Raw genomic sequence first — 57,671 nt, 5'->3', positions numbered from 1 at the left:
TTGCCCCAGGATCCGGACGCGTTCTCCGAGCTCGGGACGTACAACGCCCTCCTCGACTCGCTCGGCTCGGGGATCCGTGCCAGGCCGGCGATCGCCGACGACGAGTCGGGGCGGTATCTCTCGGTGATGTTCCCGCAGTGCTATTTCCGGGCCTGCGAGTTCGCCGCCAAGGGGGTCGATCGCGACCTCGTGCTGGACCGCTCGACGATCCTCGAGACGAAGCCCCCGGCGCTGGTCCTGGCGCGGTCGTCTCCGACGGCTTTTGCTCGCGTCGGCCTCGGGCGCCCGGTGGTCGAAGGCCTGCGTGGGGGACCAGAAGGGTTCCCGCTCGTGGCGATGGCGAAATGCGGCCGAGGGTATGTCCTCGCCCTGCCTCGCTTTACGCTGAACATCGGCGGGTTCAACAGTCGGGTCGGGACCGGCCCGATGACCTCGCTGGACTGGGTCCCCTCGAGCGAACGGTTCATCCAGAATATGCTCTCGGAGATGGTCAAGCTCGCCCGGGGCGAAGCCGACTGGACCGGGCCGGCTGGCAGCACCATCACGCCCTCGGCGTTTCCAGGTTCGGGATTGCCGGCCGCTCCGCCGAAGGCCTTCGCGGTGACGATGATCCCCCCGGGGGGCTCCATCGAGAGGGCACCCAAAGATCGGGACGCCTATCGCGACGCCTACCGGGCCACGATCCGTCGCGACGTGTTCGGGCCCTACCTCGACCACGGCCTCAGGGCCGCCTGGGGTGAGATGGACCGCGACGACGCCTGGTTGAAGGACCTCGCCGACGGATTCAAGTCGGCCGGGTTCAACTATATTTGGGGCATGGGCTGGCCCGAGCGGTTCGTCTCGAGCCAGTACAACGTCGAGCAACGGGCCAAGCTGAGGCGGTCGTGGGAGACCTTTGCACGGGAGCTCGACGGGTCGCCGGTGGGGTGGTCGGTCGGGGTGAATTTCCCCGGCGTCGGGTTCGACCGTGCCCGCTACGAGCGTTGCCGAGGGGTCAAAGGCCAGGTGATCGATATCATCTCGCCGCTTGATCTGCGTTACTGGTCTGAAATGATGATCCCTGCGCTCGAAGAGGTCGCGCGGTTCAGCCGCGACCACCCCTTGGTCAAGGGGGCGACGATCGACTTCGAGATGTACGGCTACGACCCGTTCAAGGTCTATCCCGGGGCGATCGGCTTCGAGGACGTGGCGTTCCTGGCGTTCCTCCGCGCGTCGGCCGGGCATCTCGACGACGCGACCCTCGCCGAAGCCGCGACCCTGATCCCCGCCCAACGCTACACCTGGCTCCGCGACCGCGGCCTGCTCCGCCTCTTCTTCCTGCTGCTCGAGAACGAGAGCGAGAAGCTCGGCCGAGTCATCCGGCAGCGGATCCACGCGATCAACCCTCGCTTCATCTTCGGCGCGTACCAGGCGGCGCTCCCCGACATGTGGTTCTACCGAGGCTTGATCCGGGGGCTGAGCACGCCGGAGATGCCCATGATCTGGATGAGCTTCCAAGTCCTCTCGGCCGCCGACGTCGACCGCTTTTGGTCGAACGGCGGTCACATCCTCAACGCAACGGCCTTGATGCTCGGCACCTATCCCTTGGGCGAGTATCCCGCGGCGATGCGGGCAGGTCGTCGGTTCCACGACGGGTACTGGATCAATCGCTACAACTGGCTAATCGACGACGCGAAGGGCCGGAAGTCCCTCGAGATCCCTGACGGGACCCGAGAGGCCGCCTGGAAGGCGCTGGCCGAGGGGAATCGCCTGATCGACGAGGATGACCGGGCGCGGGCGGATTCCGCCGGGAGGACGAGGCCATGAGACGAGCGCGTTGGGGATTCGTGGTCTGGCTCGCAGTCGTCGGACTCGTCCCGCTCGAGGCTTCGGCGGCGGATGTTCCTCGGGTGTTTGCGGTCGGCCCGGACGGTGCGCGGTTCTTCCCGATCGGCCTCTACGGGTTCCCGCAGAACCGGAAGGATGATGCGATCTATCGCGAGTCGCGCGAGGCCGGGTTCAACTTCCTGGTCGGCCTCGAGGCGAAGGAGGGGTTTGCCCGGTCGTTCGACATCCCCGGAGGTCCGCCCGGCCCCGACGACAAGGTCAGGCGCGGGTCGTTGCTCGACCTGGCGAGCCGGGTGGATCGGAAGACGCCCTTGCTCCGGGAGATGGTCGCCCGGCAGGAGAAGACGCCCGGGGTCATTGTCTGGCAAGGGCCTGACGAGCCGAACTACTTCCCGTTCGGCGTCGGCCCCGGGCCTGGATCCGAGGGCCTGGCCGCGGGGTCGGCCTGGCTCCGGTCGAAGTCGACGCTCCCGCTCTGGATCAACTTCGGGCCGACGGGAGATGACCTCCACCCCGACGACTTCGCCCGGCTCCGCCCCTACCTGGCCGTGCCGGATATCGTCTCCGTCGACATCTACCCGGTCGGTGGCGGCTCCGACCTCCAGCGCAGCCCGTTCGCCGAGCGAGGCCCGGCGAGCGTCGGCGTCTTCACCCGAAACCTCGTGCAGATGGTCAGCCACGAGGGCGTCCAGCAGAAACCGGTCTGGATGGTGCTCCAGGCGTTCGGCTGGGGCGACCTCGCAAAGGCGTCGAACCCTCCCGAGCCCTGGACGGGCCGGACTCCCACCTACGACGAGCTCCGATTCATGACCTTCGACGCCATCATCAACGGCGCGGGGGGCGTGATCTACTGGGGGGCGCCGTTCCTGCCCGAACGTGACCCGACCTGGGGGGCCTTGAAATCGGTCTCCGCCGAGCTCCGCGACCTCCTGCCGGTCCTGACCTCCGACGCCCGGGCCGCCGACCAGACCGTCCATTCCTCGAACCCCGCCGTCGAGGTCGCCGTCCGCCTCTCGACTCCTCGACGCACCCTCCTCCTCGCCAACACGTCCTCTGCCGCCGAGGAGACCACCTTGGCGTTCCTCGGGGCCAAGGTCAGAGCCCTCTCCCCGATCGGCAAGACGGCCATACGGGCCCTGCACTCCCCGCCATTCCGAATTCGGCTCGAGCCGTTGCAGGTCGCGATCCTCAGGATCGACGAATGATCGTCGGGCGATCGCCTTGGAGGAGCATTCTGCGATGAAGGTTTGTAGAAGACAACCGGCTTGGAGTCGCGAGGCCGTTGCGGCGGGGCTGCGTTTCGTTCACGATTGATCCGACGAGTGTTCGGATGGCCGGCACTCATGAGGGTTTGGAAAGTCACGCACGGTTCACGATCCGGGTCGGGTGGGCATTGTCCACCCTACGAAATGCGGCCACTTTCCCGACCCTGAAGAATCCCTGAGAACCGGTCGGATCAGGATATTCCAAGGGCTGAGATGTTCGAGAATCGTTCTGGGTCTCCCGAGGGGCGAGGCGGCTCGTCCTCCCCTCGCCGCCGACTCATCGTGGGCATCAGCGGGGCGACGGGGGTCGTCTACGGCGTAAGGTTGCTGCAGATCCTCCGCGAGCTCGACATCGAGTCGCACCTGGTGGTGAGTCGGGCCGGCGAATTGACCCGCGCCTACGAAACGCCCTACACGGCCGCCGATCTGAAGAAGATGGCCGACGTCTCATATCGGGCCTCCGACGTGGGGGCGGCGATCTCCAGCGGCTCGTTTCGAACGATGGGGATGATCGTCGCGCCTTGCTCGATCCGCACGCTCAGCGAGATCGCAACCGGCGTGACGGGGACCCTGCTGACGAGGGCGGCGGACGTCTGCTTGAAGGAACGTCGTCGGCTTGTCCTCATGGTTCGCGAGACGCCGCTCCATGCCGGACATTTGAAGAGCATGCTCGCCGTGACCGAGGCTGGGGGGATCATCGCGCCTCCCGTCCCCGCGTTCTATAATCGACCAGAGACGCTCGACGACGTGGTCCATCATACGGTCGCCCGCGTCCTGGATTTGTTCGACCTCGATGCCCCCGCGACGCGGCGCTGGGGAGAGCCCTCGGGCGAAGGGCCGATGCCCGCCGAAGGGGTTTGACTCGGGGTGATCGGAATTCTTCGAGATGAGCACTGCAACGGTCGCGAGGGAACCCGCCGATGGCATTCAGTGACTTTCGCGAATTTCTGGCCGCGCTCCGGGAACGCGGCGAACTCCTCGAGATCGAGCGGCCCGTCGCGCTCGAGCTCGAGGTCGGGAAGGCCCTGCGGAAGTGCGCCTCGGTCTCCGGCCCGGCCCTCGTCTTCAAGGACAACGGCACCCAATTCCCCCTCGTGGGAGGTGTCTATAACACGCGGTCGAAGGCGCTCATCGCGTTCGAGTCGACCGAGGCCGAGGTCTTCGGCAAGATCCTCGCCGGGCTGGCGAATCGGATCCCGCCGGTCGTGATCGAAGATGCACCTGTTCATGAAAACGTGATCCTGGGCGAGTCGATCGATTTGACCGCCTTGCCGGTCCCTCGATACAGCCCCGACGACGGCGGGCCGTACATCACGCCGGGGATCGTCGTCAGCAAGGATCCCGAGACGGGCATCCCCGACGTCGGCCACTACCGGTTCGAGATCATCGATAAGCAGACGATGTCGTTCCTCGCCCAGCCGAACCACCGCTTCGGCAAGCACATCGCCCGGGCGAGGGCGAAGGGGGCGACCACGTATCGCGCGGCGTTGGTGATCGGCGTCGACCCGATCCTCGCCTACACGGGCCCGATCCAGGTCCCCGACAACACCGATGACTTCGCGGTGGCGGGCGGCCTCCGCGGGGCACCGGTCGAGCTCGTGCGCTGCAAGTCGATCGACGGCCTCGAGGTCCCGGCGCGGGCCGAGTTCGTCGTCGAATTCGAGATCGACTTCACCCAGACCGTGTTCGAAGGGCCGCTCGGCGAGTACACCGGGTTCTACACGCCCGGCTCCATGAAGCCGATCGCCCGGCCGCTCGCGATCACCCACCGCAACGACGCGTGTTTCCAGGCCCTCCTCACCGGCGTGCCTCCGACCGAGAACCACACGCTCAAGCAATTGCCGTTCGAGGCGTCGTTCTACGCGATGATGAAGCCGCAGTTCCCCACGCTCGAACGGGTCGCGGTGCCGGCCTCGGGGGGCGTTTCGTTCTATGTGGTGATGTCGATGTCGCCGAGGTTCGCCGGCGAGTCGAGGGCCGCGATCCTGGCGGCGATGTCGACGAACCTGCGGCCGAAGACGGTCATCGTGGTGGACCCGGACATCGACGTCCAGGATCCCACCCAGGTCGAGTGGGCGACGGCGTTCCGCACGCAACCGGCCCGCGACGTGATCGTCGTCGGGGGGTTGCCGGCGGGGCCGCTCGACCCTTCAGTCGATGATTCGATCCCGCTCGACGCCCGGCTCGGCTCGGCCCTGGGCATCGACGCGACCTTCCCGTTCGGCTCGGTCATCAAGAAGGCGGGCGAGGTCGCGTCGGCCGGCACGGCGTGCGGCCCCGCCCTGGCCGACAAGGGGCACGAATTTTTCGAAGTCGCCGACGTCCCGGGATGGCGGGAATACGACTTCCCCGAGCTTCAGAACCGAGGATAAGCGGACAAGAGAAGGCGAGTTTATCCGCGGATGACGCAGATCGACGCAGATGAAAACGTCGGAGATTTTTTATTTTGTCCGCGTCGATCCGCGCCCTCAGCGGATAGTCTTCAGCCTCCTTTTCTTAGCCCGATGTCGGGTCGCTTTAAACGGAGGACACGCAATGTCCGAAATTGATCACGAGATCAAGATGTCTGCTGATGCGGATTCCGTGTGGGCCGCCCTGACGTCCGCCGAGGGGCTGCGGGCCTGGCACACTCCCGACGTGACCGGGACCGGATCCGTCGGCGGCGAGTGGCGGTTTCGGTTCGCCGGCCGCCCCGATTTCCACTGGAAAGTCACGGCCGCCGACGTGCCCCGTCACGTCGCCTGGGAATGCGTCCAGGGACCCGGCGACTCGGTCGGGACGCGGGCGACCTTCGACCTCGCCCCGACTCCCGACGGCCGTATCCTCCTGTCGATGAAGCATGCCGACTGGCCCGGGACCCAGGGCAACTTCCGCAAGTGCAACACGACCTGGGGCGTGCTGCTCCACCACCTCAAGCAGTACGTCGAAACCGGCATCTCGAACCCCGCATTCTCCTAAACGGCGGATACCGACCATGCCCCAGCAGAGCCTCTCCGAGTTCGTCGCGGCGATGGAAGCCGAGGGTCTGCTTGTGCGGATCAAGGAGGAAAAACGCGTCGACGAGTTGCCGAAGGTGATGGAGGACTACCCCCTCTCGGCCGTGCTCGTCGAACGCGTGAAGGATTGCGAGTTCCAGTTCCTCGCCAACGCCTATTCGAACCAGGACCAGACGGCCTGGGCGCTCGGCTGCCCGAAGAGCGAGTCCGGGCGCAGGATGTCCGACGCGGCCAAAGGGCGGATCAAGCCCGAGATTGTGGCCACGGGGCCGTGCAAGGAAGTGATCCTGAAGGGTGACGACGTCGACCTCACGCGACTGCCGCTCTTCCTCCACCACGACCGCGACGGACACGCCTTCACGAACGACAACCTGCTCGTCAGCAAGCATCCCGACACCGGCGTCTACGACTGGGGCATCTACCGGAGCATGTTCCGGCGGGTGAACGAGAAGAACTTCGACATGACCTGCACCTCGCACCGGCAGCGGCTCAACGCCCAGGCGGCGCAGGCGAAGGGGCAGGACCTCGAGCTGGCCGTCGTGATCGGCGGGCCCCTGGTCGACAAGCTGGCCGCACTCACGTCCGTCCCGCCGGACACCGACGACTTCGAAGTCCTCGGCAGCTTCTACGGCCACCCGGCCAAGCTCGTGAAGTGCGAGACGATCGACGTCCTCGTGCCGGCCAACGCGGAAATCGTGCTCGAATGCGTGCTCCTCGCCTCCGAGGGCCTCACGCACGACGAGGGGCCGTACGGCGAATTCACCGGCATGTACGGCGGCGGCATCAAGCACAACTACCGGGCCATCGTCAAGGCGATGACCTTCCGCAAGGGGGGGATCTACCAGCACGCGACCATCGGCGGCCAGCACCCGTGGTACACCGATAACATGCTGCAACTGCCGGGGATCGAGGCCGACCTCTACGGCGGCCTCAAGCTCGCCGGCATCGACGTCCTCGAAGTCCGCGCCCCCGCGGGCGGGCTCTCGAACATCGCGTATGCCCGGGTCCGCACCCACGGGGCCGGCGACGCCAAGCAGGCGCTCGGCGTCATGCTCACCTGCTCAAAACAGGGCCTGCCGAAGATCGCGATGGTCTTCGACGAGGATGTCGACATCTGGGACGACAACGCCGTGCAGTTCGCGATGGCGTTCCGGTTCATGCCGCACCTCGACACCGTCATGATCCCGCAGTGCAACACGATGACCGTGGATCCGAAGATCGGCAACGACGTCGCCCCGGGGACCGCCTCGAAGCTCGGCCTCGACTGCACGATCCCGCACGGGCCGAACTTCGTCCGCTCCCACTTCGACCGCAGCACCGTCTTCCTGCTCCCGGAACCGCCGCTGGACGTGCTACCGTTGAGCGAAGCGGAATTGACCGAGGATATGGCCGCTCTGATCCGCGAGCAGCCAAGGTCGTGGAAGGAGATCCTCGAGCACTACAACGGCCAGCCCTACCGCGTCCTGTATCGGGCCTTCAGCAACCTGCGCCCCGATCTCGGCCGCTGCAACGACGCCCCGTGGTACCGCTACACCTTCTCCGACCACGACTTCGCCTACGAAGCGGCCCCCCCGAAACCGAGCAACTTCGACCCGAAGCACCGCGCCGAGTAATCACCGCGGGACCCGGTCCGATATCGGGCTAAAGTCAGCCACCCATGGAACTCGGATAGGACTCGGACAAGGGGAGGCTGAAGACCATCCGCAGATGACGCGGATGGTCTTCAGCCTCCCCTTTCTTGTTCGTATTCCATGCGTGGCGAAAAGCCAATGACAACCAAGAGGTTCGCCCTGGGTGGCCGCTTCGGAATGGCGGATGATTAGGAGTCAGGTGGCTGGAAAACTACCCGACCACTGGGTTAGTCTTTACTGACGAACGGCAAGGGCCGTCTCGACGATCTTTTTGTTTCCGCGGCCTGGAGGTTCACCTTCGATGGAAGGCACTTCGGACCAAGTCGATGCCTTGATTCGCTCGGGGGCACGACGACTGACCGGTTATCAACGACGCCTGTTCCAGGCCGAAGTCACCAGGGAATTATGTGGCGGAAGCGCCCGGGTGGCCGAACGGCGTTTCGGTTGGGGTCGCGAGACGGTCGAGAAAGGGATGCAGGAATCCCGTCAAGGGATGCGTTGCCTGGAGAACTTCTCCGCCCGTGGCCAACGGCGGAGCGAAGACAAGGATCCGCGACTGGCGGCCGACATCCGCGCCATCGTCGAACCCCAGACCTACGCCGATCCCGAGCTCAAGTCCTCCCGACGGTACACGAACCTGTCGGCCGCCGAGGTGCGCCGAGCCCTGCTCGAGCGGGGCCATGCCGAGGCGGACCTGCCCAGCGAGCGCACGTTGCGCGACATCCTCAATCGGATGAACTATCGATTGAAGCGGATCCAGAAGGGTAAGCCGTTGAAGAAGACCGAGGAGACCGACGCGATCCTCGCGAACGTGAATGCGGTCCGGGAGGGAGTGAAGGACGACCCCGAGACGCTTGAGATCTCGATGGACACGAAGGCGAAGGTGAGCTTGGGAGAATACGCCCGGGGGGGGGAAAACCCGGACCGACGCCCGAGGTGAGGTGGGGGAGGGATGGGACCATGACCCTCCGGCGAAGGAGAAGGTGGTCCCGTTCGAGATCCAGACGGTCGCGACCGGTGCGTTGATGCTGGTCATGGGCTCGCGCGAGACGAGCGACGCTCGGGTGGACGTCTTGCGGCCATGGTGGCAGCGAGTGGGGCGAGGCGACCGGGGGATCAAACGTCTGGTGATCTATCTGGACAACGGACCGAAGAACTCGGGTCGACGGACGCAGTTCTTGAAGCGGATGGTCGTGTTCGCGGACTGGTCGGGGTTGGAGATCCGCTTGGTGTACTATCCGCCCTACCACAGCAAGTACAACCCGATCGAGCGTTGCTGGTCATCACTGGAGAGGAAGTGGAACGGTGTGTTGCTGAGGAGCCTGGAGGTGGTCCTGCAATGCGCCAGGCGGATGACCTGGAAAGGGCGGCACCCGGAGATGGAGTCTCTTCGAGGGATCGTATCCCGATGGTGTTCGGGTGGGCGCGAAGAAAATGAAGGGCTATGAGGCCCGAATGCAGCGATCGGCGACACTCCCCAAGTACGACATCACTATTAAACCAAGAGCGAAGGATAGGCAGGTGAAATAATTCCTGCCGAACGCCTTGTTAATTCGCCCACTACTGGGGGAAGGGACCCGCGAGGGAGCTGGCCCAGGGCTTCAGGTCGGTGCTCGACGCCCAGAAGGCGGTCTCCCAGGCCAAAGGGCACTAACGAGTTGTAGTCTCATCGGGTTCGACGACTGGCGGACGACACCCTGACAGCTGGTGCGAAGCCCAGGTAAGATGCCTCTGGATCCCAGGCAAGCGTCCTTTCTGCGTGCCCACCCCCCGGGGACAAGGAATCCTCAATGAACCCGATCGTTTTCGCGCTGCGGCGGCCGATGACCGTGATGGTCCTGGTCGTTGCCGTCCTCCTGGGGAGCGTGCTGGCCGTGCTGCGCATGCCGGTCGACATCTTTCCCAACCTGAACCTGCCGGTCGTTTACGTGGCCCAGCCCTACGGGGGTATGGACCCGGCGCAGATGGAAGGGCTGCTCACGAACTATTATGAGTACCACTTCCTCTATATCGGGGGGATCCACCACGTCGAGTCGAAGAACATCCAGGGCATGGCCCTGATGAAGCTGTTCTTCCACCCGGGCACCAACATGGCGCAGGCGATGGCCGAGACGATCGGCTACGTGAACCGGGCGCGTGCATTCATGCCGCCGGGGACCGTCTCGCCGTTCATCACCCGGGCCGATGCCGGCAGCATTCCCGTAGGTTACCTTGTGCTCTCGAGCGAGACCCTGTCGATCGGTGAGATCCAGGACCAGGCGCTCTTCAAGGTCCGCCCGATGTTCGCCAGCCTGCCGGGGGTCTCGGCCCCGCCGCCGTTCGGGGGCAACCAGCGCACCGTGGTCGTCCGGGTCGACCCGCACCGCCTCCGCTCGTACCGGATGTCGCCCGACGAGGTGGTTACTGCGCTATCGGCGGGGAATGTGATCAGTCCCTCTGGCAATGTCCGGATTGGCACGATGATGCCGATCGTGCCGGTCAACGCGCTGGTCCGCCAGATTAAGGAGTTGGAGACGATCCCGATCCGGCCCGGGACGAGCCCTGCCGTTTACCTGCGCGATGTCGGCACGGTGCACGACGCCTCGGATTTTCCCACCGGCTGCGCCCTGGTTAACGGCCGGCGGGCGGTCTACATCCTGGTGACGAAGCGGGCCGATGCCTCGACGCTCTCGGTGGTACAAAATGTCAAGTCGGCCCTGCCGAGCATGCAGGCGGTCCTGCCCGACGACATCAAGGTGAGCTTCGAGTTCGATCAGTCGCCGACCGTCACGCGCGCGGTGGCGAGCCTGGTGACGGAAGGGGCCCTGGGCGCGGTTCTCACCGGCCTGATGGTGCTCCTGTTCCTGCGCGACCGGCGGAGCGTCCTCGTCGTCGTCCTGAACATCCCGCTGGCGATCGCCGGCGCCCTGGTCGCCCTTTGGCTCACGGGTCAGACGATCAACCTGATGACCCTGGGAGGGCTTTCGCTCGCCATCGGCATCCTGGTCGACGAGGCGACGGTTGAAGTCGAGAACATTCACCACAAGATGGAATTCACCCCTTCGGTCGCCCGCGCCGTGCGTCAGGGGAACCGGGACACGGCGGTACCCCGGCTCCTTGCCATGCTCTGCGTGCTCGCGGTCTTCCTGCCGTCATTTCTGATGCAGGGGGCCGCGCAGGCGCTTTTCGTGCCGCTGTCGCTCGCCGTCGGCTTCGCGATGCTGACGTCTTACCTGCTTTCCAGCACCTTCGTGCCGGTGGTGTCGACGTGGCTCCTACGCCATCACCATCGGCCCGGGCACAGGACGGCGCGGGGGCGTTTCGATCGTTTTCAGGAGGCCTATGGCCAGGCGGAAGGGGCCGTTGTGCGCTGGCGAGTTGCGATCGTCCCGGCCTACCTCGTACTCGCGTGCGTCGTATTTGTTTTCGTCGGCCGGGACCTTGGCCTGGAGATCTTCCCCAAGGTCGAGGCCGGGCGGTTCCAGCTTCGCATGCGGGCGGCGGACGGGACGCGGTTCGAGGAAACCGAGCGGCTCGCCAAGATCGCGCTCGAGACGATCGGCGAGGAAGCCGGCCGCGACAACGTGGGGCTCACCATCGGCTACGTAGGCAACATCCCGTCAAGCTATCCGATCAACGCCATCTACCAGTGGACCGGAGGTCCCGAGGAGGCGATCCTGCGTGTCGCCTTGAAGGACGGGGCGCATGTCGATGTCGAGGCCCTCAAGGGCAGGCTTCGCGACCGCCTGGCGGTGCACCTGCCCGGAGTGCGGCTTTCGTTCGAGCCGGCCGACATCGTAAACGAGGTCATGAGCTTCGGCTCGCCGAGCCCGGTCGAGGTCGCCGTCACCGGGCCTAGCCTGGCCGATGACCGCGCCTTTGCCGAATCGATCCGCAAGGAACTTGTCAAAATCCCGGCACTGCGCGACGTCCAATACGGGCTCTCGCTCGATTACCCGACGATCGATGTCGCCATCGACCGCGAACGCGCCGGCCTCAGCGGCGTTACCGCCGCCGAGATCTCGCGGGCCCTGGTCGCCGCCACCTCGTCCAGCCGCTTCGTGGTTCCTAACTACTGGCCCGACCCCAAGACCGGGATCGGCTACCAGGTGCAGGTCGAGATTCCCTTCGCCGTTATGGACTCGATCAACCAGGTCGAGACCCTCCCGATCCAGCGTCCCGGCGGCGAAGAGCAACTTCTCCTGCGCGATGTGGCGAAGGTTACGCCTGGAAGCATGCCGGGCGAGTTCGACCGTTACAACATGAAGCGGAGCGTGACCCTGACTGCGAACATCGCCGGCGAAGACCTCGGCCGGGCCGCCGGACAGGTCGCGCAAGCCATCCAAAGGGCGGGCACTCCGCCCAAGGGGGCGACCGTCGACATCCGCGGCCAGATCGCCCCGATGCACCAGATCCTGCAAGGGCTGGCGCTCGGACTGGCGGCGGCCGTGGTGGTCATCCTACTCCTGCTCACGGCGAACTTCCAGTCGATCCGGCTCGCTCTGGTTGTCGTCTCGACGACGCCCGCGGTGGTTGCCGGGGTGGTGGTCTCGCTTTGGCTGACGGGGACGACGATCAATCTTCAGTCATTCATGGGCTCGATCATGGCGATCGGCGTGGCGGTCGCTAATGCGATCCTCCTGGTGACCTTCGCCGAGCGATGCCGTCACGAAGGAGGGGCGGCAGCGCCCGAGGCGGCGGTTGAAGGCGCCCAGGGTCGGCTCCGGCCGATCCTGATGACCAGTAGCGCGATGATCGCAGGCATGGTGCCGATGGCCCTGGCCCTCGGCGAAGGGGGCGAGCAGACGGCCCCGCTCGCCCGCGCGGTGATCGGTGGCCTGGCTGCCGCGACCCTGGCGACCCTCCTCGTCCTCCCCGCTGTCTTCGCCCTCGTCCAGGCGAAGGCCGACCGGGAATCGTCCTCACTCGATCCCGACGATCCGGCCAGCCCTCATTTCCATGAGGAGTCCGAGATGCCCCCCGCGCCCTCGGCCAATGGCAGCCACGAAGTCCCCAGCCTTGCGGGCTGAAGACCCTAAGATCGACCGCGTTTCCAATTCATGAGCGCCCCCAATGCATGAGCCTATCCCCCCCAAGTCGACCCGCCTCGCGCTCGCAGCCGCGGCGGCCCTGGCCATCTTGCCCGCCGGTTGCGGAACATCGGCTGTCAAGGCGGTCGACACGCTTGGGCCGACCCTCGCCGTGAGGCGTGTCGAGGTTGTCCGCCCTTCCCGGCATAACGTCCGGCGCATCGTCGAGGAGCCGGGCCAGATCCAGGCCTTCGAGACGACCCCGATCCATGCCAAGCTCGCCGGCTATGTCCGCGAGGTGTCGGTGAATATCGGCTCGCGGGTCAAGAAAGGGCAGGTGCTCGCCGAGCTCTGGATCCCCGAGGTCGAGGCCGAACTCCAGCAGAAGCAGGCTTCGGTCGCCGAGGCTATCGCACAACGTGCCCAGGCGGACGCGGCCGTCGCGGTGGCACTGTCCACCGTCGCCAGCGTCGATGCCAGGCTGACGGAAGTCCGGGCCGGCATCCGCCGCACGGAGGCGGACCTGGCGCGCTGGCAATCCGAGACCAGAAGGATCGAGCATCTGGTGAACGAGCGGGCCACCACCGCCAGCCTGCTGGACGAGACCACGAACAAGCTCAAATCCTCCGAGGCGTCGCATGAGGAGATGAGGGCACAGGTCAAGTCGGCCGAGGCAACGCTGGCCCAGAGCCGATCCTCGCTCGAGAAGGCGCGGTCGGACGCTCTCGCCGCTACAGCGGGCATCGAGGTCGCCCGGGCCGAGGCCCGGCATGCCGAGGCACTGCTCGGATATGCCAGGATCGCAGCCCCCTTCGACGGCATCGTGATCCGGCGGAATGTCGACACCGGCCACCTGACCGCTCCCGGCGCCGCGGCGATCCCGCTCTTCGTCGTGGCCCGGTCCGATATCGTGACCATCGCCGTGGACGTCCCCGAGACCTTCGCCGCGGCGGTCGAGCCCGGCGATCCGGTGCTCGTCCAACTCCAGGCCCTTAACGGCAAGCTCATCGAAGGCAAGGTGACCCGGACCGCTTGGGCGCTCGAGGCCAGGACGCGGACGCTGCGCACCGAGATCGACGTTCCCAACCCGGACGGCAAGCTTCGTCCCGGCCTCTATGCCTATGCCACCGTCGTCGTCGAGGAGCACAAGGATACGCTGACCGTGCCGGCGACAGCCCTGGTGAAGGAGAAGGACAAGACCTTCTGCGTCGCCGTCACCGGAAATAAAGCCGTCCGCAAACCGGTCGAGATCGGCCTCAACGACGGCATGCGCGCGGAGATACTCGCCGGCCTGGACGGCACCGAGAGCGTCGTGAAGGCGAACGCCACATCCCTCATCGACGGGCAGCCGGTGAAGGCCGCGAATGCGGAAACAGAGGCCGCCAAGGGGGCGAAACCCTGAACGTCCTTGGCACATTAGATCGAATCACGCTTGAATCTCGCCCCTCGGTCGGCCCATGCCAACGTGATCATTCGAGCCCAAATCGCCAGTGAGAGCCTCTTGCCGGAGGAGAGGTCGCCGCACGTCCCCTCGCGTATTTGGTTAGGATGGTAAGGCTCGAGTTTGACACTGCCACGCCACGATCACAGGAACGGTGAGCCTCCCGGATGGAAATCGAAGTCGACGGTCAGGACGGCGCGAGGCCGGGGTTTCGCGGGTTCGTTCGCGTGCGGGGGGCGAGGGAGCACAACCTCAAGAATGTGGACCTCGAGATCCCCCGCGACGCCTTGGTCGTCTTCACGGGGGTCTCGGGCTCGGGGAAGTCGTCGCTGGCGTTCGGGACGCTGTATGGGGAGGCGCAGCGGCGGTATCTCGAGTCGGTCTCGCCGTACGCCAGGCGGCTCTTTCATCAGTTGGGCGTGCCGGAGGTCGACGAGATCGACGGGCTGCCGCCGGCGGTGGCGTTGCAGCAGCAGCGGGGGTCGCCCTCGACGCGGTCGTCGGTGGGGAGTGTCACGACGCTCTCGAACCTGCTGCGGATGCTCTACTCACGCGCCGGGGATTATCCGCCAGGGCAGCCGCTCCTGTATGCCGAGTCGTTCTCGTCGAACACGCCCGAGGGGGCGTGCCCCGAGTGCCACGGGCTCGGGCGGGTCTACGAGGTGACCGAGCGGTCGATGGTCCCGGACGACTCGCTCACGATCCGGGAGCGGGCCGTCGCGGCCTGGCCGACCGCCTGGCATGGGCAGAACCTCCGCGAGATCCTGATGACGCTCGGCTACGACGTCGACCGTCCCTGGCGCGAGCTGCCGCAAAAAGACCGCGACTGGATCCTCTACACCGACGAGCAGCCGACCGTCCCGGTGTATTCGGGCTACACCGCCGAGGAGGTTCGCAGGGCGCTCGCGAGGAAGGACGAGCCGAGTTATCAGGGGACGTTCTCGAGCGCCCGCCGGCACGTACTGCACTCGTTCGCGAACACCCAGAGCCCGTTGATGAAGAAGCGGGCACTCCAGTATATGCTGAGCCGTGACTGCCCGACCTGCCTGGGCAAGCGGCTCCGCCGAGAGTCGCTGTCGGTCAAGTTCGCAGGTCTGGATATCACCGATTTTTCCCGTTTGCCGCTGGCCAGACTCGCGAGCCTCTTGCGGCCATTTGCCGACGCCACCGCCAAGGAGTTGGCGGCGCTCGCGGACGCGCACCCCGAGAAGTGGATCGTGGTCCGTCGGATCGCCCAGGACCTCGCCGGGAGGCTTGACGTCCTCATCGATCTTGGGCTCGGGTATCTCACGCTCGAGCGGAGCACCCCCACCCTCTCCCCCGGCGAGCTCCAGCGGCTCCGGCTCGCGACCCAGGTCCGCTCGAATCTCTTCGGCGTGGTCTACGTGCTCGACGAGCCTTCGGCCGGCCTCCACCCGGCCGACACCGAGGCGCTCTTGCGGGCCCTCGACCGCCTGAAGGCCTCGGGGAACTCGCTCTTCGTCGTCGAGCACGAGCTCGACGTGATCCGGCATGCCGACTGGATCGTCGACGTCGGCCCCGCCGCGGGCGAACAGGGGGGCGTCGTGCTCTACAGCGGCCCGCCCGAGGGGCTCAAGGAGGTCGAGGAATCCCAGACCCGTCGCTATTTCTTTCGGGATCAGCCGCCCCCTCCGCGCACTCCCCGGACGCCCCACGGTTGGCTGCGATTGGCCGGGGTCACGCGCAACAACCTCCGCGGGATCGACGCCGAGTTCCCCCTCGGGCTGTTCACGAGCGTGACCGGCATCTCGGGCTCGGGCAAGTCGAGCCTCGTCAGCCAGGCGCTCGTCGAGCTCGTCGCCGAGCGGCTCGGCCAGGCGCTCGCGCCCGACGAGGACGAAGGGCCGGAGCTGGAGCGGACACCCGTGGGGCCGGTCGGCGGTCGGATCGCGTCCGGGATGGAGGGGATCAAGCGCCTTGTGCAAGTCGACCAGAAGCCGATCGGCCGGACGCCTCGGTCGAACCTCGCGACCTACACCGGGCTCTTCGACCCCATCCGCAAGCGGTTCGCGGCGACCGAGGAGGCCAAGGCCCGCGGGTACGACGCCGGCCGGTTCTCGTTCAACGTCGCCAAGGGGCGTTGCGAGAATTGCGAGGGGGAGGGTTTTGTCATGGTCGAGCTCCTCTTCCTGCCCAGCGTCTTCGCCCCCTGCTCCGTCTGCCAGGGCGCCCGCTACAACGCGGAGACGCTCGAGATCAAGGTGCGCGATAAGAGCATCGCCGACGTCCTCCGGATGACGGTCGACGTGGCCTGCGAATTCTTCGCCGACGACCCGCAGGTGCTCCGCTCGCTCAACGTCTTACGCGAGGTCGGCCTGGGCTACATCCGGCTCGGCCAGCCCGCGACCGAGCTCTCCGGCGGCGAGGCGCAACGGATCAAGCTCGCGACCGAGCTCCAGCGGATCCAGCGCGGAGATACGCTCTACGTGCTCGACGAGCCGACGACGGGTCTCCACCCCTCCGACGTCGACCGGCTCATGACACAGCTCGAGGGGCTGGTTGAGTCGGGCAACACGGTGATCCTGGTCGAGCACGAGATGTCGGTCGTGGCCGCGAGCGACTGGGTGATCGACGTGGGGCCGGGCGCCGGGGAGGAAGGAGGGCGGATCGTCGCCGCCGGCCCGCCGGCCGAGGTAGCACGATCGTCGGAGAGCCGGACCGCCCCCTACTTGGCCCGGTCCCTGGGGGAGCCTCCGTCGTCCGTCGAGTGAGGCTCATCGATCGGAACTCGGATAAGGCTAGCGACTCGAGGGAGGCGCAAAGGATTGCTCGGAACCGCGGGGTCGTTCGACGCCCCGATCTTCGCGGATTGCCCCATTTCTCGGATTCAAGCCGATATTGATATCAATTCGCGGTGCAGGCCGTCGTCTTGCGACTTGGTACGTCGTTTGCCTCGAAAGGTGGCTAACTCAGCCGTGAGGCAACACGCTCGACCAAGGCACCCGGGACGGGAAAATGGCCGTACAGAGAGACGACGCCGAACGTAAGACCGCGCGCTTCGCCGATGCCGAGCAGGCGATGGGACGCGGCGGAGAGACCCACCAGACGGCCGGCGGCGACCGGCCGGTCATGACCACCCAGCAGGGAATTCCCGTCGCCGACGACCAGAACTCGCTCAAGGCGGGGGCGCGCGGCCCGACGCTCTTGGAGGACTTCCACCTCCGGGAAAAGATCTTCCACTTCGATCACGAGCGCATCCCCGAGCGGGTCGTCCACGCCCGAGGGTTCGGGGCGCACGGCTACTTCGAGAACTACGGGCCGCTCACCGACCTCACCCGCGCCGACCTCTTCCAGAGGGCTGGCGAGAAGACCCCGCTCTTCGTCCGGTTCTCGACCGTCGCGGGGAACAAGGGGTCGGCCGACCTGGCGCGGGACGTCCGCGGGTTCGCGGTGAAGTTCTACACCCAGCAGGGGAACTGGGACCTCGTCGGGAACAACATCCCCGTGTTCTTCATCCAGGACGCGATGAAGTTCCCCGACCTGATCCACGCCGCCAAGCAGGAGCCGGACCGCGGCTTCCCCCAGGCCCAGACGGCGCACGACAACTTCTGGGACTTCATCTCGCTCTCGCCCGAGAGCATGCACATGGTCATGTGGATCATGTCCGACCGGACGATCCCCCGCTCGTTCCGGTTCATGGAAGGCTTCGGCGTCCACACCTTCCGGCTCGTGAACGCCGAAGGGAAATCGACCTTCGTCAAGTTCCACTGGAAGCCGAAACAGGGGCTCCAGTCCGTCGTCTGGAACGAGGCGGTCAAGATCAACGGCGCCGACCCCGACTTCCACCGCCGCGACTTATGGAATGCCATCGAGTCCGGCGACTTCCCCGAGTGGGAGCTCGGCCTCCAGCTCTTCGACGAGGCCTTCGCCGAGAAATTCGAGTTCGACATCCTCGACGCGACCAAGCTGATCCCCGAGGAGCAGGTGCCGATCCGGATCGTCGGCCGGATGGTCCTGGATCGTCGCGTGGACAACTTCTTCGCCGAGACCGAGCAGGTCGCGTTCTGCACCCAGAACGTCGTCCCGGGGATCGACTTCACCAACGACCCACTTCTCCAGGGCCGCAACTTCTCCTATCTCGACACGCAACTGAAGCGGCTGGGCAGCCCGAACTTCACCCACATCCCGATCAACGCCCCGCGTTGCCCGTTCGCGCACTTCCAGCAAGACGGCCACATGGCGATGCACAACCCGAAGGGTCGGGTTAACTACGAGCCCAACTCGTGGTCCCCCGGCGGCCCGAGGGAGTCCCCCGAGGTCGGTTACCAGTCGTTCCCGGCCCCGGTCGAAGGGCCCAAGCTCCGCGCCCGCTCGGAGACGTTCTCCGACCACTACAGCCAGGCCCGGCAGTTCTACATCAGCCAGACGGAGCTCGAGCAGAGGCACATCGCGAACGCTCTGACGTTCGAGCTGAGCAAGGTGATGACCCCCGCGATCCGTGCGCGGATGGTCTCGCACCTGTTGAACATCGACGCCGGCCTCGCCGAGGCCGTGGCCAAGGGGCTCCGCCTCAAGGAGATGCCCCAGCCGGCCACCGCCGCGAAGCCGACCCGACAGGACCTGCCCCCCTCGCCCAAGCTGAGCATCCTCAAGAACGGGCCGAAGAACTTCGCCGGCCGGAAGGTCGGTGCGCTCGTCACCGACGGAGTCGACGCCGGGGTCCTCTCGGCCCTGGCCAAGGCGCTGAAGGCCGAAGGGGCGATGCTGACGCTCGTGGCCCCCGAGGTCGGCGGCGTGAAAGACTCGGCCGGTGCCTGGCACGACGCCGACGAGAAGCTCGAAGGGGGGCCGTCCGTCGTGTTCGACGCCGTGGCGCTGCTCCCCTCCAAGGACGGCGCGACGCTCCTGACCACCCTCCCCGCCGCCCGCGACTTCGTCGCCGACGCCACCGCGCACCGGAAGTTCATCGCCTACAGTTCGGCCGCCACCCCCCTATTGGAAAAGGCGGGCGTCGCCGGCGCCCTCGACGAGGGCTTCCTCCCCCTCAACGCCCCCGGCGACTGCGACGCCTTCGTCGCCGCCTGCCGCAAGCTCCGCTTCTGGGACCGCGCCGCCGCCGAACGCTGAGTGACCCCTTCGACCGTCGGGGCTCGGCGGGTGCCGCCAGCCTCGACGTCGCAGGGTTGAGGAACTCGACACAAGGGCACAAAGAGGAGAAAGAGAGTGAGGGTCGTGGGAATGAGGGGGTGAGCCACTTCGAACCGCTTGGGGAGCTCCGTGGACTCAGGATGTGGGGACCCGGTGGATGTTGACGTGTTGACTATCGATGGATTGATTGTTTCGCGAAATGATTTGCTGATTTGTCCGCCCGCGGGCGGTCGACACGAGGGATCCACGACGATGATACATAGCCGACGCTCTCTCCTGGCCGCGATCACTGCAGCCCTCCCGTTTGGCCTTGGCCGACAGGCGCGAGCGACCCCCTCATCGCTCGTCGTGGCCCCCCTACTCCGGTTCCGGCCATTCGAGATCGCCGTGCGTGAGGCCTTCGCCGAGCTCGGCCGGCCTTCGACACTCGCATCGGCGCGACCCGGCTCGGAGGTCCTTTGCCGCCGGGTCGAAGTCGGCCACTCCGACGAAGTGCGAGCCGGACTTCAGGGGTGCCACAACGACCGCCCGTTTGCCGGGTTCCCGGCAGGATCCCTGCGGATCGTCCGTTCGGGCTCGGAACCCGGCCCGATCCTGCACGGGATCCGCCTCTACGTCTCCACGGTCGACATCACCCTGACGACAGGGGTCGTCGAGGGGACCTGGAGCCGGCCGTTCGACTTTGGGTCGTTGCCGCCGGCGCCGAGCGTCTCTTGACCGGCGCGGGCGATGCCCTGTCGGCGAGGACGGCAAGGCCGCCGCCTGTTGCATAGAGGGATCTACGGAATGGATGCGAGATGCTTTGCTTGGATCGTCCGATTCGCCATCGTTTCGGAGTGGCATATGGCATGGCTATTGCGGATTACAGCGGTTCCCGGCCGCATCGCACACTACAGAATAGCCTGAAAGCCTTGGATTTCGGGCGGAACCGTTCATCTCGTGCGATATGCCTGCGTTAACCGCTGTAAAGGCCACAGGCCGCCCTAAGTCGCAGGTTAAGTGAGTCGAAATCAGCGAATGAATGGGCGGGAGAGGTGTGGTAGTCTCGCCGGGTCGTGGCAATAAGATCGTTGGCCAAATCGTCTTTCGTTGCCGGATATTGGCATGTGTTATGGAGGTAATTCCAGAAGAGATCGAGTAGCCTTTTCCCTTTCAGGTCGCGAAGATATTCACCGGAAGTTAGGAAGGCCGGTGCTTGGATCGTTTGTTCGATCCCAGCCCAACGGTCCGTGATCTCGGCGACTTGGAATTCAGGGGAGTTGATGACGGCGTTGCAAGTTGCATGCATCTGCGCGATTTGGCCCTGGATTCCTGCTTGCCACTCCGCAACTGTGCTGGCCAACGGATCGATCCCGGCGGGGACATTTAACTCGGTGGCTCCTAGCGATGTCTTGTGCTGTCGCAGTTGCCTACAGAGGGTCCGCCCGATGTGGTCGATGAACAAGCGAGGAGAGAGCACCCGAAGGGCTGTGTCGATCGCGCCTTGATCTGCTGGTAGATCAGCCACCCAAGGTTTATTGATCGTCCCCCTGTAATTTTCGAATAGGCCATGAATGAGCCATGGTTGTAATAGGTGGTTTTCGATTTCATGAGATCGCCAGAAGAGAGACCGCTCGTCCGGATCCTGCCAGCCTGCGTCGATCTCGGCAAGAGGTTCATAATCGCGGTCGTGAATCAGGAAGGCGATATCTCCAGATACCCGGCGCTCGAGCCATCTGCGAACAATACGCGGGTTGCTGCCGCCACCGGCGGGCTCGATCACGATCGGCAGTTTGTAATACTGGGCGAGGACGGCGTCGAGTAGGCGGACGTCAAGACTGTTTCGTTCCCCCTCACATACCAGGTAGACTTGTGCCATCGTCAGACGCCCCTTCGATCTTTATGTTCGATGTCTCCTAATGTAATGACACTCGATGAAGGAAGCACGTCGCGAAGGTAGGCCGAGTGCGTCGTCGCGATGACCTGATTGTCCACGCCAACTTGTCGGAGGTTGTCCAGGAGACGCCTTTGCCAGATGGGATGCTGGTGGAGTTCGACCTCGTCGAGCAGCAGGATGGATCGGTGGATGCGCTCCGAGGCCATCCGGATGAGGATGAGCAGGACCATCTGCTCGCCGCTGCTGAGGTCGTCGTATCCGTAGGGTGTCGGGCCATTGGAGAATTCGATGTCGAATCTCTCGAGGTCGTCTCGCACGGCACCCCGAATCGAATGTGGGTGGCAGATTCGAGCATAGGCCTCGCGGACTCGTTCGAAATCCGACGACTCCGTCTGTCCTATCGTCGATCTGGGAGGGAGGAGTTCTTGGATTGCCATCGAGAGCAGCAGCAGGCGAGGGTCGGTCGTTCGTCGGTCCGGCTCCGACAGGGATTCAACCGGCAGTGTGGGGGGGAGTCCAGGCAGGCTTCCGCTGTTCGCCAGGACGTCCCAGATCGCGCGAGGGATGAGGCGTCCGAACAGGGATCGGTGCTGGTCGAAGGTGAACACAGCTCCGGCGGATTCCAGCAGGTTTGGCCTTCGCAAGCGTTGCGTTGCCAGCAATTGTGCGACCCGGCTTCGTGAGCGGAAGATCGACCAACCGTCACGCGGCCGGCATTCGGTCCGGCCATGCGCGTGCATCCCTGACGGGTCGGGAAATGTCCAGGAGAACGAGACGAGTCTCGATTCCCGAATGGAGTCCTCCTCTCCCTTCAATTTGGTCTCCATCATGCCTAAGATGGCCAGCGCGGTGTCAACCTCCTCCTGGGAAAATTCGACCTCTGCTTCCACACTCGCGAACGTCGCGCCGTGCCGGACGATCCTCTTGAGCGACATCTCCAGGCCTGGTCGAATCGCATTGATTCGCGTCAAAGGGTTGATGGCTGCGGCGATCGCGTCCAGGATCGATGTCTTGCCGCTGGCGTTTGGCCCAACCAAGAGTGTCACGTCACGGACCCTCTGCAGAGAGTCCGTGAATTCGTGCTCCCAGTACCGTATCTGCCGGAAATTCTCGATGCGGACTCGTCGCAACTTCATGGTGCACCCACGCGATCCAAATTCATTTGGAGCATGCATCCCGATTCCGGACAACGATGCCAGGAGCTGTGTTCAGGCCGTTGTGCCTCCGATGATCGACGAAGACGGAAGGCCATTCTGAGGTGATTGTACACAACCTCTTGGGTTCTTGCCGCAAAGCGTTCTGGGGTCGGCGGTATCGGCTTGACCGTTTGAAAATCCGCGTCGAGGATATCAGAAACCCGGTTTCTCAGGAAAAATCGGGTTTCGAGACGAATACCGTGTACGTTCGAGGGCTGCGCGAGAGCCAAAGCCTCTCAGGATGTGAACGGCCTAAAAATTGAGGTGAACTCGTAAGATTTCTGCGAGATGCTGCTCGACGTGAGGTCGACGTAGGTCAGGGCTCCGTTCGCGTTCTGCTGGTCCCGGTTGAGCGACCAGATGCCGATCTCGCCGAGGCCTTTCTGCTGGGCGAACGCGAGGAGTTGGCGGGCGGCGGCCTGGTCGAAGACCTCGTCGGTGTTGTCGTTCAGGCCGATCATCGGCGTCACGCCGACCATCCCCCAGAGTTGGGCGTCGGTCTTGGTCGTGCCGTAAAGGGTCTTGAGTTGATTGAATGTCGAGGTGGCGGCCTGGATGGCGTAGTCGCCCATGTGTCCTTGCGGGTTAGGGGCCGCGGAGTTGCCATAGTCCATCGCCATGACGTTGACGCCGGAGATCGTCACGCCGTACTTGAGCGCGGACTGGAGGACGTAGAGCCCGTCCGCGGTGAGGCCGGTCGGCAGGACGGGGAGGGTGAACCAGACCTGGAGCGGCTGTCCCGACGCGACGGCGGTCTTCTGCAAGGCCGCCAATGCCTGTGATCGGCGATCGATCGACGCGCGGTCGTTGACGGCCGCCCCCTCGATGTCGAAATCGACTCGGGTCAGGCCATATGCGGTGATCACGGATTGGTAGGCGTTCTGCAAGGCCTTCACGTCGGTGATCGCCACCGCCAGCTCGTTGTTGGACGCGCCTCCGAACGAGACGGCGACGTCGCCCCCGAGCCCCCGAAGGCTGTTGACCTGCGACCGCAAGGCCTGGTCGAAGGGGGTGCCGCTGATCTCGTAGTCGGTGTAGCCGCCCCAGCTCGGCTTGTTGTTCGCGTCGGCGACGACGAAGCCGAGGTTGAAGTACTTGACCCCCTGGTTCTGGGCCGTCGCGACGAGGTTGTAGGTCGGATACAGGCCCATATCGACATAAGGTGCGTAGACGTGGGCCGGCCAGGATTGGGTCGAGACGCCGAGGGTGACGGTGGCGGTCGCGGTCCCGCCCCGGCCGTCGCTGATGGTGTAGGCGAAGGAGTCGGTCCCCGTGAAGCCCGAGGCCGGGGTATACGTGACCGTCCCGTCGCGGTTCAGGGCCACGGCGCCGTGCTTGCCTTGCGCGGCCGAGGTAACGGTCAGCGGGTCGCCGTTGGGATCCGAGTCGTTGGCCAAGACGGCGATCGTCACGGCCTTGCCGGGGGCCGTCCAGGCGGTGTCGTTGGCGGCCACGGGGGCCTGGTTGCCCGGCCCCGCACCGTTGACGACGAAGTTGGTGGGCCCGACCGTCACATTCCCGGGGCTCCCGCCGAACCCGAAGCTGACCGACGCCCCGGCGGCCACGGCGCCGTTGTAACTGGCGTTCTGGACCACGTAGTGATCGCCGACATGGCTGACGACCGCCCCGTCCCAGATCGATGAGATCTGGCCGGCGAAGTCGAACCCGAGCGTCCAGTTCGTCCAGGCCTTCGTGCCGCTGTTCTTGATCGTGACAAGTCCGTTGAAGCCGCTCCCCCAGTCGCTGGTCACGAGGAAGCTCGCGTCGCCGCTGGTCGAGGGTGGGGCGGTGTCCTGGATCGTGCCGGTCCCCTTTGCGGTCCCGAGGGTCGCGCCGGCGGGGCTCGAGAGGACGACGGCGAACGTCTCGTTCGCCTCGACGACCTTATCCGCGAGGACCGACACGGAGACGGTCTTGCTCGTCTCGCCGGGGGCGAAGGTGAGCGTGCCGCTGGTCGCCTGGTAGTCGGAGCCGGCCTTGGCGGTGCCGTCGGCCGTCGCGTAATGGACCGTCACCGAACTCGTCGAGGGGGCCGACAGGCTGACCTTGAACGCGAAAGGCGTGCTGCCGCTGCTCGGCTCGGCGGCCGTGACGTTGCCGATGGAGAGTGTCGGAAGCGTGGTCGTCCCGCCCCCGCCCCCTCCGCCGCCCATCGATGCGCCGTTCAGGAGGTAGTTGGTGGGGGCGGCGGTGGTGTGCCCGGGACTCCCGTTGAAACCGAAGGAGACGCTACCGTTCGCGGGGATCGTGTTGTTCCAGTCCGCCCCTTGGATCACGTAGTGGTTGCCCACGTGGCTGACGATCGAGGCGTTCCAGATCGAGTCGATCGACGCCGAGTAGTCGAACTGCAACACCCAGTTATTGACGCTCGTCGCCTGCGAATTCGCCAGGTTGATCGACGCCTGGAAGCCCGTGCCCCAATCCTGCGCCACGCTGAAGCTCGCGGTCGTCCCCGCCGGGACCCGACGAACCTCGAGCGCCTCGCTCGCGGGCCTCATTCGACGGCGGTCCTGCCGAGGCTCGACCCTGCCGGAAAAGTCGGAGATGTTCATCGTCGGGACTCTCGAGGTGAAAGTGACGGGTGGTAGTCGGGGGCGATTCCCCATCTTCGCCGGAGAGGCGAACCGGCACAGGCCGGCTCACCCCTCCTCATCCGGACGCGTCATAATGAACTAAAATTTACATGTAAAAACTAAAATGATTTGAAATCAAAGAAATGAAGACGTCTTTCTCTCTGCCGGCGCGTCGAAAGGCCGTTGCGGCCGTTCCCACGCCCAAGCGATCAATCATTGGTAGTCATAGGCCAAAAATCGACGGTTGGCGATGATGTGTATTATTTGCGACGCCGCCCGGTGATTGGATGCATCATTGTGTGGATTTTGTGCTTGGTTTGGCTCGTTCGGCGGTAAATTTGAGGTGATCTGCCGCACGACAGGCTGAGAGACGTCATTGGCCTTGACGATTCCCGCGATCACTCCGAACGGTCCACCACGACTCCAAGGCGCATTTCCAATCGTCCGTCGCGTCGGCGTGACGAATCCGTGGACCAGGGTTAAGCGCGTCTCACTCATCAAACCCCTTGACCCGGCGGAGAGGGGTGGGGTCTAATGCCCGTCCTCGACAGGTGCCTCCGACCCGGATGCGGGGTGGGGGATAATAGGGAAGACGGTGAGAATCCGTCGCGGGGCCGCCGCTGTGATCGGCTAGGCTTCCGGACATTTGTGCCACTGCCGCAAGGTGGGAAGGCCGTCCGGATGCCGTTCGATGCCGAGAGCCAGAAGACCTGCCCGTCGAGTTGCTGTTTGGATGCTTCGGCCACGAGCATCCGGGCGGGCCGTTCGCAGACCGTCTGCCAATGGGCCATGCGCCGGAGGGGCCGAAGCGGAAGCTCCCTCCACGCCCGACCCGGCAGGAAGGTCTGCGCTCATGTCTGCACGTCTCCGCTCAAGCCGCCGTCCTGGTTTTACCCTGATCGAACTGCTGGTGGTGATCGCGATCATCGCCGTGCTGATCGCGCTGTTGCTCCCGGCCGTCCAGGCCGCGCGTGAGGCCGCCCGACGGGCGCAATGCACGAACAACCTGAAGCAGATGGGCCTGGCGATCTCGAACTACGAGTCGGCCACGGGCACGCTCCCACCCGGCTCGTTCTGGGCCGCCTCGGGCACCGGGCCGGGGAAGACGGCCGATGGGTTCAGCCTGTTCGTGATGATCCTGCCGTTCCTCGAGCAGCAGCCCGCCTACAACCTCGTCAATTTCAATCTCTCGTATAAGAATCCGGCGAATTTGACGATCGCGGGGGTCGGGATCTCCGCCTTCGCCTGCCCGAGCGACCCCTCCGCGTCCCGGAAGCAGCCCCTCTCCGCGACCATCTACCAGGCGCCGCCGGCCGGGACGACCTGGATGCAGGCCTTCACCAGCTACGCCGGCTGCACGGGGACCTGGGACGTCCGGCCGAAGCTGACGGCCGCCAACTTCGCGCAGCAGGTCGGCAACATGAACGGCACCATTTATATGTACGGCGCGACGCGGATCGGCGACATCACCGACGGGACCAGCAGCACGATCTCGATCGGCGAACGCGGCCACTCGCTGCTCACGCCCGCCGACCAGGTCGTCAACCAGTTCTGGAACTCCGGCTACTGGTACGACTCCATGTTCGAGACCTATTACCCCATCAACGCTCATAAGAAGCCGGTGGGCATCCTCGGCGCGCGCTACGTCGCGAACGCCTCCAGTCTGCACCCGGGCGGGGCGAACTTCGCGTTCGTGGACGGCTCGGTGCGGTTCCTCAAGGACACGATCGACTCCTGGTCGATCAACCCGGCGACGATCTCGGCGGCCGGGGTGTCGTACGACGCGACGGCCAACGTCTACTCGGCGGCGAGCGGGTCGCGATTCGGGGTGTATCAGGCCCTCTCGACGAGGGCGGGCGGCGAGGTCATTAGCGCGGACGCGTATTGAGCCTGATCATCCCTCCCCAACGCCCCTCGGAGCTGTCCCCTGCCATGGCGTCTTCACCCCTACGCCGAGCGCTCGCCTTCGTCTTCCTCGTCGTCCCGTTCGCGGCCGCCGGCTGCGGACAGGACGACTCAGGGACCATCGACCTGAAGAAAAGGGCCGATCCCGCCGTCTCGTCCCCCGAAAAGCCCCGGGAATTCCGCAAGGGCGACCTCGAGGAACGCTGACGTCCCACTCGCGACCACCAACGATCACAGGACGGCCGAGATGACGACCGAATCCTCGCCGGCGAGGGCTCCGCGCCCTCGCTCCCGCGTCCGGTACAACGCGGCGATGAAAATCCTTCGGCGTGCGCACATGTACGCAGGATTGTCCCTGACGCCGTTCGTGCTCCTCTACGGGGCGACGGCGTTCCTGTTCAACCACCCCGACTGGTTCTCCGACCGGTCGGTCCAACTCATCACCGAGGGGGATGCGGCCGGCACCCCGCTCGGGTCGTTCCCCTCGGCCGAGGCTATGGCGTCTCGAGTGGTCGAGGCGCTCAATGCCAAGGGCTCGTCCCGGGTCCGGCTGTCCTCGGCCCAGACGCCGGCGTATTCGCGCGACCTGGCCCTCACCGCCCGGACGGCCCGCGACGAACAGGTCGTGTTCGTCGAGTTGGAGGGTCGGGTCGGCACGGTCCGCTCGGCCCCGATCTCGAAGGATGAGGAGCCCGGCTGGTCGCGGGACGTGGTCGACCTCGGGCAGGCGCCCGCGGCGACGGCCAGGGATGCGGTCGCCTCGATCCTAGCGAAGTGGGGCCGGTCATCTCAGGATGTGAAGGTCCGCACGGCCCCCGAGCTGATTTTTGCGGCCGAGGACGATCACGGCGCCTGGCGCGTGGCGTACCACCTCCAGACCCAGGCCCTGGCCGTCCGGCCTTTGGGGTCGGACCTCTCGACGCGAAGGTTCCTGACCGGCCTGCACCTGGCCTGCCGGTATCCCTCGCGGCTCGACGTCCGTTGGGTCTGGGCGTTGATTGTCGATGCGATGGCGGTCGGCATGGTTTTCTGGGGTGTTTCGGGGATGCTGATGTGGTGGCAGATGAAGTCGTTGCGTCGGCTCGGGGCGCTCGTCGTGGTGATCAGCCTGATCGCCACGGTCATGGTCGCGGTCGGGATGCACGACGTCCTCGCCCGGTAGGCCGATCGTCGCACGCCCCTCGGTTCGCGGAAGCCCTTCTCACGGAGCGATTTCCGTGAATGATGGAATAGTGGTCCCCGATTCGCGCATAAGAGGGAGCGACACGGGCGATCCACGCGAGGGCCGAGGTCATGACGATGGTGCGTCGGGGTAGGGTCGAGGATGACCTGTCGATCCTCTTCGGGGTCGGGGCGGTGGGGGGCGAGTCTGACGCGGAGCTCCTCGACCGATTCGTCTCGGGCCGACGCAGGCGGCGGAGTCGGGAGGCGTCCACCTCCGACTCCTCTGCCGAGCTGGCCTTCTCGGGGCTGGTGACTCGGTACGGGCCGATGGTCCGGGGGGTCTGCCGTCGGATCGTGGGCGACCTGCACACGGCCGACGACGCCTTCCAGGCGACGTTCCTGATCCTGGCGCTCAAGGCGGGATCGGTGCGGTTCGACGGCTCGCTCGGCCCCTGGCTGCACGGGGTCGGGGTGAAGGTCGCGAGGCGCGCGAGGGCCGTCGCGGCGGCCGATCGAGGGCGGGCGCGGGGGCTTGGGGAGGTCGATCCGGCCGACCCAACTCCGGCGGTCGACCGGCTCGAGGGGGCCGAGCTCGGGGCGGCGATTGACGAGGAGATCGCGCGGCTGCCGGCCCGGCAACGCGCGGTGGTGGTGCTCTGCGACCTCGAAGGCCTGACCCAGGAGCAGGCGGCGCGTCGGCTCCGATGCCCCCTGGGGACGGTCCAGAGCCGCCTGCATCGCGGTCGGTCGCGGCTCCGCGACCGGCTCACTCGCCTCGGCCTGGTCCCTTCGATCGGCTTGCCCCTCACGGTTCTCACTCCGAAAGACGTCTCGGCTGAGGTTGTGGGACGCACGGTCCGGGTCGCGCTTCATTTCCTGGGGAGCCGGTCGACGGCGGCGAAGGCGAGTGCCTTCGCATCCTCGGCCGCGTTGACGGAAGGGGTGCTGAGGACCATGATCCTGGCCAAACTCAAACTCGCGGGGGTCGCGTTGCTGGCCCTCGCCGGCGCGGTTGCGGTGGGTGCCCAACTGGTTCAGAACGATCCGGCCGATCCGCCCGAGGCCGCGGACGTGGCCACGGAGCCGCCTCATCCTGCCGAAGACGAGGCCGATTGGAAGCGGCGGAGCGTCAACCTCAAGCGTATCGGCCTCGCGCTGCACAATTACCACGACGCGAACGGTCATTTCCCCCCGTCGGCGATCGTCGATAAGAACGGCCGTCCCCTCCTGAGCTGGCGCGTCGCCATCCTCCCGTTCCTCGAGCTCGAGGGCGAGGGTGTGAAGGGGTCGGAAGGCCTCTACAAGCAATTCCGGCTCGACGAGCCCTGGGATAGCCCGCACAACAAGGCCCTACTGCCGAAGATGCCCGCGCCTTACCGATGGCCTTCGATGAAGGTGGGGTCCGACGTCAGGGAGATCGCGGCGGTCCGACGCGCCTTCGGCCAGGACGTCGACGCGATGCGACGCACGGAGGACGAGCGGAGCCGCGCCATCGAAAGGTACCATCGCCAAACGGGTAAGATGGCGTCGGCGGAATATGAAAAGAAGAAGAGGGAACTCCGCGAGTTGACCGATGCGAATGCCACGTTCTACCGGGCCCTCGTCGGCAAAGGAGCTGCGTTCGAGGACGAGCGGGGGGTCCGCTTCCAGGAGCTGACCGACGGCGTCGCGAAGACCATGATGGTCGCGGAAGCCGAGACCCCGGTCCCCTGGACCAAGCCCGAGGAACTGTCGTGTTCCCCCGACTCGGCGCCCCCCCGACTTGGCGCCCCGCTGCATGACGGCTTCGCCGTCCTGTTCGCCGACGGCCGCGTCCAGTACGTCGACAAGCGGATTGATGTCGACTCGCTCCGGGCGATGATCACGCGAAACGGAGGGGAAACCGTCGACGCCCATGAACATCTCCACAATCAACCCCCGTCCGACTCCCGTCGGACAGTCCACGCCTTCGAGGCCAGGACTTTGGAAGAGGCGCTCGGGCTCCTGAGGGGGCGGCTCTCGAAGGAGGGGCAGGCCGAATATGCCCCGTTGCTCACGGAGGAGAGGGTCCGCAAGGCCGTCCTCGTCGCAACCCAGCGGTTGGGGGATCGGCTGCGGAAGCAGGGTGAAGCCGACCCTGCGACGTGGGTCCTCTTCCAGCAGTCGGTCGAACCCGTCTTTCTGGCGGTCGGTGGTCGCGGGACCTGGTCGCGAGGCTGCTCGTTCCGGACGTCGTCACCGCTTCCACAGTCGGGAGGCAATGACCCAGGGGGGTGCGTCGTCCGCTTGACGTTCGAGGTGCCGGGGTCGGACGTCGCAGCGTTCGAGCTCCCCATCCTCGACGTCTCTTACGGCGCCGATCGTCTCCCGCCACCCAGGTGAGCGGATGTCGTCGGGGGACCTCATCCTGGCACGCGACCCCCTCCAGTGGCCTGGGCCTCTTCCCGTCCCCGCATCGGTGACGCGGGGGAGACCATTGTTGTTGTCTCCCTTGGGGAGGGATGGGGACGGCGAGGCCAGGGCGGCCGGTTGGATAGAGACCCGATGGCAAAGGTCAGTTAGATTCGACCGCGGTCGCCAGGTCGGAGTCGGTGCCCTCCTCCTCGCCGATCAGGTCGAGGAAGGTGGGGACGATGGAGGGGTCGAGGTGGGTGCCGGCCAGCGATTGGATGTATTCTCGGACCCGAGACTCGCTCCAGCTCGCCCGGTAGGGGCGGTTCGACCGGAGGGCGTCCCAGATGTCGACCACGGCGAAGATCCTCGCCGACAGCGGGGTTTCTTCCCCGTGGAGGCCTTGCGGGTAGCCGTTGCCGTCCCAGCGCTCGTGGTGGCAGTAGGGGATTTCCAGGGCAGGGCTGAGGAACGGGATCGTCCCAAGCCAGTCGTTGGCGAGCCGGGGATGCCTCTGCATCGACGCACGCTCGCCGGCCGTGAGCGGCCCCGGCTTGAGGAGGATGGCGTCGGGGATCCCCATCTTCCCGATGTCGTGGAGGAGGGCCCCACGCCGGACGTGCACCAGGTCGTCCTCGCCGACACCCAACTCGCGGGCGATCTTCACGGTCATCTCGGCGACGCGACGGCTGTGCCCCTCGGTCTCTCGATCACGCAGGTCGAGGATCTTGCCCCACGCCTCGATCGAGGCGTCGTAGGCCCCGGCCAACTCCATCCGCACGTCCTCGAGGTCCTGGCGGGTGGCTCGGGACGAACCCACGAAGTGGCTGACCAGCATCCCTTCCAACAGGAAGAGGGCCAGGTTGAATCCTTCGCCCGCGGTTTGGACGCAGGAGTGTCCGTCCCAAAGGAGCCCCGTCGTGAGACAAGCGATGACGGAGAGGGGCGTTGCCATGAGCCCCGAGTCCGACCCGCCGTACCAGGCCGCGACCATGACGCCGACGAGATACAAGAGCCAAGGGTTCTCCGGCCCCGGGAGGGAGTCGGTCGCGAGCTTGAGGGCCGTGGTCATGACGACGCAAATCGTCGCCACGAAGGCAGAACGAAAGAGCCTGGGGGTGTCGAGCCGACGGCCCTGGGGGCCGGAGTACGACTGGATATCCATGTCTGATCCCGCCTGAGACGTTGACTTTGGAGGGGGCACTTGAGTCGCCGCGTCCTCCGCCGCTATCGACTTCAACGGCCTCGAGGCCCGGCCGAGGGCATCTCCTGATGTGACTCCACCTCGCTCGCGAACCCCATCCCCTACCTCCGTATTCCCAAAACGGAACGTCGGCATTCCTCGGACATAGGGATAAGCCCCTCCGTCCAAGGGAGGAAGACAAGGCCCGTCACCTCGCCCCGCAAAGACCCTCTCATCGATGATCTGCGGAGGGCGGGTTGGCCGACGTTCTCCCAGTTAAAGAAAGCTTGGCGGGCAAAACTAATGCCGGTGGCTATTTGTTTCGAGTGGTTTGTGGAGGTCGAATTCTCTGGCGAGACGCTGCAGTTGAAATTTTTATCCTATTTTACCCAGTATGCGCAATCGGACAAGGGCAGATTTTCCCGGGTTCGTCGGGTCGTGTCGTTTGTCTGGAAGGACGCGACCCTGTGTCACGTGGCGACTGCGGGGTTCTGGCCGCCTGAATTCGGACGTTCGCCCGGGTCATACGGAGTTCCCCTAGGTTTGTGACAATAAAATCGATGGTCTATTTTCGAGAGGAGGACTTTTGTCGTTCCCCAGTGGGAAGTCGGGCCCTGATTCTTCGATGTCCATCCTCACTTCTCCCTCATCTCAATGGTGTTCGAAGCGCGTTCAGGGCCCGGCCACTCATGGAGAAAGCCTTTCAAGGCGTTTCTCGGAGTGGCAAACGCCCCGGAGGCCGTCGTGGTTCTGCTTAAAAAGGTGTCGGAGTGTTGCCAGGCAGCCCTTGGTCTTCGAGGTTCGGTGTATCGAAACCGCCGCGACCAGAATCGTCGCGGAATGATTGGCCCGGGAGGCTGCAGCCTTTGACTCGCCCAGGCTACGCATGTCCCTCAGACATCGAATTCATCCCGTGTGGCATCGGAGCGAGATGATGTGTCGATCCGGGGAGAATCCGCGGCATCCCCCGTTGCAGGGGACGCTCGAGAGGGTTTTCCTGGGTGCCGCGACAGAAGGGCTTAGTCCGCCTTATGATATCCGAGCTTTCCCAGGACCTCGAGGACTTCGGTCCACGTCGGGAAGAGGCGCCCGCTCGTCCGTTTATACTCGTCCATCGCGGCCTCGAGTTCTCGAAGGGCGGCGGCCCTGTCTCCATCGGCTTCGACGGCAAGGCCCGGTTTGGGAGGGGTCGATGGCTTGCTCAATGGTTGTGCTCCCAAGAAAGCATTATTATTTGACAAAGTTCGCGTTCGTAAGATATGCAACGCGCATGCCGACACACAATAACTCCTGGGATGCCGTCCCGTTCGCCCGCCCCTTGCGTGAGAAAAGGCCCAGATATGAGAGAAGTGTTGCGCGTTCCTGATGCAAGCTCCTGTGAAGATCGAATGTCACAGTGTCAGTCAGGGGCGGGGCCCGTGGTCCGTGAAATCCCTTCGAGATGTGAGACACATCATCCCCTGGCGGTTGTGGAAAAATCAAGATTTCCCCGATTTTTCCGGGGGATTGTGCCGCCCTTCGGGCGAGATGGGTCTTTCATCAACGCGTCAATTTCCAACGCCTCTGCAAGGGGACGAGGTTGGCCCATGCGGCCGAACTTTGCTGAAGTTTGGCACGTTCGACGGTTTCTACCGGGAGTTTGCAAGGCAACGTCGTCTCGCGATCGACCTCTCGACGATTCAAGGCCTCTGCCATGGGATCGACATGGGGGTGATCTTCGCTCCTCGATCATGGCGAGGGTTCGAAGGTGCGCCGGAAGGGCTCGTACGAAATCGTCGGTAAACGTAGAATTTTGGAAGCAACATACGTCTCCCCATTGAGAACGGCTGTCGTATCGGGCTGGGCCGGGACCTGTGGGGAGAGCGGCCGCCCCTTCTGTCGTCGTGCGCCGAGGCCCGGGCGGCTCTCCCAATTCTCTCGCGTCCGAGGAGAGGGCGCTGATAAGATTCGGGGGCGCGGATCGCGTTCGAGACGGTCATGACGAAGGGATATCCCCACCACTGGCCCGACGAGGAGTTGAGAGCGATGGCCCACGACGAGACGAACCGTACCGATCGTCGCACGTTTCTCCAGGCCGGCGCGCTCGCGACGGCCTCGGCCGTGAGCCTGTCGAGCCACTCGGGGGCGCAGGACGCCGCAGCCAAGCCGGCGGAGGTGCTCCCGAAGCGTCGGCTGGGCAAGACCGGCGTCGACATCACCATGCTCGATCAGGGGGCGGTCCGGGGGCCGAGCTACGACCGCATCCTCCGGCTCGCCTTCGCCGGGGGCATCCGTGTCTTCGACACGGCCAAGGTGTACGGGACCGAGCCGAATCTCAGGAAGTGGTTCGAGCAGTCGCCCGAGGTGCGCAAGCAGATCTTCCTCGTCACCAAGGACACGCCCCGCTCTCCCGGCCAGATGATGGAGATGGTCGACAAGCGGCTCGCCGCCCTCGGGACCGACTACATCGACCTCTTTTTCATCCACGGCCTCGGCGACGAACACACCCTCGACGAGGCGATCAACCTGGTGAAGAGCCGGGAATTCAAGGAGACGGCCGAGGCGATCCGGAAGTCGGGCAAGGCCAAGTTCATCGGCTTCTCGACCCACCACAAAGACCGAGGCCCGATCATTCAGGCCGCGGCCGACGGCGGGATCGTCGACGCGATCATGCTCCAGTACACCCCCTGGCTCGACAAGGATTCGGTGCTCAACAAGGCGCTCGACGCCTGTCATCAGAAGGGGATCGGCCTGATCACGATGAAGCAGGTCGCCGGGCAGTTCTTCGGCGACAAGTCCAAGGGGAACATCCTCGAGGAAGTCGTCAAGCGAGTGCCGATGCTCGCCGAGAAGAAGCTGTCGCCGTTCCAGGGGCTCTTGCACGCGATCTGGACCGACGAGCGGATCAGCGCCTCATGCGTCTCGATGAGGAACACCGACCAACTCCGCGAGAACATCGACGCCGCCCGACGCTTCGAGCCCTTGAAGACGGCGGAGGTCGACCAACTCCGCGACGCGGCCCTGGCCCACGGCCCGAGGCTCTGCGCCGACTGCGACGGCCGATGCTCGGCCGCCGCGGGTACCTCGGCCGAGCTCGGCAACCTCACGCGGTTCCTGACCTACCACCAGTGCCTCGGCGACCGCACCGAGGCGCGTCGCCAATATGCCTCGCTCTCTCCCGAGGCCCGCGACTGGACGGGCGCCGACCTCGAGGCCGCCCGGGCGGCTTGCCCTAACAATCTCGACTTCGCCGGGCTCCTCCCCGAGATCGAGCGGCACCTGGCCTGAACGCGGGCTCAGACCGGCTTTCAGTCCGATTTTGAACATGAATTTATGGTGTTGCGCCTACACTAGAAGTCCTAGAAGTTGGGGCCGTGTTTACGGCTCCATTTGGAGGCGTATGATCCCCCCGGTAGGTGGGGCACTCTTGCCCCGCTCTTGATGCGACAGCCGAGTCGAAGGCCGCGGGGCAAGAGTGCCCCACCTACCGGGGGGACGCCCGTGCGGTGTCGTGCGTCTGTTGACGACGAAAGTCGGTGCGTGAGGAGTTGAGACCGGGGTGGCCGGGTCGGAGCGGAGGCCCAGACCGTGAGCCGTGGAGGAACCCCTGGGCGTCGCTCCGTTCCGGACCGGCCACCCTCGTCTCGTCCTGCTCCGATCCTTCCCTCAATTCCAGGGCAACCGGGACCGCCGGCTCCAGTAGTCGGCCGGGGTCTCGGCAAAGAGTCGGATTTCGTCCTCGGCCGCCTCTTCCCAACGGACCGAGGTGGCGGCGAGGTTCGAGCGGAGCTGCTCGACGGTGGACGCGCCGCTGAGGACGACGTCGACCCAGGGGCGGGCCAGAACGGCGCCGAGCGCGATGGCGTCGAGGGTCGTGTCGTTCGACGTCGCGAGCCGCTCGAGCCGTTCGCGAGATGCGGCGAAGGTTGGGTCGTGGTTGCGGGTCGTCAGCCGGCCGTTGGCCAGGGCTTCCTTGATGATGACCCCCAGGCCCGCCGCGTGGGCCGCTTCGAGGACAGGGCCGGCCGAAGGTTCGAGAATATTCCAGGTCGCCTGCACCGCGTCGAACAGTGGCTCGCCCGCGACGACCACGTCGAGAGCCCGTCGGATGGTCTCCCCTTGGCGGGGACCGCTGACCGAGAGGCCCACCTTGATCCCTTCGGCCCGGAGCCGGCCGAGCGCCTCGAGGACCTCGCGGTCCTCGAGCACGCCGCTCTCGAGGGTCGCGGAGTGGATCTGGTAGAGGCCGAGGCGAGGGCCGAGGAGCTCGAGGCTCTCGGCCGCCTGGCGGAGCAAGGTCGGCAACGTGTGGTCTTTGACCTCGTGCCTCTCGGCCTCGACTTCCCAGTCGGCGGTGTAGGTATAGCCCCACTTCGACCCCACCGCCACCTCGCCGGGCGCGAACCCTCGGGCGTTCAGCCAGCCCGCGAGGAAGGCCTCGGCATTGCCGTACGATCGCGCCGCGTCGAAGTAGCGCACGCCCGCCTCGAACGCCGCGTCGAGGACCTCGTGTGCCCTGGACTCCATCAGGGAGACCTCACGCCCGTCCCGGAAGTCCGCGTCGTGGCCGAGGTTGATGTAGCCGGGCCTCCCCAGGGCCGCCAGCCCGAGCCCGACCCGAGAGACGACGAGCCCCGTCTTGCCGAGGATTCGCGAGCCTTCCATCAGACACCACTCCGGACGTTGGGGCGGGACGCCGACGCAAGTCGATCCGGACCGAGGCCGGGCCGTTCGAGGGTGCTCATGATACCGCCGTCCGCTCGAGGGCGTAAACGGCGGCAGGGCGGGAGAGAAAGGACCTTCGGCGAATCCTGGATCCAAACGGGGGCCGGCGTCCCACTACACGAGGGATGGACGCTGGGTGGACCTCCGGGGATCATAAACGGATGCGAGATCAACAGAGTGCGGCCGTATTGAAGGACGTCCGGACCTTGTTCGAGTCGGGGACGGCCGCGGCCCTGTCGGACGGGGAACTGCTCGAGCGGTTCGCGGAGCGCGGGGGCGAGTCCGCCGAGCTCGCCTTCGCGGCGCTCGTGGGGCGGCACGGGCCGATGGTCCTGCGCGTCTGCCGGACGCTCCTGGGGAACACCCAGGATGCCCAGGACGCGTTCCAGGCGACGTTCCTGGTCCTGGCCCGACGGTCGGACTCGATCCGACGGCGGGACTCCCTGGGGAGTTGGCTCCACGGCGTGGCCCGTCGGATCGCCCTGGAAGCCCGCTCGACCCGGGCCCGCCTGGAACGCCACGAACGGCAGTATGCCGAACACGCACCCTCGCCGATCCTCGAAGAGCCCGGCGACCGCCAGGACCTCGCCTCATCCCTCCACGAGGAGCTGGGCCGGCTCCCCGAGCGATATCGCTCGCCGCTCATCCTCTGCGGCCTGGGGGGCCTGACCCACGACGAGGCGGCGCGTCAGCTCGGGTGGCCGATCGGCACGGTGAAGAGCCGGCTGGCCCGGGGCAAGGACGAGCTCCGCTCGCGCTTGACCCGACGCGGACTGACGCCGACGGCCGTCCTCTTCCCGCTCTGGCGAGAGGGGCAAACAATCCCCGTCGGTCTCGTCGACACGACCGCTCGAGCGGCCGTGCAACTCGGCGCGGGCCGGGCCGTCGCCGGCACGCTCCCGGCGGCGGTGCTCGGGTTGGCCCAGAGGGCCGGCCGGGTCGTCTCCTGGTCGTCGTCGGCGTGGATCCTCGGCTGCGGCCTCGTGATACTGGCCGTCGGCCTTGGGTCGGGCCTCGGTGGGCGGGATACGGTGACGCACGAACCGGCGCCTCCCCTGCCGAACGCAAAGGCCCAACGCCTCGCCGCCGCCGCGCCCGCGTCTCCCACGCTTCGAGAACGCTACGAGGCGTTGGTGAAGCGCTACGAACAGGCGAAGGCGGCCGGCGTGGAGCTCCAGGCGAAGGCCGTGAGCAACGAGGAACGCAACAAGGCGTTCCTGGCCTGGACGAAAGTTGAGCTCGAGCAGTATTTCCCCGAATTCCTCGCACTCGCCGAAGAATCTCCCGAAGATCCGGTGGCGATGGAGGCGTTGTGCCGGATCATGGAGTGGGGGGCGAACGGGTATGACTCGTATCCGACGCGAATCGCCTTGTTTCGCCGGACGCTGGACCGACTCGTCAAAGACCACCTCGCCGACCCGAAGCTCGGTCGACTCTGCGCGGGGATGACGCGGTATCCGTCGCCCTTGCGCGACCGGTTCCTCCGCGAGGTCGCGGAGTCGAGCCCGAACCGCCTGGTGAAGGGGCAGGCGAGCCTCGCCTTCGCCGAATACCTCAAGATGAAGGGGGAGTTCGTCGAGACCCTCGGTAAGCTTCCCGCCGAACCCGGCCAGGATCGCTTTCTCCTGGAAATGTACGGACGCGAATACCTGGATCAGCTCCGTCGGGACGATCCCCGGGCCCTCTTGCGGGAGTCGCGGTCCTTGTTCGCGCGGGTCCAGGGGCAATACGGCGACCTCCCGTACGCCCGCCCCGACGGCCGAGTCACCCGGGAAACGCTCGCCGACGCCGCGCGAGCCGGGCAAACGCCGGGCCACTCGGTCGCGCCCGAAGAACGGTTCACCGCCTTGAAAGATGCCTACCAGAAGGCCAAATGGGAGGGCCAGCAGGCCGAGAAGAAGGGGAAGACCAACGAAGAGCGGTTCGCGATCTTCCTCGTGTCGCGGCCGAAATGGGAGGAGTTCGGACCGAAGGTGCTGGCGACCGCGGTCGACTACCCGAGGAATCCCTCCGTCTTCGAGGCCCTGGACTGGATCCTGACGACCAACCCCTATGCGCCCGAGGCCGAGCCCGCCGCGAAGTGGCTCATCCGCGACTTCCTCGACGATGAACGCATGGCGGCGCTCTGCCAGCGGATGGTCGAGGCCCCGGGGTCGCCGGCGGCCGAGGCTTTGCTCCGGGGCGCCGAGGAGCGGAGCCCCCGGCGCGACGTGAAGGGCCACGCCGCGTTCGCCCTGGCTCGCTTGCTGAAGCGGGATGCCGACATGGCGCGGACCTTCAACAACCCGTTGGCGACGATGTGGGCCGACGTCTTCGAGAGGACCTTCGGCCCGGAGCCGGTCAAGCGGCTCCGGTCGAGCGACGCCGAGGCGCTCGAGCGTGAGGCCGAATCACGGCTCGAACGCGTCGCCGAAGCGTTCGGCGACCTCTCCGGCCTCATGACCAAGGGCAACTACACCGGGACGATGGGCGAGGCCGCCCGGGCGGATTTGCTCGAGATCCGCCGCCTCGGCGTCGGCCGCCCCGCGCCCGAGATCGCGGGAGAAGACGTCGAGGGCAAGCCGATGACCCTGGGCGAGTACCGCGGCAAGGTCGTCGTCCTGAACTTCGGAAGCCACGAGTTCTGCGGCGCCTGCCGCGACCTCTACCCCAAGGAGCGTGCTCTGGTCGAGCGGATGAAGGGCCGGCCGTTCGCCCTCCTGGGCATCAACAGCGATGACCATCGCGAACTCGTGAGGGAGGTCATCGCCCGTGGCGAAATCACCTGGCGATCCTGGTGGGACGGCCCAGGCTCTCAGGGCGGCGGCCCGATCTGCCGGGCCTGGAACATCAACGGCTACCCGACGTTCTACGTCCTCGACCATCGCGGCATTATTCGCTCCAAGTCGGACGTCCAGCCCTATCAGACGTCGTTCGACGAGCTTCTCGAGCGTCTCGTTAAGGAGGCCGAGACCGAACGGAAGTAAGTCTCTTCCCCTGAAACCCGGTTTCTTCCGAGAAACCGGGTTTCTGTGGCTAGACGACGCCGTCCCGAGAGGTCGTCGCCGTCGACGGTGTCAGAAACCCGGTTTCTCGGAAGAAACCGGGTTTCGAGACGTACGGAAGGCGAGGTGCCTCGGACCCTCACCCCATGACTTTGATCTCGGCCGTCGCGTCCGGCTCGGGGGCCAGGCCGAGCAGTTGTTCGACGGCGAGGCCGATGTCGTCGGCACGCATCAGGGTCTCGCCGACGAGCATGGCGGAGACGCCGGCGGCTTCGAGGCGTTCGGCGTCCCTGCGGGTGCGGATGCCGCTCTCGCTGACGAGGAGGACGTCGGAGGGGATCCGGTCCCGGAGCCGGAGGGTGAGCTCGAGGTCGGTGACGAAGCGCTTCAGGTCGCGGTTGTTGACCCCGACGAGGTCGGCGCCCGAGGCGAGGACGCGGGGGAGGTTCGCCTCCTCGTGGAACTCGACGAGGGCCGCCATCCCCAACCCGCGCGCCCTGGCCAGCAGGCTGGCCAGGGTCTCGTCGTCGAGGATCTCGGCGATCAAAAGGATCGCGTCGGCGCCGGCCAGCCTCGCCTCGACGACCTGGTATTCGTCGATGATGAAATCCTTGCGCAAGAGCGGGACGGCGACCGACGCCCGGATCCGCGCGAGGTAGGACAGGTGGCCCTGGAAATACGGGGCGTCGGTCAGGACGCTCAGGCAGGCCGCGCCGTGCGCCTGGTAGGCCCGGGCGATGGCGATCGGGTCGAAGTCGGCGCGGATGACCTTCGCCGACGGGCTCGCCTTCTTGACCTCGGCGATCAGTTGGATCGGCCCTGGCCCGGCCAACGCGGCGCGGAAGTCGCGCACCGGCGGCGCCGAGGCCGCCTGGACCTCCATCTCCTCCAGGGGCATCCGGTGCCGGGCCGCCGCCACCTCGCGTCGCTTGGACGCCACGATCTCGTCGAGGATCGTTCCGCTCATGTCAATATCCTGGGGCTTCCTGCTTCGGTGGACTCGGCTCGGGAAATCGCGGGCATCCTCGTTAGCCCGTTGCCTTCTAGGCTGTGTGGCCACGGTCCCATTCTATCCGGGGATTCCAACGGGGACGAGTCGCCGCCGAAGCTGTGGAGCTTTGTCGGCGGCGGCAACAAGGTCGTTTGCCCTTTCGCGTCTATCCTTTGGAGGGGCGGTTGGGTCGTAAAATTGGGCACTATCTCACGACGGATCTTCTTGAGCGGACAGTCTCTTCCGCAATTCCTCCGGGGTCATCTCGAGGAACTCCCCGCAGCTCAACTCCGGGAGTCTCAAGCCGAGCAAGCCGTACGGCGTCTCATCCTTGCGACGCCCAGTCCGAAACCGCCGCAAGTTCCAATACAGACGCTTCAGATCCAGTAACCCCTGCGTCATCTTCCGATGGCGTGCCTGCTGCATCCGCGCCACGCTGTTGACGCATTCCACGAGGCTACTCGCTCGCCACACACCATGGAGCACGGCCCGAACCCGTCGCCACTCCTTACGCCAATCCGCACTGGCCTTCGTCAGTTGGACCGTGCGGACCAAGGCCCAAGCTCCCGTGGCGGCGGATTGCCGCCACGTCTGCCGCCGCAGGCCTTCCAAATCCAACAAGGCCGATAGGACATCGGGGGCTAATCCCAACTCGACCAACCGTCCTGAGACTTGATCCAGGAAGGTGAAACTCTCCCGGCGGAGCAGCAACCGACGCGTCTTGGCCCACGCCGCGCCGTCCAAGGCGGGGAACGATTCCGCCACCACCGCCTCGGCTTGGGCTCGATCGTTGAGCCGACCCTCGGGGGTGAAGATCTCGAACGCCGCCTTGGCCCGTCCCCAGGCCTCCTCGGCGGCCACGGCTTGATCCCAGGCCCGCTCGGCCTGGCGCCATAGCCGAAATGAAGGTGCGGGGGCGGAGCACCGGGCGGACTCGCTTGCCGGAGTGTCAGATATTGAGGTGCCGAAGCCTGACGGCCCGGCGCTGCGGGACGGGTGACGCCGCCGTCTCTCCGGTCGTGCCGGAGGTCACACTCCGGACGTATTCGTCCAGTGCGGACTCCGGGATGCGGATGACCCCCCGGCCGTTCCCGATGCGGCAAGCTTGAATGCGCTTCTGGGCCGGCAATTCGCTCGCCGGCCCAGAAGCGTTCGACGATCGCGAAGGCTTCGACGAGATCGCTGGTCGAGAGGCCCGCCTCGGCGGCCATGCCGGGGAAGTCCTTCGACCAGCATGCGGGCGGGGGGAGGCAGCGGCTCGGAGCGTTCGTGCCGTGAGCTGCGAAGGTTACGGCGAGGTTATTCAGTCTTGTTCTCGCCATAAAATGGCGAACAGGTCGAGTGTCGGGAATCGGAACGGGAGGTCCATGCTCGGGACTTCGCTGATGAGTGCGGCTTCGGCCCTCTGAATGGCCGCGCGAACGGCTCGCGATGATAGCGAATTGGAGGGAAGTATCTGACCACGGGAAGGCCTGGAAACGACGAGGTCGTTGAGCAGCAGCAGCAGACGCCAGTCGCACAGGATGGTCGGATTCTCGGAATCGGCCCGGATTTCCACCCCGACGAGGACGGAACGTACTTGCCCGCCGGAGCCGGTGATGCGGTCGGCCACCCGGAACACGGCGATCGGCGCCGTCAAATCCTGGGCGGGGAGGAGGGTGGCGGCTTTCGTCCAACCGGACGCCTGCAGCAGGGGCCGGTCGATGGCCGGATGACCGACGCCGAGCACCCGGCTCACGGCGTCCGGCGCCCTGTGCCTCCTGTCGAACAGCAGGCCCTCGTAACTCCTCCGCACGGCCGGTGAATCCAGCCATTCCTCCGGCGTCTTGAACGCCAGGCCCTCCTCGTCTTCGCGGATTCTTCGATGGTTGAGGGCCAACATGTTCAGCAGGAAGGGCCGGAGCGCGGGGAGGTCCACGCGCGGTAGCTGGTCGGCTACGTCCTTGAAATCAAACCTGGCGCAGTGGCCGACCAGGTCGCGGACCGTCGCGATCGCGTCCCGCCCGCCGAACCTCGCGGTCTTGCCGTCGAACCAGTCGGAGAGGGATTCCGTGCGGACCGACCCCGCCTCCGAATACAGCTCGGTGAACAGGCTGGGGGCGGCCATCCCCAGCACGAGCTCCATCAGGTCTTCGGGCTGTTCCATCACGCCGCCCAGCGCCCGCATGATGCTCTCGATCTTGGCGTTGAGCTTGTCCCAGATACGCCCCTCGACGGTGTCGGGATTGCGGATGATGACGACCTCGACGGGCCGCTGCTGGCCGATCCGATTCAGTCTCCCGACACGCTGGTGCATCCGCATGGGATTCCACGGGATGTCGACGTGCACCAACGTATGACAGTGATCCTGGAGGTCGATCCCCTCGCCGGCCGCCTCGGTCGAGACCAGGAAACGGACGGTCCCCTCGTTGAAGCGGTCGGCGGCCCGTTCGCGGGGCTCGCGGATGGTAATCACCCGTCCCGTGGAATCGGCCACGCCGTCGGCTTGGCCGTCGCCGTTGATGAAGGTGGCGCATCCGTCGCCGAATTCCCGGAATAGGGCCGAGATGAGGAGCGACTGGGTCGCCTTGTATTCGGTGAAGAAGAGCACGGAACGGCCGGGGAACCTTGTCCTTACCAGCTCGACGATCCGCTCGATCCTCGTCTCACGCTCCACCCTCTCGGCGGCGGCGATCAGTTCCCTGAGCCTGTGCTCCTCTCCCCCCATCAGGCTGAGGCCGGCCGAGCCGGCGGCGATCAGTTCCTCGAGCTCGGCCATCCTGTCGAGGTCCACGCCGCTCTCCGTCTCGCGGTACCGGTCGAGTCGATCCCTGAGCCGGTCGATCTCCCGCCGGGCTTCGCGGATCCGCTCGAGTCGGCCCCGCAGCGCCCGGCGGATGGCGGCGACGGAACTCGAGGCGAGCTTCTGCATCGCCACCAGGACTAGGCCGACCGCCGTGCCCTCGAACCCGCTGAGGGTGCCGGCATAGGCCTTGCCGGTGACGATAAAGTCCGTGAGCATCTCGTAGAACGTCTGCTCGGCGGGCGAGTAGGCGTACGTCTCGTTCATGACCCTGGTTGGCTGGAAGAGCCGGCGCCCGCTCAGGTCGGTAACATTTTGCTTGTTATTACGGATCATCACCTCCTTCAGGTGCAAGATCTGCCCCTCCATCGGCTGCTCGGGGTCGAAGAGGTCGGCCCTGAGCAGCTTGAGGAGCGAGAGGAATCCGTACTCCTTTCCCCGGTGGGGCGTCCCGGTAAAGAAGACCAGGGATCTTATCAACCCGGCCCTGTCCATGCGTTGTATCAGCGTGTGACCGAGGGTCGCCTTGGCTCGCTCCTCGGCGTTGAGCCTGTGGGCTTCGTCGACAATCACGAGGTCCCACGGCTCGCAGGAGAAGAACCTCTGGCTCCGATCCTCGCGGGAGGCGGTCTTGTGCTCCTCCGGGGCGAACGTCCGGATCGTCTCGAGCGAGGCGACGACCTGGTCGTGCGTGGCGAAGTAGGCGAACCGTGCCGTGTCCGCCTCGGCAATGTAGGGGGCGAGGCGGATGTCGAACATCGTGCGCATCCGCGACTGCCATTGCTCGACGAGGGAGGCCGGGCAGAGCACGAGCAGCCTGCGGACCTGCCCGCGGGCCAGCAAAGGCCAGAGGATCAGCCCGGCCTCGATCGTCTTGCCGAGCCCGACGTCGTCGGCAACCAGCCAACGGGCCGGCCACCTCTCCAGGACGCGCCGGCAGACCCAGAGCTGGTGAGGCAGGAGGGCGATCTTCGACCGGGAGAAGACTCCCCAGGCGTCATTCACGGAGCGGATCGCCTCGGCCTGGATTCGGGCGATGACCTCGAGCGGGGCGTCCCATCGGCCCCTCTCCACCGCCTGGAGCGGCGTGACGATGACCTCCAGGTCCGCCTTGGCGCACTCCTCGAGGCCGTGATCGAATCGGACTATCGTGGTCGGCCCCTTGTCGTACTCGACTCGGCCGATCCCGAACTGGCGGCTCCGAACCTGGTCCGCGGGGGACAGCCCCTCGGCAGCGTCCATCAGAAGACCTCCGAGAATTCGTCGTCGGCCTCATCCCATTCGTCCACCTGGCTTGAGCCAAGCAGTTCGTCGAGCACTTCTCGGTTGACCGGCTCCGTCAGGGCGATCAGGGGCAAGTCGAAGTCGCCGTGGAACCGGGCCTTCGTATCGCCTCGGAGTTGCTCCACGAGGAAATCATAAAGCGTGCCCGAGGCCTTGACCCTCTCGGAGGCGGAAACGAAAACCCCATCCAGGCCGTGACAACCCAGCAGCGACATCAGGCGGAGGACGCGGGCCGAGGGCACGTAGCAATGGCGGTGTGCGAGGGGATTGGTGACGAGCCTCGCCCGGACAAGCTCACGCACGACGAAGCAGGCGCCCATACCCAGTGTGCGAGAGACGGGGGGCGGCCCCAGCCCGCCCCCCTGGAACAGGGTCGAAGTCCGCGATACGGTGATTTCATCGAGCTCGAAATCCCCGCGGATCCGGTCGATCGCCATGAAGGTCTCGACATAGTCGTGGAGCCAATGGGCGAGCTGGAAGATGCTCACGAACCTGCCCATCCAGTGCAGGTAAGGGCTGTCTCCGACGTTCTGGTCGAGATAAGCCTTGAGGACCTCCATCCACTGACCGAGGTCGTCCGTGGGCCGCGCGAATACGTCGAGCCAGCCCTCATCCTGGCACTTGACGAGGAAGTTCCGGTGCGCCTCCGCCCGGGTGCGGCCCATGGTGTGCATCGCACCGAGCATCAGCAGGACCATCCAGCCGCGTCGGTCCTCCGCAGACGAGCAACGCGTGATCTCATCCGAAAGGTTCGGGAGACACCCCGCCGGGTACCACTGCCTCTCGTAGTGCGCGACCCATCGTTCGCGGTGGTCGCCCCACCAGTCGTGGATCAACTCGAGCGAGGTTGTCGGGTCGGTGGCTGCACCGCCACCAAAGGCCGCGGCCGGTATGACCTGGGGTTTGGGTGCGATCCCAAGTCGCCCGAGTATGACGACGGCCTGGTTGTGGTCGAACCCCTGGCCCATGACGGCGGCGATATCGAGCCGGGCGAGCCAGCTGCCCGCGAGCTGCCCGACGAGTTGGCCCGAGAGCTCCTGACCGAACTGGCCGCGGAGGAGGTACGTGAGCACCGCCCTGCGCCGGCCGCTGTCGGGGGCGTCCATGGCCCAACTCTTGATGAGGCAGGCGTCGGCACGCAGCCGTCCGCGGCAGGCCAGGAAGAAGTCCCGGGCATCGCCTACATAGTTATGCGCGATGACGGCTCGAGCGGGGGCGAAGGCGGCGCGGAGGCCCTCGTCGTCGTCGCCGGACACCAGAAGTTCTCGCGCGGGGGGCCAGTCCTCATCGCGGGCCTGGAATCGGACGTCGGCCAGGATTTCCCTCAAGGCGTCGATCTCTTGCGCCGCCGTCACGCCCCTCGATGACAGGGCAACGAGGAACTCCGGCGAGATCAGGGCCCCGAGCGTGGCGGCGGTACCGGCATCGGCTCTCGCGTCCGGGCCCAGTTCACATCCGATCGCGGCGGCCAGCGTGACCCTGGTGCAGTCGGGGGGCGAGCCGGGCGCGAGCCTCCCGAGGTCATCGAAGATCCGGCCCGAGACCAGGTCCCCGCGCGGGTGGGCGTCGCGAAACCGAGGCCAGCACGCGACTCCCACATAAACCTCCTCCGAGTCGAGCACACCCGAGACCCTCGCGCAGAGTCGACCCAGCCGGGTAAGCCCGCGGTCACCTCCCCAGAGGCCGCTGGGGAGGGCGTCACACTCCGAAACGAGCCGACGCATCCCGCGATCGGCCGCACCCCAGAACATCGCGCGGAGCAGCGGCCCGTGCGGGTCGTGGTGGCCGACGAGGGGTTTGCCCAGCCGCTCCCAGGCGGACTCCCAGAACGAGAGCGGCGAGGCACCCTCGCGCAGGCCCAGGGCCCGAGCGAATCCTTCCCAATTGTCGCCGCCTCGCCGGTGGAGGGTGACGAGGACTTCGCCGACCTCCCGGCCCGCGACGGCGGCGATCTCGTCGTTCCGGCCCGAGGAGTAGGCGAGTTGCGAGCGGCCCACGTCCAGGTCGAACGGCGCATTCACGGCGAAGCCGAGCCGTTCCGCCTGCCGTGTCGGGCCGGTAACCCAGAGCGTTGGCCAACCGGGAGGGAGATCCTCGACCCCATCCCGGCCGATCGCCAGCGCGGTCGCCGACAGCTTGCCGCGGAGCACCAGGACGCGCCCTGGCCTCGGGCTCGGCAACGCGCCGGCCTCCGCTCCCGGCACGCCCTCGATCGGCTCGGGATCCCATCGGTAAGCGTCGGTCCGTCCGTCCTCAAAGCGAATGACGCAGGAGTGGATCTCGCGGCCGAAGACCGCCAGCAAGGGGGCCGACTCGCAGAAGCGGCCGAGGACCTCGCCGACCTCGACCCCCTCCAGGGGCAGCTCGACGATCGTGCCGTCCTGCCTCGCCGGCCCGAGTTCCCGGAGACGCTCGCGAAGCGACTCGCGACCCTCCCCGAGGGCCTTCGGGAAGAGGCCGCCGACGACCTCGAACGCCAACCGATCGCTCAGGACTCGCGGCCGGCCTGTCGCCAGGAGGACGCTCTTGAACCCCAGGCCGAATTTGCCGGTCGTCTGGTCGTCGCCATGCCCCATGTGCCCCTTGTCGGACCAGCCAAGCGAGAGCATCTTCTCAAGGTCCTGGTCGAATCCGCGGACCGGATCGTTGAAGCCCGCGGCCTGGTGGCGGTTGATCGCGCGGCCCCAGGAGGCGAACCAGAGGGAGCGGCCGTCGGTGTCGACGACGAACCGGCACGTCGAGTCGTCCGGCGGCCTGACGTCCGCCAGCAACACGCGGAGCTCGGCCACCGAGTCGTCGGCGTTCTGGAACAGCTCGAATGGGATGGAGTCGAGCGTGTATTGATTCGTCCTGATCCGGGCGCGGACGGCGTCTAGGCAGTGCCGTTGCGCCTCCGCGTCGGTCTCGAGCAACCTGCGGAGCCCGTCGCGAGCGATCCGCTTGCGTTCCTCGGCCCTGGACCGCCGCTTCTCCTCCATTGGTTCCAGCTGGGCGAGCTCGCGCTTCGCGTCATGCCAGTCCCGCAGGACGGAAGCGATCGGTTCGCGGTGCCTGAGGCCGAGGTTCTGGAGGACGGTCGGGAGGTCGTCCTGCAAGCCGAGCTGAGCCATCGCGAGGTCCAGCTGCTCCCCCTGGGCCAGTTTGCCCCAGACCTCGTGGAAATTCGATATCGTCTGACGGTCGACGACCTCGAGCAACCGACGCGCGGTCTCTCGAAGGACGGAGACGGGGTCGAGGCCGTCGGAAAGCCGTGTCGGGTTGACCCGTCGGATCCGGATCCGGAAGTACCGTAAGCCGTCGTGTTCGCCGAGGTAGTCGTGGGGGAGGAGCAGGTCGTCGAATGCTTGCCGGATCGGCACCTCGATCGGCCGGCCGAGCAGGTTGGACACGCGGGTCCGGTCGCCGTCGGCCAGTTCGATGATGGTGCGGCGCGACTTCATCGCCTGGGTAATGCTGATGCCCGCACCACCGCAGCGAGTTCCTCGAATCATGAACGGTTGTGAGCCGTCCCAGGAGAGGTTCTCGCGGAGAGGTTCGGCCTGGAAGTTTCCCAGGAAGTTACGCGCCAGCTCGGCCAGCGGGGGGGCGTCGCCGAGGAGCGCGATCAGGCCGCCGACAAGTTCTCGAGGGACCGAGGGAAGGCATGCCCACTCCTCGGCATACGCGTCCAGGGCGCTGGCCCCGAGCCGCAACTCCTCGTCCAGAGAGCCTACTCCACCGGTCCATGGACCCGTCTCGTCGGGGGTCGTAGAGACCGCGACGGGATCACCTGGCCGGTGGACGTGTGCCGCGAGGATCCCGGCCAGGTCGGGATGGAGCAGGCAAGACGGTTCGACCCCCTCGGCGGCGATGGCGAGGGCGGCGGCGCGCCCCCAATGCTCTGCCATGCTGAGAAGGGGGATGTGGGCGAGGATCGGCCCGATCTGGCCCGCCGTCGTGGCGGCCTCGAGATAGCGCCGATACCACACGAGGAAGTGGCCCCTCTCCGTCAGCGGGGCGTCCGAATGGCGTCTCGCCAGGTAGCCGAGGACCTCCGCGGTGCGGGTTTCCGGGACCTCTCGCAACAGGGCCGGGACGAGCCTGGTCTCGATCGCGGCGTCCTGGTTTTCGCGGATCGCCCCGACCCCGGCCTGCTCCCGCAGCAGCGGGAAACACGTCATGACGGCGCGTGGGGCGTCGGCAAATACGGAGCGGATGCCGACGAGCGACACCTCGTCGCGACGCAGCGGCCCGATCCGGTAGCGTTCATCGAGGGCCAGGACCCGGCCCAATCTCTCCAGCGCGTCCCCCAGGTTCGGAAACAGACCCGGGACGACCTTGTTGGCGAGGAAAGGGTCCGGCAACTCGAGCGCGGAGATCACCTCCGATTCGTCCACCTCCGCGTCGGCCAGCGCCTCGCGGATCACCTCGTTCAGGGATCGCGAGTTGACGACCTGCTGGGGTGAGACGGGCCGGCCTGCCCGGGTCGCGATCCAACGGGTCGATCTGAGGGAGTTGGAGAGGTGAGATGGCACCTCCCCGATCGCGGCAAGGGCGTCGAGGACCGTCTTCCAGCGGCGGTGGGGGGCCGGCGCCTTGAGGATCAGGTCGATGACCCCCTTGGCGTCGAGGGAGGGGGGATGGATCTCCCGTTGCTTGTGCGCAATGGCGGGATTGCGATCGGGCTCAAGGACGATGACGTTCTCGGCGAGGTCGCCGTCGATCGGGAAATTGGCCCGCCAACGGCACCGGTCGTCGATCGAGACTCGGAGGCCCTCGTTCGTCCGATGGATTGGCAGGGCTCTGATGACCCCGAAGTCTGCCGCCTTGCACTCGTCGATCAGGGTGCGGACCTCGTCGTCGGACAGGTCGGCGAGGTCGAGGGAGGCCGGATCGGACGAACCCAGGAGCTCGATGACGCCCGGGCGGTCGAGGGGCCGGACTCCGAGCGAGACCCTCTGCTGGGCGTTGAGCCGGTCGGCCAGGTCACGTGGTATTACGCGCCAGCCGCCCCCCGTTCGTTGCAATGCGCGGGACGCGAGCCGCGCCCAGATCGGCGCCATCCCGGAATCCGACTCGTAGTAGAGCGGGGCGTCATCGGAGAACCGATCGGGCGTCGCGTGGAGCAGGTAGCGCAGGGACTTCCTCTCCTCCCGGACATCGTTGGCCCTGAGGACCGCGAGGAGGGCACCTAGCAGGGCGCCCCTGCGCTCCGGCAACTCGACGAGCGGGGGCGTGGACTCGAGGAGCATCAGGCAGTTGAACGGGTCGCAGTCGGGGACCACGTTGCGACCGAAAGCCGCGTCGGCGATCCGGCGGGAGATGGTGATGAATTCCCCCTGTGGCCCGTCTTGCAACGCCCCCAGGAGCGGCCCGCTGAGCCCTTCCGCATCGGCGAACAGCCGCCCGGCCCGCAGCGCCTTGCTCAGTGCCTCGCGACCGACGAGGCTCGCCACTCCTTCGCAGCCGGCCCGGACCGGGAAGATCGGGACCTTCGCAAGCCCATCCCGCGGCGATCCCGACTCGGCCCGCGAGATCCCGACGACCTGGCAGGCGATCAGGACACGGCCTTCGAAGAAGGCGTCCTCCCTTGCGGATGACGTCACGGCCAGCAAGCGCGCGAGAAGGCCCTCCGTCACCTCCGGGGGCGGGTCCGCCCCGCCATTCCCGATCGGCGTGACGAGCACGGAACAGCTCTCCTCCCAGAGCGCCTCAACGAGTGGACCGGCGACGTCAAGGGGGATGGAGCCGAGATCGAGGCCCAGCTTGCAGTCGGCGGGGAGCAGGGCAAGGCAACGCTGGACCAGCTCCTTCTGGCGCATCACCGCTGCGAGCTTGAGCGAGGCCATCCCCTGTCGAACGATCTCCCGCACTCGACCGGCCGCCGTGGACGTCGAGGCGCTGCCCCGGGCGACCTCCACCGTGCGGACGAACAGGGCCAGGCGCTTCGGCTCGGCGAAGACAGCGGCCGCATCCAGCTCCAGGAGTCGCAGCAACACCGGCTCGGGCCAGGCCGCCCGGCGATCCTCTCGGAGTAGGCCCGGCCACTCCGTGTAGGTCGCGCAGAAACCCTCTTCGCAGAGCCCGGCCAGGGACGGGAAAACGGCTTCAAGGGAGGGCTCTGCCTCGGTCGGTTCGGGGATCTCGCAGGCATCCGTGTCGCCGCCCACGATGGTCCAGGCGGCGCCGGAGGGGCCGTGGCGGTAGACCCACTGGTGACGGCGGCAGATCGACCGGCGGTACCCGGAATAGAAGTTCGAGTCGTAGATCGCCGACGTCAGGTCTCGCAGCACCCCGGCCCGTTCCTCCGGGGCGAGAGACGTCGCGAATGCCTCGAGGGCGGGGATGACGAGATCGAGCGTCCCCTCGTCCCGGAGCAGGTCGTTCCACCGCTGACGCAGGGTCCGCTCCTCCGCGGCGTGTCCGTCCCCGAAGTCGATCGCGACCCGCCCCGCATCCACGAAGAAGCGGCCGTGCAGCGTGAGGGTGACATGGTGGGGACTGCTGAAAAATCGCGGGGGTATCTCCGGAAGCTGGACGGGGAGGTAGGATGCCCAGACGATGTCGAGCCTGCCCCGCGGGCCTTCCGATGGCCTCGAGACGAAGCAGGCGGCGGCGTGTGCGACGGCCGGCTCCGGCCTCGCGATCGATCGCCCGCGGGTGACGCCGGACGAGGGGAGCGTGAGCGGCCGGGGCCAATCGTCCCGCTCCGACAGCTCCCCGAACCGGGGGTCGTCCACCAGGCGTTCGAAGCCCGTGAAGGACACAGTCAGGGGCCTCGGGTCCCGGAACTGGTCGAGTCGTACCCGGCCGTTCAGGGGACTCCGAACTGGGTCAGCGCCCGGCTTGATCGACGCGCGCTGGCAAGGAGGATCGATCCTAAGGCCCGAGACCGTTTGCAGGAGACCGTCGGGGGCTTCAACCCAGCAGCGGACCTCCACGACATGCTTCAGGAGGGGGAGTAGCCGCGCCACTTCAACCTCGAAGTCATCCGGGAAGATGCCGGGGTGGGGACTTCCCTGGTCGCCGGGATACTCGGGGATGATCGCGCTGTGGTTGTCCCCGACATGACACTTCCGCCTGAGCGGCACCCAGAGGCAGAACCAGTGGTTCGGGCCGATGACGAGGCCCGGCTCGGCGCGGCCAGCGGCGAGTACCGGCATCAGCTTCTCGCGGATCAGGCACTGATCCGGCTCCGCGAACCCGTCCCACTCGGGACGGAACGACTCGACCGGCTCCTTGCGGGCCGTCCACGGGTTCTGCACGTCGTTCGGCCTGTACCTCTCGTCTTCGAAGGTGGACGACGAGAGGTAGAAATAGACCTCGCCCAGGTGATGGATGCTCTTCAGCCCGAGGCCGAATTTCCCGATCCGCCCATCCTCGCCCGCCTTGTCGCTGAGCCCCAGTTGGGCGATCGAGCGGGCGTTCCTCGCGGTGAACTCGCCGTCGTTTAGGATGAAGACCGCGGGGCCGCCGGCGAGCAATTCGTGCTGCGCCCCGGCCAGGCCTCGCGTCCATCCGATGTCCAGGCGCGTGGCGCCGGCGTCATCGGCATTCTGGAGGAGTTCGCGTATGACGGCGAAGCCGTGATATCGTTGGAGGACGTCCCTTAGCTGATTGATCTGGCTTTCGATGCTCTGTTCGTAGCCCATCGGCGTCCCGTTGGGGGAGAGCGATGCCGGCGCAGGGTCGGTGTTATGCCACGATCCGCGATCGAGTCGCTGCACTCCGGCGTGCCGATTCATATTATCATTCACAACTCGCCCCATGCCAGCACGCAATCGTCTGATTTGCAACCCGAACCAAGGCAGAAAGTTGCAATAAGTCTACGTGGCTTGCCGGGCCGGAACCTGCGAGCCCCAAGTTGCTCCCGAGCGACGAGCGGCGGCTTCGCCATTCCGGAGCGTGACTCGAGCATCGGGGGACGTGCTTTCGAGAGCGATGGCCCGAGTCTCCCCGCTTCCAGTTACATGCCGCGCACACGCCGATCTACCGAGATTTTAGGCATTTAGGCCCCATTCCGAAGGCCTCCGAGGACCACCAGTTACATCGCGCTACACAAATCGCCCAAGCCCAGAAGGGGACGTAACTCGCGTCCTTTTTTGACTCGCCTTCCCTGGCACTATCTCACGACGGATCTTCTTGAGCGGACAGTCTCTTCCGCAATTCCTCCGGGGTCATCTCGAGGAACTCCCCGCAGCTCAACTCCGGGAGTCTCAAGCCGAGCAAGCCGTACGGCGTCTCATCCTTGCGACGCCCAGTCCGAAACCGCCGCAAGTTCCAATACAGACGCTTCAGATCCAGTAACCCCTGCGTCATCTTCCGATGGCGTGCCTGCTGCATCCGCGCCACGCTGTTGACGCATTCCACGAGGCTACTCGCTCGCCACACACCATGGAGCACGGCCCGAACCCGTCGCCACTCCTTACGCCAATCCGCACTGGCCTTCGTCAGTTGGACCGTGCGGACCAAGGCCCAAGCTCCCGTGGCGGCGGATTGCCGCCACGTCTGCCGCCGCAGGCCTTCCAAATCCAACAAGGCCGATAGGACATCGGGGGCTAATCCCAACTCGACCAACCGTCCTGAGACTTGATCCAGGAAGGTGAAACTCTCCCGGCGGAGCAGCAACCGACGCGTCTTGGCCCACGCCGCGCCGTCCAAGGCGGGGAACGATTCCGCCACCACCGCCTCGGCTTGGGCTCGATCGTTGAGCCGACCCTCGGGGGTGAAGATCTCGAACGCCGCCTTGGCCCGTCCCCAGGCCTCCTCGGCGGCCACGGCTTGATCCCAGGCCCGCTCGGCCTGGCGCCATAGCCGATTCGTCGCCGTGCCATGCCCCTGGCGGGATCGTCCTTGGCGGCCACGCCGATCGAGTCGCCCTTGGGCCGCTTCGGCCCGCTCGAACGCCCGAGTGGCCACGCCCCAGGTCTTCCTCAGGGCGCGTCCCCCTTCGCGGAGCGTATGGAAGACGTCCAGCGAGTCGTCGAACTCAGGCAGGCCGGAGGCGCGACGGCGGGCGTTCTCGAGCCTTACCCCTCGACCCAAGCCGGTCCCGTCGTCGCGGACCACCGCACTCAACGCCGGGAATCGGGCGAATTCCTCGGCCCAAGTCTCGCCGTCTCGCGCCTCGACCATCCGGCCCGTCAGCCAGCAAAGGCTCTCGGGTTCGACGACCATCAGGACCGGCCTTCGGCCAAAAAAATCTCGTCAGCCGTGGCCTGTTTGATCTCGGGGCGGCTCACCTCGTCGAGGACCTCGAGCAGGCCGCCGACGCGTCGGCCGGCTTCGCGGGACGCCCGTCCCAGGGTGGCCACGGCCGTGACAGGGATCGTCCCGGCCACGACCCGCAACAAACGGCGGGCGACGCTGAGGCTAACCCCCTCGGCCTGAGCGACCGAGGCGAACTCATGCTGCTTGGCGAGGGAGATCTCGACGGAGCGTTTCAGGCGACTTTGGAGGGCCTGGATCTCGGCCTGCCGCTGGGCGAGTTGCTGCTGGAGTTCATCGATGCGGGCCCTTGCCGCGGTGCCATCGACGGCGTCTGCGACCTGTTCGGCCTCGCGGTAGGTAGAGCGACTGCCGAGACTGCTCACGATCGCGGGCCATCTCGGTAACCTCACCGTATCATCCGCAGAGCACGGCGAAAGCGCTGGCGATGCGTTGTGGGATCGTGGACATGGGACGTCGCTCCGTCGAGGCGGATCAAAGGATCATGACTCGATTGCACACGTCCCGACGGGAATTGTCCACGGTCCCCCCCTTGAAGCAGGGCAGACTGAGATAGTCCCTAAGATTGAGGATTGCGGACAACTCCTTGATTCTCGTGGAGGAGCTTTTTACAATCCGGTGAAGACACGATCGGATTGGGGTTCCCAACCAAAGGCTCGCCCAACTTTGTTCGTGATCAGCTCTGCAACGACTTCCGAGAGATCGATCGCCCGATTTGCTGCGCATGGACGTGCACCGTGCCTTCACGGTGAGAACCGTTGAAGGCCCAATTGCCAAGGACACCTAAAGGCAGGGGCGCCCTTCATGATCCTCTTCACACGACGCCGTGACGAACCGTTCCGCCTCCTCACCTCCGCCGAGGCCGACGGGCGGCTGACTTTCGACCACTATGCGACGATCGTCCCGGTGAAGATCCGGGGCCGGCACGTGGAGACTTGCTTCCTCACGCGCTGGGACATCAACGTGGTCCGCGCCCGGGCCGGCGGCATGGCCTCTCGGGCACCGGCGCGACCGGGCGAGCCGGGATACCGCCGGTTCCTGAACCTGAAGCTGACCCTCACCCCCGACGATCCGGTGAGGATCCGCCCCTATGACTTTGGACTCGAAGGGGAGAGCGGTGTGCTGCACCCAGGCCTGGACGTGGTCGTCCGGGTCCTCGACTCGGGCCAAGGGCGGGTGGAGTTCTCGGTCAGCACCCCCCCCGACCAGATCGTCGACTTGACCCAGTTCGACTCCCAGCAGGGGGCGGAAATTCGAGAGATGATCGTCAGGCTCAACCACGGGGATGCCTGGGACCGCGTCGAGAGTCTTTGAGGAATGACGGCCCGTAGACGAGTCGTCACCTTCCTTATCCCCGTCCGCTGAGAACGGTTCACCACCCGGGCGGGCGTCGCCGAGAGGCGTCGTCCGTCGCGGCTCCCCCATCATTTGTCCGAGCGCCGAATGAGGATGAATGCCGTCGTCGCGATCGGACGCGTGGCCTGCCCGCGCGGGGAGAGTTCGGGGTGGTCACCGCGGGAACAATCCTTCATGCTAGTCATCGCCAGGAAGCGGCACGAGGCCATCACCATCGACGGCAACATCCGGGTTGAGGTGTTGCGGTTGGCCGGCGGTGTGGCCCGGCTCAGGTTCGTCGCCCCAAGGCGCACGACGATCACGCGAGGGGTCGCTCGGCCCGGCGACTCGGCCGCGGCCGAGGCCGTCAACGGCGGGGTCGACGCCTCGGGCATGGGGGTCTTCGACCTGACCCTCGGGAACCATCAGATCGTCACCATCCGGAACGAGATCCACCTCGGCCTCGTCGACCTCGACGCGATGCGTGCCCTGTTCTTCATCGACGCCCCGCCCGAACTCTCCGTCAAGGCCGAGCTCTCTGTCAAGGCCTCGACCGTCATCAACCTCCCCCATGCCGACGACGCCGTGCAGGCGTTCTTGCCGTTCTCTCCCCCGCCCGATCCCGACACCGCCCGGCCGGGCCTCTCCGGCCCTCCCCAACGCCCCATCGGGCCGGGCCCCGAAGATTCGGCCATCCACACGATCCCCTTCCCGACTCCCGAGGAGTTCGAGGAACGGGAGAGATGAACCAAGGCTCCTCGCCGGAGTCCACCGAGCTCACTCCGGTCGATTCGTTGGGAGACTCACCACAACGGCACAAAGACACAAAGAGTTCGGAGAGGAGGTCCGAGATGGGACTGTTCTCTCGGGATCCTGCCCTTTGTGTCTTTGTGCCGTTGTGGTGAAGAAATCCTTCGATGAGGGTTCGGTGGAGATCGACGAAAACCATTGATGCGCCCGGACACGTTCGCCAGTCTTGCCGATGTCGGAAATGTTGTCATAATGTTGAAGAATCGTAGGAGGTTCGGACGGATCGCGTGATGAGGGGCGGACCATGCTGACGTTGTTCGGTGCTCGTCAACGGTATTGCGACGGGCTCTCGCGGCGGTCGTTCCTCAAGATCGGCGGGCTGGCGATGGGAGGCTTGGGGCTGCCCGAGCTACTCCGGGCCGAGGAAGGCGCGGGGAAGCGATCGCACAAGGCGGTCATCATGGTCTACCTCGCGGGGGGCCTGCCGCACCAGGACACGTTCGACTTGAAGCCGAAGGCACCGGAGGGGATCCGGGGCGAGTTCAAGCCGATCGCGACGAAGGTCCCGGGCATCGAGATCGGCGAGCTGTTGCCGATGACGGCGTCGTCGATGGATAAGCTCGCGGTGATCCGTTCGATCGTCGGCCTGCGCGACGAGCATTCGAGCTTCCAGAACCTCACCGGCTACCCGATGGGCGTCAGCCAGCGCGAGGGGAAGCCGCACTTCGGCTCGGTGGTCTCGCTGGTGCAAGGCCCGCACGACCCGATCGTCCCGCCGTTCATCGACCTCTTCCCGACGATGCAGCATCGGCCGTACAACACGCCCGGCCCGGGCCAGCTCGGGATGACGCATCGGCCGGCGCGGATGGACGGCGACGACCTCGCGCTGCTCAAAGGGGGGGCGGAGGCACCCGGGCGTATCGACCGTCGTCGCCGGATGCTCGACGAGTTCGACCAGTTCCGCCGCCAGGTCGATACCGTGGAGCTCGGGGGGATGGACAGCGTCTATCGCCGAGCGTTCGACGTCCTGGCCTCCGACCTGGTGGCGAAGGCGCTCGACGTCGAACGCGAAGACCCGAGGCTGCGGGCTCGCTACGGCATCGGCTCGTCCACGCACCTCGGTGACGGCGCCCCGATGTGGAACGACCAATTGCTCATCGCCAGGCGATTGGTCGAGGCGGGGGCGCGTTGCGTGACCGTCGCCTATGGGTTCTGGGACACGCACGGCAACAACTTCCCCTGGCTCCGAGAGCGGCTCCCGCTCTTCGACCAGGGGATCTCGGCGCTCGTCGAGGACATCCACGCCCGGGGGCTCGACAAGGACGTCTCGGTGGTCGTCTGGGGCGAGTTCGGCCGTTCGCCGAAGATCAACAAGGACGCCGGGCGCGACCATTGGGCCCGGGTCAACAGCGCCCTCCTGGCGGGGGGAGGCATGAACGTCGGCCAGGTGATCGGCTCGACCGACCCGCTCGGGGGCTCGGCCGCGAGCCACCCGATCCACTACCTCGACGTCCTGGCGACCGTCTACCGGAATCTCGGGATCGACCCCCACGCCTTCGTCCAGGACAAGTCCGGCCGCCCCATCCCCATCCTCCCGAGCACCGCCCGGCCGATCGACGCACTCCTCGGGTCTCGACTCGCCTGAGCACCGTCTCCCGAAAACCCCTGAAATCCGGGGGTAGGGTCGATCTCGACCCTCGCCGATCTTGACTTTCGGGTCGTACTCGGATCGTCTATTTGGGTAGCATGTCGCTCGGATGACACGTCCGGGTAGGTTTGTCCGGTGGACGTATGTCAAGGCGATGAGGTGCCGACGCCTCCCGGCCTCCTCTCTTCTCGTGTGAGAATGCGGTGCGTGCATGGCCGGAAAGAATAAAAAACAAGCGGTGAAAGGCCCGTCGACGGGAGCAGCCCTCCGCGAGGCGGCCGAGCGTTCGATCCGAAAAGGGCAGTTCAAGGATGCGGTCAAGGAGGCGAAGATCTGCTTCAAGGACGAGGCGAGCGAAGCCAATCGCCGACTCCTGGAGCGTGCCTATCTGCTGAGGGCGCAGCAACTCAACAAGGGGGGGATGCCGACGTCGGCAATCGA

The 57,671-nt window shown here is 66.1% G+C and carries 36 protein-coding genes and 1 riboswitch (2 of these 37 cut by a window edge); of the genes, 23 read left to right on the top strand and 13 right to left on the bottom strand.

Annotated elements, in window-relative coordinates:
* From ACYOEI_RS32065 to ACYOEI_RS32005, 13 genes are all read left to right on the top strand, one after another.
* On the top strand, positions 1 to 1,806 hold the 3' portion of the coding sequence (locus ACYOEI_RS32065; RefSeq protein ID WP_462853958.1) for a hypothetical protein. It extends 339 nt beyond the left edge of the window; the window shows 1,806 of its 2,145 coding nt (coding positions 340–2,145); the start codon falls outside the window, past its left edge; it ends in the stop codon at positions 1,804 to 1,806.
* Positions 1,803 to 3,032, top strand: coding sequence for a hypothetical protein (locus tag ACYOEI_RS32060; protein WP_462853957.1), 1,230 nt, complete (start codon positions 1,803 to 1,805; stop codon positions 3,030 to 3,032). Before ACYOEI_RS32065 ends, ACYOEI_RS32060 begins: the two co-directional genes overlap by 4 nt.
* 273 nt (positions 3,033 to 3,305) lie before the next feature.
* Entirely contained in the window at positions 3,306 to 3,953 is a 648-nt protein-coding gene (locus ACYOEI_RS32055; RefSeq protein WP_462853955.1) for a UbiX family flavin prenyltransferase, read from the top strand.
* A gap of 59 nt (positions 3,954 to 4,012) precedes the next feature.
* Positions 4,013 to 5,464: a UbiD family decarboxylase gene (locus ACYOEI_RS32050; RefSeq protein WP_462853954.1), complete on the top strand. Its 1,452-nt coding sequence runs from the start codon at positions 4,013 to 4,015 to the stop codon at positions 5,462 to 5,464.
* 163 nt (positions 5,465 to 5,627) lie between these two features.
* Positions 5,628 to 6,050 (top strand): SRPBCC family protein, encoded by a 423-nt coding sequence (locus ACYOEI_RS32045; RefSeq protein WP_462853952.1) that lies wholly within the window; start codon positions 5,628 to 5,630, stop codon positions 6,048 to 6,050.
* Positions 6,051 to 6,066: 16 nt separating this feature from the next.
* Positions 6,067 to 7,701, top strand: a complete 1,635-nt coding sequence (locus ACYOEI_RS32040; protein WP_462853950.1) for a UbiD family decarboxylase domain-containing protein — start codon at positions 6,067 to 6,069, stop codon at positions 7,699 to 7,701.
* Positions 7,702 to 8,020: 319 nt separating this feature from the next.
* Positions 8,021 to 8,659 carry an ISAzo13-like element transposase-related protein gene (locus ACYOEI_RS32035; RefSeq protein WP_462853948.1) on the top strand — a complete coding sequence of 213 codons (639 nt, stop codon included), beginning with the start codon at positions 8,021 to 8,023 and terminating at the stop codon, positions 8,657 to 8,659.
* Between the two features lies 1 nt (position 8,660).
* Complete coding sequence (locus tag ACYOEI_RS32030; protein ID WP_462853947.1) at positions 8,661 to 9,167, top strand: ISAzo13-like element transposase-related protein; 507 nt, start codon at positions 8,661 to 8,663, stop codon at positions 9,165 to 9,167.
* 342 nt (positions 9,168 to 9,509) lie between these two features.
* On the top strand, positions 9,510 to 12,728 hold the full coding sequence (locus ACYOEI_RS32025) for an efflux RND transporter permease subunit (protein ID WP_462853944.1): 3,219 nt from the start codon (positions 9,510 to 9,512) through the stop codon (positions 12,726 to 12,728).
* Positions 12,729 to 12,771: 43 nt separating this feature from the next.
* A complete protein-coding gene (locus tag ACYOEI_RS32020) occupies positions 12,772 to 14,130 on the top strand; it encodes an efflux RND transporter periplasmic adaptor subunit (RefSeq protein ID WP_462853942.1) in 1,359 nt (452 codons plus the stop codon).
* Between the two features lie 206 nt (positions 14,131 to 14,336).
* Complete coding sequence (gene uvrA, locus ACYOEI_RS32015; RefSeq protein WP_462853941.1) at positions 14,337 to 16,901, top strand: excinuclease ABC subunit UvrA; 2,565 nt, start codon at positions 14,337 to 14,339, stop codon at positions 16,899 to 16,901.
* A gap of 307 nt (positions 16,902 to 17,208) precedes the next feature.
* Positions 17,209 to 19,257, top strand: coding sequence for a catalase (gene katE / locus ACYOEI_RS32010; RefSeq protein ID WP_462853990.1), 2,049 nt, complete (start codon positions 17,209 to 17,211; stop codon positions 19,255 to 19,257).
* Positions 19,258 to 19,530: 273 nt separating this feature from the next.
* Entirely contained in the window at positions 19,531 to 19,995 is a 465-nt protein-coding gene (locus tag ACYOEI_RS32005) for a hypothetical protein (RefSeq protein ID WP_462853939.1), read from the top strand.
* A gap of 238 nt (positions 19,996 to 20,233) precedes the next feature.
* Here the strand turns inward: ACYOEI_RS32005 and ACYOEI_RS32000 are convergent, their stop codons facing one another.
* The 4 genes from ACYOEI_RS32000 to ACYOEI_RS31985 form a co-directional block, all read right to left on the bottom strand.
* On the bottom strand, positions 20,234 to 21,136 hold the full coding sequence (locus ACYOEI_RS32000; RefSeq protein ID WP_462853938.1) for a hypothetical protein: 903 nt from the start codon (positions 21,134 to 21,136) through the stop codon (positions 20,234 to 20,236).
* A gap of 2 nt (positions 21,137 to 21,138) precedes the next feature.
* Positions 21,139 to 22,290: an AAA family ATPase gene (locus ACYOEI_RS31995; RefSeq protein ID WP_462853936.1), complete on the bottom strand. Its 1,152-nt coding sequence runs from the start codon at positions 22,288 to 22,290 to the stop codon at positions 21,139 to 21,141.
* Positions 22,291 to 22,586: 296 nt separating this feature from the next.
* The gene (locus ACYOEI_RS31990) at positions 22,587 to 24,848 is read right to left on the bottom strand and encodes a cellulose binding domain-containing protein (RefSeq protein ID WP_462853935.1); all 2,262 of its coding nucleotides are present in this window, start codon (positions 24,846 to 24,848) and stop codon (positions 22,587 to 22,589) included.
* Between the two features lie 288 nt (positions 24,849 to 25,136).
* The gene (locus tag ACYOEI_RS31985; RefSeq protein WP_462853933.1) at positions 25,137 to 25,421 is read right to left on the bottom strand and encodes a hypothetical protein; all 285 of its coding nucleotides are present in this window, start codon (positions 25,419 to 25,421) and stop codon (positions 25,137 to 25,139) included.
* 34 nt (positions 25,422 to 25,455) lie between these two features.
* Positions 25,456 to 25,655: riboswitch (cobalamin riboswitch) on the top strand.
* 121 nt (positions 25,656 to 25,776) lie between these two features.
* Here ACYOEI_RS31985 and ACYOEI_RS31980 point away from each other — a divergent pair.
* The 4 genes from ACYOEI_RS31980 (at position 25,777) to ACYOEI_RS31965 (ending at position 30,353) form a co-directional block, all read left to right on the top strand.
* The gene (locus tag ACYOEI_RS31980; RefSeq protein WP_462853931.1) at positions 25,777 to 26,811 is read left to right on the top strand and encodes a DUF1559 domain-containing protein; all 1,035 of its coding nucleotides are present in this window, start codon (positions 25,777 to 25,779) and stop codon (positions 26,809 to 26,811) included.
* A gap of 44 nt (positions 26,812 to 26,855) precedes the next feature.
* Positions 26,856 to 27,035, top strand: coding sequence for a hypothetical protein (locus tag ACYOEI_RS31975; protein ID WP_462853927.1), 180 nt, complete (start codon positions 26,856 to 26,858; stop codon positions 27,033 to 27,035).
* Between the two features lie 40 nt (positions 27,036 to 27,075).
* A complete protein-coding gene (locus ACYOEI_RS31970; RefSeq protein ID WP_462853925.1) occupies positions 27,076 to 27,990 on the top strand; it encodes a hypothetical protein in 915 nt (304 codons plus the stop codon).
* 131 nt (positions 27,991 to 28,121) lie between these two features.
* The gene (locus tag ACYOEI_RS31965; protein ID WP_462853923.1) at positions 28,122 to 30,353 is read left to right on the top strand and encodes a sigma-70 family RNA polymerase sigma factor; all 2,232 of its coding nucleotides are present in this window, start codon (positions 28,122 to 28,124) and stop codon (positions 30,351 to 30,353) included.
* Positions 30,354 to 30,525: 172 nt separating this feature from the next.
* Here ACYOEI_RS31965 and ACYOEI_RS31960 read toward each other — a convergent pair whose 3' ends face one another.
* On the bottom strand, positions 30,526 to 31,527 hold the full coding sequence (locus ACYOEI_RS31960) for an HD domain-containing phosphohydrolase (RefSeq protein WP_462853921.1): 1,002 nt from the start codon (positions 31,525 to 31,527) through the stop codon (positions 30,526 to 30,528).
* A 1,037-nt stretch (positions 31,528 to 32,564) separates the two neighbouring features.
* Positions 32,565 to 32,750: a hypothetical protein gene (locus ACYOEI_RS31955; protein ID WP_462853992.1), complete on the bottom strand. Its 186-nt coding sequence runs from the start codon at positions 32,748 to 32,750 to the stop codon at positions 32,565 to 32,567.
* Between the two features lie 772 nt (positions 32,751 to 33,522).
* Between ACYOEI_RS31955 and ACYOEI_RS31950 the strand changes: the two genes are divergently transcribed.
* A complete protein-coding gene (locus ACYOEI_RS31950; RefSeq protein WP_462853919.1) occupies positions 33,523 to 34,812 on the top strand; it encodes an aldo/keto reductase in 1,290 nt (429 codons plus the stop codon).
* 378 nt (positions 34,813 to 35,190) lie between these two features.
* Here ACYOEI_RS31950 and ACYOEI_RS31945 read toward each other — a convergent pair whose 3' ends face one another.
* On the bottom strand, positions 35,191 to 36,189 hold the full coding sequence (locus ACYOEI_RS31945; protein ID WP_462853917.1) for an aldo/keto reductase: 999 nt from the start codon (positions 36,187 to 36,189) through the stop codon (positions 35,191 to 35,193).
* Between the two features lie 221 nt (positions 36,190 to 36,410).
* Here ACYOEI_RS31945 and ACYOEI_RS31940 point away from each other — a divergent pair, with 221 nt between their 5' ends.
* A complete protein-coding gene (locus ACYOEI_RS31940; protein WP_462853916.1) occupies positions 36,411 to 39,215 on the top strand; it encodes a sigma-70 family RNA polymerase sigma factor in 2,805 nt (934 codons plus the stop codon).
* 157 nt (positions 39,216 to 39,372) lie between these two features.
* Here ACYOEI_RS31940 and trpC read toward each other — a convergent pair whose 3' ends face one another.
* From trpC to ACYOEI_RS31910, 6 genes are all read right to left on the bottom strand, one after another.
* A complete protein-coding gene (trpC, locus tag ACYOEI_RS31935; protein ID WP_462853914.1) occupies positions 39,373 to 40,200 on the bottom strand; it encodes an indole-3-glycerol phosphate synthase TrpC in 828 nt (275 codons plus the stop codon).
* A 234-nt stretch (positions 40,201 to 40,434) separates the two neighbouring features.
* Entirely contained in the window at positions 40,435 to 41,085 is a 651-nt protein-coding gene (locus ACYOEI_RS31930; protein WP_462853912.1) for a hypothetical protein, read from the bottom strand.
* 442 nt (positions 41,086 to 41,527) lie between these two features.
* Positions 41,528 to 44,248, bottom strand: a complete 2,721-nt coding sequence (locus tag ACYOEI_RS31925; protein ID WP_462853911.1) for an SNF2-related protein — start codon at positions 44,246 to 44,248, stop codon at positions 41,528 to 41,530.
* Positions 44,248 to 52,014, bottom strand: coding sequence for a sacsin N-terminal ATP-binding-like domain-containing protein (locus tag ACYOEI_RS31920; protein ID WP_462853909.1), 7,767 nt, complete (start codon positions 52,012 to 52,014; stop codon positions 44,248 to 44,250). Before ACYOEI_RS31920 ends, ACYOEI_RS31925 begins: the two co-directional genes overlap by 1 nt.
* Before the next feature lie 382 nt (positions 52,015 to 52,396).
* Complete coding sequence (locus ACYOEI_RS31915) at positions 52,397 to 53,446, bottom strand: hypothetical protein (RefSeq protein WP_462853907.1); 1,050 nt, start codon at positions 53,444 to 53,446, stop codon at positions 52,397 to 52,399.
* Complete coding sequence (locus ACYOEI_RS31910) at positions 53,446 to 53,889, bottom strand: hypothetical protein (protein ID WP_462853906.1); 444 nt, start codon at positions 53,887 to 53,889, stop codon at positions 53,446 to 53,448. The genes ACYOEI_RS31915 and ACYOEI_RS31910 overlap by 1 nt, the downstream gene beginning before the upstream one ends.
* Before the next feature lie 412 nt (positions 53,890 to 54,301).
* Between ACYOEI_RS31910 and ACYOEI_RS31905 the strand changes: the two genes are divergently transcribed.
* The 4 genes from ACYOEI_RS31905 to ACYOEI_RS31890 form a co-directional block, all read left to right on the top strand.
* Entirely contained in the window at positions 54,302 to 54,811 is a 510-nt protein-coding gene (locus ACYOEI_RS31905; protein ID WP_462853905.1) for a hypothetical protein, read from the top strand.
* Between the two features lie 216 nt (positions 54,812 to 55,027).
* A complete protein-coding gene (locus ACYOEI_RS31900; RefSeq protein ID WP_462853904.1) occupies positions 55,028 to 55,579 on the top strand; it encodes a carbon storage regulator in 552 nt (183 codons plus the stop codon).
* A gap of 307 nt (positions 55,580 to 55,886) precedes the next feature.
* Positions 55,887 to 57,227: a DUF1501 domain-containing protein gene (locus ACYOEI_RS31895; RefSeq protein WP_462853902.1), complete on the top strand. Its 1,341-nt coding sequence runs from the start codon at positions 55,887 to 55,889 to the stop codon at positions 57,225 to 57,227.
* Positions 57,228 to 57,441: 214 nt separating this feature from the next.
* A protein-coding gene (locus ACYOEI_RS31890; protein ID WP_462853901.1) for a tetratricopeptide repeat protein crosses the window boundary here: on the top strand, positions 57,442 to 57,671 show its start. Its footprint extends 2,209 nt past the window's final position; 230 of the gene's 2,439 nt are visible here — the first part of the coding sequence; the start codon lies at positions 57,442 to 57,444; the stop codon falls past the right edge of the window.

The organism is Singulisphaera rosea, from assembly GCF_054877945.1.
This window is presented reverse-complemented; position numbering and strand designations above follow the sequence as displayed.

Coding starts and splice junctions, on each gene's coding strand:
- ACYOEI_RS32060 (WP_462853957.1), top strand. CDS start 1,803: ATGAGACGAGCGCGTTGGGGATTCGTGGTCTGGCTCGCAGTCGTCGGA.
- ACYOEI_RS31960 (WP_462853921.1), bottom strand. CDS start 31,527: ATGGATATCCAGTCGTACTCCGGCCCCCAGGGCCGTCGGCTCGACACC.
- ACYOEI_RS31970 (WP_462853925.1), top strand. CDS start 27,076: ATGACGACCGAATCCTCGCCGGCGAGGGCTCCGCGCCCTCGCTCCCGC.
- ACYOEI_RS32055 (WP_462853955.1), top strand. CDS start 3,306: ATGTTCGAGAATCGTTCTGGGTCTCCCGAGGGGCGAGGCGGCTCGTCC.
- ACYOEI_RS32035 (WP_462853948.1), top strand. CDS start 8,021: ATGGAAGGCACTTCGGACCAAGTCGATGCCTTGATTCGCTCGGGGGCA.
- katE (WP_462853990.1), top strand. CDS start 17,209: ATGGGACGCGGCGGAGAGACCCACCAGACGGCCGGCGGCGACCGGCCG.
- ACYOEI_RS31995 (WP_462853936.1), bottom strand. CDS start 22,290: ATGAAGTTGCGACGAGTCCGCATCGAGAATTTCCGGCAGATACGGTAC.
- ACYOEI_RS32020 (WP_462853942.1), top strand. CDS start 12,772: ATGCATGAGCCTATCCCCCCCAAGTCGACCCGCCTCGCGCTCGCAGCC.
- ACYOEI_RS31965 (WP_462853923.1), top strand. CDS start 28,122: ATGACGATGGTGCGTCGGGGTAGGGTCGAGGATGACCTGTCGATCCTC.
- ACYOEI_RS31980 (WP_462853931.1), top strand. CDS start 25,777: ATGTCTGCACGTCTCCGCTCAAGCCGCCGTCCTGGTTTTACCCTGATC.
- ACYOEI_RS31920 (WP_462853909.1), bottom strand. CDS start 52,014: ATGAATCGGCACGCCGGAGTGCAGCGACTCGATCGCGGATCGTGGCAT.
- ACYOEI_RS32050 (WP_462853954.1), top strand. CDS start 4,013: ATGGCATTCAGTGACTTTCGCGAATTTCTGGCCGCGCTCCGGGAACGC.
- ACYOEI_RS31895 (WP_462853902.1), top strand. CDS start 55,887: ATGCTGACGTTGTTCGGTGCTCGTCAACGGTATTGCGACGGGCTCTCG.
- ACYOEI_RS31900 (WP_462853904.1), top strand. CDS start 55,028: ATGCTAGTCATCGCCAGGAAGCGGCACGAGGCCATCACCATCGACGGC.
- ACYOEI_RS31945 (WP_462853917.1), bottom strand. CDS start 36,189: ATGGAAGGCTCGCGAATCCTCGGCAAGACGGGGCTCGTCGTCTCTCGG.
- ACYOEI_RS31950 (WP_462853919.1), top strand. CDS start 33,523: ATGACGAAGGGATATCCCCACCACTGGCCCGACGAGGAGTTGAGAGCG.
- ACYOEI_RS31915 (WP_462853907.1), bottom strand. CDS start 53,446: ATGGTCGTCGAACCCGAGAGCCTTTGCTGGCTGACGGGCCGGATGGTC.
- ACYOEI_RS31985 (WP_462853933.1), bottom strand. CDS start 25,421: ATGAGTGAGACGCGCTTAACCCTGGTCCACGGATTCGTCACGCCGACG.
- ACYOEI_RS31925 (WP_462853911.1), bottom strand. CDS start 44,248: ATGGACGCTGCCGAGGGGCTGTCCCCCGCGGACCAGGTTCGGAGCCGC.
- ACYOEI_RS32025 (WP_462853944.1), top strand. CDS start 9,510: ATGAACCCGATCGTTTTCGCGCTGCGGCGGCCGATGACCGTGATGGTC.
- ACYOEI_RS31905 (WP_462853905.1), top strand. CDS start 54,302: ATGATCCTCTTCACACGACGCCGTGACGAACCGTTCCGCCTCCTCACC.
- ACYOEI_RS32005 (WP_462853939.1), top strand. CDS start 19,531: ATGATACATAGCCGACGCTCTCTCCTGGCCGCGATCACTGCAGCCCTC.
- ACYOEI_RS32040 (WP_462853950.1), top strand. CDS start 6,067: ATGCCCCAGCAGAGCCTCTCCGAGTTCGTCGCGGCGATGGAAGCCGAG.
- uvrA (WP_462853941.1), top strand. CDS start 14,337: ATGGAAATCGAAGTCGACGGTCAGGACGGCGCGAGGCCGGGGTTTCGC.
- ACYOEI_RS31940 (WP_462853916.1), top strand. CDS start 36,411: ATGCGAGATCAACAGAGTGCGGCCGTATTGAAGGACGTCCGGACCTTG.
- ACYOEI_RS31975 (WP_462853927.1), top strand. CDS start 26,856: ATGGCGTCTTCACCCCTACGCCGAGCGCTCGCCTTCGTCTTCCTCGTC.
- ACYOEI_RS32045 (WP_462853952.1), top strand. CDS start 5,628: ATGTCCGAAATTGATCACGAGATCAAGATGTCTGCTGATGCGGATTCC.
- trpC (WP_462853914.1), bottom strand. CDS start 40,200: ATGAGCGGAACGATCCTCGACGAGATCGTGGCGTCCAAGCGACGCGAG.
- ACYOEI_RS31990 (WP_462853935.1), bottom strand. CDS start 24,848: ATGAGGCCCGCGAGCGAGGCGCTCGAGGTTCGTCGGGTCCCGGCGGGG.
- ACYOEI_RS32000 (WP_462853938.1), bottom strand. CDS start 21,136: ATGGCACAAGTCTACCTGGTATGTGAGGGGGAACGAAACAGTCTTGAC.